The organism is Burkholderia sp. 28_3 (assembly GCF_003253915.1).
Classification (GTDB): domain Bacteria; phylum Pseudomonadota; class Gammaproteobacteria; order Burkholderiales; family Burkholderiaceae; genus Burkholderia; species Burkholderia cenocepacia.
This window is the reverse complement of record NZ_QKZF01000003.1, coordinates 1-50,263: the sequence shown is the minus strand read 5'-3', so window position 1 is coordinate 50,263 and position 50,263 is coordinate 1. Positions and strand designations below refer to the sequence as shown.

Annotated in this window: 73 protein-coding genes and 1 tRNA gene (1 of these 74 cut by a window edge); 23 read left to right on the top strand and 51 right to left on the bottom strand. The window is 63.4% G+C overall.

Annotation, left to right across the window (positions count from 1 at the left end):
• On the bottom strand, positions 1-359 hold the 5' portion of the coding sequence (locus DFS13_RS40790; RefSeq protein ID WP_241308501.1) for a hypothetical protein. It extends 1,489 nt beyond the left edge of the window; only the first 359 of its 1,848 coding nucleotides appear in the window; the start codon lies at positions 357-359; the stop codon falls past the left edge of the window.
• A gap of 60 nt (positions 360-419) precedes the next feature.
• Positions 420-1,082, bottom strand: a complete 663-nt coding sequence (locus DFS13_RS08280; RefSeq protein ID WP_111441608.1) for a DUF2612 domain-containing protein — start codon at positions 1,080-1,082, stop codon at positions 420-422.
• 177 nt (positions 1,083-1,259) lie between these two features.
• On the opposite strand from DFS13_RS08280, the gene DFS13_RS08275 reads away from it, so the two are divergent.
• The 3 genes from DFS13_RS08275 to DFS13_RS08265 are packed head-to-tail and all read left to right on the top strand — an operon-like array spanning position 1,260 to position 4,179.
• Positions 1,260-1,778, top strand: a complete 519-nt coding sequence (locus DFS13_RS08275; RefSeq protein WP_309251507.1) for a DNA translocase FtsK — start codon at positions 1,260-1,262, stop codon at positions 1,776-1,778.
• Positions 1,775-3,541 carry an AAA family ATPase gene (locus tag DFS13_RS08270; RefSeq protein WP_111441607.1) on the top strand — a complete coding sequence of 589 codons (1,767 nt, stop codon included), beginning with the start codon at positions 1,775-1,777 and terminating at the stop codon, positions 3,539-3,541. Before DFS13_RS08275 ends, DFS13_RS08270 begins: the two co-directional genes overlap by 4 nt.
• Positions 3,538-4,179: a 1-pyrroline-5-carboxylate dehydrogenase gene (locus DFS13_RS08265; protein ID WP_111441606.1), complete on the top strand. Its 642-nt coding sequence runs from the start codon at positions 3,538-3,540 to the stop codon at positions 4,177-4,179. The genes DFS13_RS08270 and DFS13_RS08265 overlap by 4 nt, the downstream gene beginning before the upstream one ends.
• 54 nt (positions 4,180-4,233) lie before the next feature.
• Here the strand turns inward: DFS13_RS08265 and DFS13_RS39805 are convergent, their stop codons facing one another.
• Both DFS13_RS39805 and DFS13_RS08260 read right to left on the bottom strand, forming a co-directional pair.
• On the bottom strand, positions 4,234-4,476 hold the full coding sequence (locus tag DFS13_RS39805; RefSeq protein ID WP_134163143.1) for a hypothetical protein: 243 nt from the start codon (positions 4,474-4,476) through the stop codon (positions 4,234-4,236).
• A gap of 121 nt (positions 4,477-4,597) precedes the next feature.
• The gene (locus DFS13_RS08260) at positions 4,598-4,843 is read right to left on the bottom strand and encodes a hypothetical protein (RefSeq protein ID WP_111441605.1); all 246 of its coding nucleotides are present in this window, start codon (positions 4,841-4,843) and stop codon (positions 4,598-4,600) included.
• Between the two features lie 33 nt (positions 4,844-4,876).
• Between DFS13_RS08260 and DFS13_RS40245 the strand changes: the two genes are divergently transcribed.
• From DFS13_RS40245 to DFS13_RS08245, 4 genes are read left to right on the top strand one after another with little or no spacing between them, the layout of a single operon-like run.
• A complete protein-coding gene (locus DFS13_RS40245; protein WP_181461609.1) occupies positions 4,877-6,499 on the top strand; it encodes a hypothetical protein in 1,623 nt (540 codons plus the stop codon).
• A complete protein-coding gene (locus DFS13_RS08250; protein WP_111441604.1) occupies positions 6,496-6,735 on the top strand; it encodes a hypothetical protein in 240 nt (79 codons plus the stop codon). Before DFS13_RS40245 ends, DFS13_RS08250 begins: the two co-directional genes overlap by 4 nt.
• Positions 6,732-6,980 carry a hypothetical protein gene (locus DFS13_RS39800; protein WP_134163144.1) on the top strand — a complete coding sequence of 83 codons (249 nt, stop codon included), beginning with the start codon at positions 6,732-6,734 and terminating at the stop codon, positions 6,978-6,980. Before DFS13_RS08250 ends, DFS13_RS39800 begins: the two co-directional genes overlap by 4 nt.
• The gene (locus tag DFS13_RS08245; RefSeq protein WP_111441603.1) at positions 6,973-7,449 is read left to right on the top strand and encodes a DUF551 domain-containing protein; all 477 of its coding nucleotides are present in this window, start codon (positions 6,973-6,975) and stop codon (positions 7,447-7,449) included. Before DFS13_RS39800 ends, DFS13_RS08245 begins: the two co-directional genes overlap by 8 nt.
• Here DFS13_RS08245 and DFS13_RS08240 read toward each other — a convergent pair.
• A complete protein-coding gene (locus DFS13_RS08240) occupies positions 7,441-7,719 on the bottom strand; it encodes a hypothetical protein (RefSeq protein ID WP_134163145.1) in 279 nt (92 codons plus the stop codon). The two genes, DFS13_RS08245 and DFS13_RS08240, sit on opposite strands and share 9 nt — an antisense overlap.
• Positions 7,720-7,733: 14 nt before the next feature.
• Positions 7,734-7,943, bottom strand: a complete 210-nt coding sequence (locus tag DFS13_RS08235; protein WP_023474754.1) for a hypothetical protein — start codon at positions 7,941-7,943, stop codon at positions 7,734-7,736.
• A 36-nt stretch (positions 7,944-7,979) separates the two neighbouring features.
• Here DFS13_RS08235 and DFS13_RS08230 point away from each other — a divergent pair, with 36 nt between their 5' ends.
• From DFS13_RS08230 to DFS13_RS40785, 9 genes are read left to right on the top strand one after another with little or no spacing between them, the layout of a single operon-like run.
• Positions 7,980-8,540, top strand: coding sequence for a helix-turn-helix transcriptional regulator (locus DFS13_RS08230; RefSeq protein ID WP_111441601.1), 561 nt, complete (start codon positions 7,980-7,982; stop codon positions 8,538-8,540).
• Positions 8,537-8,773 (top strand): hypothetical protein, encoded by a 237-nt coding sequence (locus DFS13_RS08225; RefSeq protein ID WP_111441600.1) that lies wholly within the window; start codon positions 8,537-8,539, stop codon positions 8,771-8,773. Before DFS13_RS08230 ends, DFS13_RS08225 begins: the two co-directional genes overlap by 4 nt.
• Positions 8,770-9,147: a hypothetical protein gene (locus DFS13_RS08220; protein ID WP_111441599.1), complete on the top strand. Its 378-nt coding sequence runs from the start codon at positions 8,770-8,772 to the stop codon at positions 9,145-9,147. Before DFS13_RS08225 ends, DFS13_RS08220 begins: the two co-directional genes overlap by 4 nt.
• Entirely contained in the window at positions 9,144-10,076 is a 933-nt protein-coding gene (locus DFS13_RS08215; protein ID WP_111441598.1) for a phage Gp37/Gp68 family protein, read from the top strand. The genes DFS13_RS08220 and DFS13_RS08215 overlap by 4 nt, the downstream gene beginning before the upstream one ends.
• Positions 10,077-10,104: 28 nt before the next feature.
• Complete coding sequence (locus DFS13_RS08210; RefSeq protein WP_181461608.1) at positions 10,105-10,518, top strand: HNH endonuclease; 414 nt, start codon at positions 10,105-10,107, stop codon at positions 10,516-10,518.
• Positions 10,515-10,712 (top strand): hypothetical protein, encoded by a 198-nt coding sequence (locus tag DFS13_RS08205; RefSeq protein ID WP_034201656.1) that lies wholly within the window; start codon positions 10,515-10,517, stop codon positions 10,710-10,712. The genes DFS13_RS08210 and DFS13_RS08205 overlap by 4 nt, the downstream gene beginning before the upstream one ends.
• Positions 10,709-11,365 (top strand): hypothetical protein, encoded by a 657-nt coding sequence (locus DFS13_RS08200; protein ID WP_111441596.1) that lies wholly within the window; start codon positions 10,709-10,711, stop codon positions 11,363-11,365. Before DFS13_RS08205 ends, DFS13_RS08200 begins: the two co-directional genes overlap by 4 nt.
• Positions 11,362-11,601: a DUF4224 domain-containing protein gene (locus tag DFS13_RS08195; protein WP_166677907.1), complete on the top strand. Its 240-nt coding sequence runs from the start codon at positions 11,362-11,364 to the stop codon at positions 11,599-11,601. Before DFS13_RS08200 ends, DFS13_RS08195 begins: the two co-directional genes overlap by 4 nt.
• Positions 11,602-11,603: 2 nt before the next feature.
• Positions 11,604-12,725 carry a hypothetical protein gene (locus DFS13_RS40785; RefSeq protein WP_111441594.1) on the top strand — a complete coding sequence of 374 codons (1,122 nt, stop codon included), beginning with the start codon at positions 11,604-11,606 and terminating at the stop codon, positions 12,723-12,725.
• A gap of 15 nt (positions 12,726-12,740) precedes the next feature.
• On the opposite strand, the gene DFS13_RS08185 is transcribed toward DFS13_RS40785, so the two are convergent.
• Positions 12,741-13,574 carry a toll/interleukin-1 receptor domain-containing protein gene (locus tag DFS13_RS08185; protein WP_166677908.1) on the bottom strand — a complete coding sequence of 278 codons (834 nt, stop codon included), beginning with the start codon at positions 13,572-13,574 and terminating at the stop codon, positions 12,741-12,743.
• Between DFS13_RS08185 and DFS13_RS40240 the strand changes: the two genes are divergently transcribed.
• On the top strand, positions 13,564-13,740 hold the full coding sequence (locus DFS13_RS40240) for a hypothetical protein (RefSeq protein WP_166677909.1): 177 nt from the start codon (positions 13,564-13,566) through the stop codon (positions 13,738-13,740). The two genes, DFS13_RS08185 and DFS13_RS40240, sit on opposite strands and share 11 nt — an antisense overlap.
• A 6-nt stretch (positions 13,741-13,746) precedes the next feature.
• Here the strand turns inward: DFS13_RS40240 and DFS13_RS08180 are convergent.
• Both DFS13_RS08180 and dusA read right to left on the bottom strand, forming a co-directional pair.
• Positions 13,747-13,822: transfer RNA gene (locus DFS13_RS08180), tRNA-His, on the bottom strand.
• Positions 13,823-13,876: 54 nt separating this feature from the next.
• A complete protein-coding gene (dusA, locus tag DFS13_RS08175) occupies positions 13,877-14,917 on the bottom strand; it encodes a tRNA dihydrouridine(20/20a) synthase DusA (protein ID WP_111441592.1) in 1,041 nt (346 codons plus the stop codon).
• A gap of 120 nt (positions 14,918-15,037) precedes the next feature.
• On the opposite strand from dusA, the gene DFS13_RS08170 reads away from it, so the two are divergent.
• Positions 15,038-16,111, top strand: coding sequence for a tyrosine-type recombinase/integrase (locus DFS13_RS08170; RefSeq protein ID WP_111441591.1), 1,074 nt, complete (start codon positions 15,038-15,040; stop codon positions 16,109-16,111).
• On the opposite strand, the gene DFS13_RS08165 is transcribed toward DFS13_RS08170, so the two are convergent.
• The 13 genes from DFS13_RS08165 to DFS13_RS08110 all read right to left on the bottom strand — a co-directional run bounded on the left by DFS13_RS08165 (position 16,095) and on the right by DFS13_RS08110 (position 25,741).
• Entirely contained in the window at positions 16,095-16,691 is a 597-nt protein-coding gene (locus tag DFS13_RS08165; RefSeq protein WP_111441590.1) for an alpha/beta fold hydrolase, read from the bottom strand. The two genes, DFS13_RS08170 and DFS13_RS08165, sit on opposite strands and share 17 nt — an antisense overlap.
• Entirely contained in the window at positions 16,688-17,152 is a 465-nt protein-coding gene (locus DFS13_RS08160) for a hypothetical protein (protein ID WP_111441589.1), read from the bottom strand. The genes DFS13_RS08165 and DFS13_RS08160 overlap by 4 nt, the downstream gene beginning before the upstream one ends.
• Before the next feature lie 45 nt (positions 17,153-17,197).
• Positions 17,198-17,404, bottom strand: coding sequence for a hypothetical protein (locus DFS13_RS08155; RefSeq protein WP_069705179.1), 207 nt, complete (start codon positions 17,402-17,404; stop codon positions 17,198-17,200).
• 2 nt (positions 17,405-17,406) lie between these two features.
• Entirely contained in the window at positions 17,407-18,039 is a 633-nt protein-coding gene (locus DFS13_RS08150) for a hypothetical protein (protein ID WP_111441588.1), read from the bottom strand.
• Between the two features lie 77 nt (positions 18,040-18,116).
• On the bottom strand, positions 18,117-18,683 hold the full coding sequence (locus DFS13_RS08145) for a glycoside hydrolase family 19 protein (RefSeq protein WP_249206014.1): 567 nt from the start codon (positions 18,681-18,683) through the stop codon (positions 18,117-18,119).
• A 2-nt stretch (positions 18,684-18,685) separates the two neighbouring features.
• Complete coding sequence (locus tag DFS13_RS40780; protein ID WP_242460806.1) at positions 18,686-19,072, bottom strand: hypothetical protein; 387 nt, start codon at positions 19,070-19,072, stop codon at positions 18,686-18,688.
• 50 nt (positions 19,073-19,122) lie between these two features.
• Positions 19,123-21,114, bottom strand: a complete 1,992-nt coding sequence (locus tag DFS13_RS40235) for a glycosyl hydrolase family 28-related protein (RefSeq protein WP_181461607.1) — start codon at positions 21,112-21,114, stop codon at positions 19,123-19,125.
• 7 nt (positions 21,115-21,121) lie between these two features.
• Positions 21,122-21,685: a DUF4376 domain-containing protein gene (locus DFS13_RS08135; RefSeq protein WP_111441586.1), complete on the bottom strand. Its 564-nt coding sequence runs from the start codon at positions 21,683-21,685 to the stop codon at positions 21,122-21,124.
• Positions 21,686-21,697: 12 nt separating this feature from the next.
• The gene (locus tag DFS13_RS40775; RefSeq protein WP_249206010.1) at positions 21,698-22,630 is read right to left on the bottom strand and encodes a hypothetical protein; all 933 of its coding nucleotides are present in this window, start codon (positions 22,628-22,630) and stop codon (positions 21,698-21,700) included.
• A gap of 56 nt (positions 22,631-22,686) precedes the next feature.
• Positions 22,687-23,403, bottom strand: coding sequence for a DUF2612 domain-containing protein (locus DFS13_RS08125; protein WP_111441585.1), 717 nt, complete (start codon positions 23,401-23,403; stop codon positions 22,687-22,689).
• 1 nt (position 23,404) lies between these two features.
• Positions 23,405-24,592: a baseplate J/gp47 family protein gene (locus DFS13_RS08120; protein WP_111441584.1), complete on the bottom strand. Its 1,188-nt coding sequence runs from the start codon at positions 24,590-24,592 to the stop codon at positions 23,405-23,407.
• Positions 24,589-24,942 carry a hypothetical protein gene (locus DFS13_RS08115; protein WP_111441583.1) on the bottom strand — a complete coding sequence of 118 codons (354 nt, stop codon included), beginning with the start codon at positions 24,940-24,942 and terminating at the stop codon, positions 24,589-24,591. Before DFS13_RS08115 ends, DFS13_RS08120 begins: the two co-directional genes overlap by 4 nt.
• A gap of 7 nt (positions 24,943-24,949) precedes the next feature.
• Complete coding sequence (locus tag DFS13_RS08110; protein WP_111441582.1) at positions 24,950-25,741, bottom strand: Gp138 family membrane-puncturing spike protein; 792 nt, start codon at positions 25,739-25,741, stop codon at positions 24,950-24,952.
• Between the two features lie 11 nt (positions 25,742-25,752).
• Between DFS13_RS08110 and DFS13_RS39790 the strand changes: the two genes are divergently transcribed.
• Positions 25,753-26,118: a hypothetical protein gene (locus DFS13_RS39790; protein WP_111966233.1), complete on the top strand. Its 366-nt coding sequence runs from the start codon at positions 25,753-25,755 to the stop codon at positions 26,116-26,118.
• On the opposite strand, the gene DFS13_RS08100 is transcribed toward DFS13_RS39790, so the two are convergent.
• The 29 genes from DFS13_RS08100 to DFS13_RS07960 all read right to left on the bottom strand — a co-directional run bounded on the left by DFS13_RS08100 (position 26,115) and on the right by DFS13_RS07960 (position 47,257).
• Positions 26,115-27,080, bottom strand: coding sequence for a phage protein (locus DFS13_RS08100; protein WP_111441580.1), 966 nt, complete (start codon positions 27,078-27,080; stop codon positions 26,115-26,117). The genes DFS13_RS39790 and DFS13_RS08100 overlap by 4 nt on opposite strands.
• Positions 27,080-27,394, bottom strand: a complete 315-nt coding sequence (locus DFS13_RS08095) for a phage baseplate plug protein (RefSeq protein ID WP_111441579.1) — start codon at positions 27,392-27,394, stop codon at positions 27,080-27,082. The genes DFS13_RS08100 and DFS13_RS08095 overlap by 1 nt, the downstream gene beginning before the upstream one ends.
• Before the next feature lie 4 nt (positions 27,395-27,398).
• Positions 27,399-27,998 carry a phage baseplate protein gene (locus DFS13_RS08090; RefSeq protein ID WP_111441578.1) on the bottom strand — a complete coding sequence of 200 codons (600 nt, stop codon included), beginning with the start codon at positions 27,996-27,998 and terminating at the stop codon, positions 27,399-27,401.
• Positions 27,995-29,809 carry a glycoside hydrolase family 73 protein gene (locus DFS13_RS08085; RefSeq protein WP_111441577.1) on the bottom strand — a complete coding sequence of 605 codons (1,815 nt, stop codon included), beginning with the start codon at positions 29,807-29,809 and terminating at the stop codon, positions 27,995-27,997. Before DFS13_RS08085 ends, DFS13_RS08090 begins: the two co-directional genes overlap by 4 nt.
• On the bottom strand, positions 29,802-29,987 hold the full coding sequence (locus DFS13_RS08080; RefSeq protein ID WP_111441576.1) for a DUF6889 family protein: 186 nt from the start codon (positions 29,985-29,987) through the stop codon (positions 29,802-29,804). Before DFS13_RS08080 ends, DFS13_RS08085 begins: the two co-directional genes overlap by 8 nt.
• The gene (locus DFS13_RS08075; RefSeq protein ID WP_111441575.1) at positions 29,984-30,436 is read right to left on the bottom strand and encodes a phage tail assembly chaperone; all 453 of its coding nucleotides are present in this window, start codon (positions 30,434-30,436) and stop codon (positions 29,984-29,986) included. The genes DFS13_RS08080 and DFS13_RS08075 overlap by 4 nt, the downstream gene beginning before the upstream one ends.
• A 2-nt stretch (positions 30,437-30,438) precedes the next feature.
• Complete coding sequence (locus tag DFS13_RS08070) at positions 30,439-30,879, bottom strand: phage protein (protein ID WP_006488900.1); 441 nt, start codon at positions 30,877-30,879, stop codon at positions 30,439-30,441.
• A gap of 17 nt (positions 30,880-30,896) precedes the next feature.
• Positions 30,897-32,708, bottom strand: coding sequence for a DUF3383 domain-containing protein (locus DFS13_RS08065; protein WP_111441574.1), 1,812 nt, complete (start codon positions 32,706-32,708; stop codon positions 30,897-30,899).
• Between the two features lie 9 nt (positions 32,709-32,717).
• Positions 32,718-33,308 (bottom strand): LIC_12616 family protein, encoded by a 591-nt coding sequence (locus tag DFS13_RS08060; RefSeq protein WP_111441573.1) that lies wholly within the window; start codon positions 33,306-33,308, stop codon positions 32,718-32,720.
• 4 nt (positions 33,309-33,312) lie between these two features.
• Entirely contained in the window at positions 33,313-33,684 is a 372-nt protein-coding gene (locus DFS13_RS08055) for a hypothetical protein (protein WP_111441572.1), read from the bottom strand.
• Positions 33,685-33,687: 3 nt separating this feature from the next.
• On the bottom strand, positions 33,688-34,170 hold the full coding sequence (locus DFS13_RS08050; protein WP_111441571.1) for a hypothetical protein: 483 nt from the start codon (positions 34,168-34,170) through the stop codon (positions 33,688-33,690).
• A 28-nt stretch (positions 34,171-34,198) separates the two neighbouring features.
• A complete protein-coding gene (locus DFS13_RS08045) occupies positions 34,199-34,582 on the bottom strand; it encodes a DUF4054 domain-containing protein (RefSeq protein WP_111441570.1) in 384 nt (127 codons plus the stop codon).
• A gap of 55 nt (positions 34,583-34,637) precedes the next feature.
• Complete coding sequence (locus DFS13_RS08040) at positions 34,638-35,078, bottom strand: hypothetical protein (RefSeq protein ID WP_111441569.1); 441 nt, start codon at positions 35,076-35,078, stop codon at positions 34,638-34,640.
• 9 nt (positions 35,079-35,087) lie between these two features.
• Entirely contained in the window at positions 35,088-36,125 is a 1,038-nt protein-coding gene (locus tag DFS13_RS08035; protein WP_111441568.1) for a DUF2184 domain-containing protein, read from the bottom strand.
• A 10-nt stretch (positions 36,126-36,135) separates the two neighbouring features.
• On the bottom strand, positions 36,136-36,624 hold the full coding sequence (locus DFS13_RS08030; protein ID WP_111441567.1) for a hypothetical protein: 489 nt from the start codon (positions 36,622-36,624) through the stop codon (positions 36,136-36,138).
• Positions 36,625-36,636: 12 nt separating this feature from the next.
• Positions 36,637-37,950 carry a DUF2213 domain-containing protein gene (locus tag DFS13_RS08025; RefSeq protein ID WP_111441566.1) on the bottom strand — a complete coding sequence of 438 codons (1,314 nt, stop codon included), beginning with the start codon at positions 37,948-37,950 and terminating at the stop codon, positions 36,637-36,639.
• A 1-nt stretch (position 37,951) separates the two neighbouring features.
• A complete protein-coding gene (locus tag DFS13_RS08020; protein WP_249206011.1) occupies positions 37,952-38,626 on the bottom strand; it encodes a phage minor head protein in 675 nt (224 codons plus the stop codon).
• Positions 38,535-40,118 (bottom strand): DUF1073 domain-containing protein, encoded by a 1,584-nt coding sequence (locus tag DFS13_RS08015; RefSeq protein ID WP_111441565.1) that lies wholly within the window; start codon positions 40,116-40,118, stop codon positions 38,535-38,537. The genes DFS13_RS08020 and DFS13_RS08015 overlap by 92 nt, the downstream gene beginning before the upstream one ends.
• Positions 40,115-41,509 (bottom strand): PBSX family phage terminase large subunit, encoded by a 1,395-nt coding sequence (locus DFS13_RS08010; protein ID WP_111441564.1) that lies wholly within the window; start codon positions 41,507-41,509, stop codon positions 40,115-40,117. Before DFS13_RS08010 ends, DFS13_RS08015 begins: the two co-directional genes overlap by 4 nt.
• Positions 41,478-42,110 carry a hypothetical protein gene (locus DFS13_RS08005; RefSeq protein WP_059475986.1) on the bottom strand — a complete coding sequence of 211 codons (633 nt, stop codon included), beginning with the start codon at positions 42,108-42,110 and terminating at the stop codon, positions 41,478-41,480. The genes DFS13_RS08010 and DFS13_RS08005 overlap by 32 nt, the downstream gene beginning before the upstream one ends.
• A gap of 69 nt (positions 42,111-42,179) precedes the next feature.
• Positions 42,180-42,332: a hypothetical protein gene (locus tag DFS13_RS08000; RefSeq protein WP_258399994.1), complete on the bottom strand. Its 153-nt coding sequence runs from the start codon at positions 42,330-42,332 to the stop codon at positions 42,180-42,182.
• Between the two features lie 207 nt (positions 42,333-42,539).
• The gene (locus DFS13_RS07995) at positions 42,540-43,133 is read right to left on the bottom strand and encodes a DNA-binding protein (protein ID WP_111441562.1); all 594 of its coding nucleotides are present in this window, start codon (positions 43,131-43,133) and stop codon (positions 42,540-42,542) included.
• Positions 43,130-43,696: a recombination protein NinG gene (locus DFS13_RS07990; RefSeq protein ID WP_181461606.1), complete on the bottom strand. Its 567-nt coding sequence runs from the start codon at positions 43,694-43,696 to the stop codon at positions 43,130-43,132. Before DFS13_RS07990 ends, DFS13_RS07995 begins: the two co-directional genes overlap by 4 nt.
• Complete coding sequence (locus DFS13_RS07985; protein WP_111441560.1) at positions 43,696-44,109, bottom strand: recombination protein NinB; 414 nt, start codon at positions 44,107-44,109, stop codon at positions 43,696-43,698. The genes DFS13_RS07990 and DFS13_RS07985 overlap by 1 nt, the downstream gene beginning before the upstream one ends.
• Positions 44,106-44,726: a hypothetical protein gene (locus DFS13_RS07980; RefSeq protein ID WP_111441559.1), complete on the bottom strand. Its 621-nt coding sequence runs from the start codon at positions 44,724-44,726 to the stop codon at positions 44,106-44,108. Before DFS13_RS07980 ends, DFS13_RS07985 begins: the two co-directional genes overlap by 4 nt.
• Positions 44,695-45,513: a hypothetical protein gene (locus tag DFS13_RS07975; protein WP_111441558.1), complete on the bottom strand. Its 819-nt coding sequence runs from the start codon at positions 45,511-45,513 to the stop codon at positions 44,695-44,697. Before DFS13_RS07975 ends, DFS13_RS07980 begins: the two co-directional genes overlap by 32 nt.
• Before the next feature lie 43 nt (positions 45,514-45,556).
• Positions 45,557-46,600: a site-specific DNA-methyltransferase gene (locus DFS13_RS07970; protein ID WP_111441557.1), complete on the bottom strand. Its 1,044-nt coding sequence runs from the start codon at positions 46,598-46,600 to the stop codon at positions 45,557-45,559.
• Positions 46,601-46,670: 70 nt separating this feature from the next.
• A complete protein-coding gene (locus DFS13_RS07965) occupies positions 46,671-46,997 on the bottom strand; it encodes a CII family transcriptional regulator (protein WP_111441556.1) in 327 nt (108 codons plus the stop codon).
• The gene (locus DFS13_RS07960; RefSeq protein ID WP_111441555.1) at positions 46,994-47,257 is read right to left on the bottom strand and encodes a YdaS family helix-turn-helix protein; all 264 of its coding nucleotides are present in this window, start codon (positions 47,255-47,257) and stop codon (positions 46,994-46,996) included. Before DFS13_RS07960 ends, DFS13_RS07965 begins: the two co-directional genes overlap by 4 nt.
• A 51-nt stretch (positions 47,258-47,308) precedes the next feature.
• Between DFS13_RS07960 and DFS13_RS40770 the strand changes: the two genes are divergently transcribed.
• The 4 genes from DFS13_RS40770 (at position 47,309) to DFS13_RS07940 (ending at position 50,168) form a co-directional block, all read left to right on the top strand.
• Positions 47,309-48,109, top strand: a complete 801-nt coding sequence (locus tag DFS13_RS40770) for a S24 family peptidase (RefSeq protein ID WP_249206012.1) — start codon at positions 47,309-47,311, stop codon at positions 48,107-48,109.
• A 6-nt stretch (positions 48,110-48,115) separates the two neighbouring features.
• On the top strand, positions 48,116-48,448 hold the full coding sequence (locus tag DFS13_RS07950) for a hypothetical protein (protein WP_111441554.1): 333 nt from the start codon (positions 48,116-48,118) through the stop codon (positions 48,446-48,448).
• Between the two features lie 456 nt (positions 48,449-48,904).
• Positions 48,905-49,357, top strand: a complete 453-nt coding sequence (locus DFS13_RS07945) for a hypothetical protein (protein WP_111441553.1) — start codon at positions 48,905-48,907, stop codon at positions 49,355-49,357.
• Positions 49,358-49,508: 151 nt separating this feature from the next.
• Positions 49,509-50,168 (top strand): hypothetical protein, encoded by a 660-nt coding sequence (locus tag DFS13_RS07940; RefSeq protein ID WP_111441552.1) that lies wholly within the window; start codon positions 49,509-49,511, stop codon positions 50,166-50,168.
• The last annotated feature ends 95 nt before the right edge of the window (positions 50,169-50,263 follow it).

Sequence of the window (50,263 nt, the reverse complement as noted above, 5' to 3'; positions counted from 1 at the left end):
ACCTGGCGCGCCTGGAAGTTCCCGTTCGCCTGCTGAACGAATGCGGTCGTGGCAAGCTTCGTGCTGCTGTCGAACTGCGGAGCCGTGATCCCCGCCGCATTGATTGCCGCCTGCAGGTTCGCCAACAGCGTCGCCGTCGAGCCGTCGTCGACGGAGTTTTGACCGGAGAAGTTCGCCGTAAACTGCGCAAGCACGGCGGCCATGATCGAGCTCTGGCGCCACACCTTGTTGAGCTGCGCCGACAGCGCGGTGCCAGATTGAAATCCGGACAGGCGGGCCGCGAGCGCTGCGTACGTCGCCTGGTCGATAACGTTCGGGGAACTGCCTCCACCGAACACGAGAAAGTCGTTCGTTGCCATCAATGCTCCGAGCATAAAAAAAGCCACCCGAAGGTGGCTCGCAGACAATGCGATTGGCGGTTAAACGGGCCTGCTCCAGGCTCCGACGTCGAACCCGGCCACGAGCTGATTGCTCATGTCGAATCCGAACAGGGGTGATCCGTCGACGGTCGTGACGATCGTGTAGTTGACCCGGACGCCCTCGGGCTTCAGCGGGATGTAGCCGCCGGCGAGCAGCGCGAGGAACACCGCCGACGGCACCTTGCCGGCGATCCCGATCGTCATCGACATGTCCTGGTGATCCTCGATGAACACATGCGTGTCCGCATCGAAAATGCTGTTCAGGATCGCAGCGCTCTGCTCGAGCGTCCCGTCCCAGTGGTTCGCGCCGATCTTCGCGCGCATGACCAGCCGGTACGTGTCGTCGTCGAGCACTGTGAGCCCAGTATCCGGATCGAACGGCCCCTTCCAGGTACCTTGGTCAAAGCCAAGGCCCGCGATGTCGAACGAGAAATAAATGCCCGTCAGCGGCGTGCGGATCTTCCGCGACACGCCGACCCACACGCCGATCGTGTCGAGCTGGTCACCCACTGCGACATCCAAGTCGAATTTTGCGGGCATGCTCTCGATCAGGTTCATCTGGTCGACGAGCGGCTGCACCAGTGTCGACACCACCGCCATGAACCGCGGTTTGTCGCTGTGCTCAGACGTGATCAGCGCGGTGTATTCGGTCAGGTCAGCCATCAGGTCACCACCAGCGTCACGTTCGCCGGCGTACACGACGCCGCCTCATTGAACAGCAGCGCGACATCCGGCGTGCCGGCGCCACGCGGCCCAGTGAGCGTCAGCCCAGACAGCTTGAACGTCACCCCACCGCCGACGCTGTTCGCCGCGGTCAACCCGAGCGAGCACACCGGCGGCATGGACGAGATCCGCGGCGAATCGGATCAGCGCGGTTTCGACCTCGGCCGGGAGTACACCGACAACGACGGCGACGGCATGGATGGCGACATGCCCGATAGCGACGTCGTCGATGCCGATTTCCGCGAGGTGCCGAAGCTTGGCGACGGCCCGACCCAGGCACAGCTCGACGAGCAGCATCAGGCCGGCCGGCAAGCGGCCGCCGAAGGCAAGCCCGAGAGCGAATGCGCCGTGATGGCCGGCGAGCTGTGCATCGCATGGGTGAAGGGCTGGAAGGAGTGGCACGAGGAGCAAGCCTCCTCGGGCGACGAGGATCCGCTGTACGCCGAAGTCGAAGCGTTCGTGATCGAGCAGCAGAAAGTGACGATCTCGAGCGTGCAGCGCCAGTTCAAGATCGGCTACAACCGCGCCGCGCGGCTGATCGAGCTGCTCGAAGCGAAGGGCATCGTCAGTGCGATGGATTCGGACGGCGGCCGCACGGTGCTGCGGCCGCGCGGACCGCAGGGAGAGCAAGCGTGAAAATCACCGACATCTATGTGGCGAACGTGCTCGGGGTCCGCTCGGCGGATATCCGGCTTGCGAAGCCCGTCGCCCTCTTCACGGGCCCGAACGGCGCCGGCAAGAGCAGCCTGCAGGAAGCCGTGCGCATGGCGCTCACCGGCGATACCGTGCGCGTCGCGCTGAAGAAGGAATACGGCTCGCTCGTCACCGAAGGTGCAGACGGCGGCCAGATCGTGGTCGCGTGCGGCGAGCAGGCGAACAGCGTCATGCTGCCGTCCGGCAAGCTGAAGCGCGAGCTCGCCGAGGATCCGCGCCTTCCGCTGGTTCTCGACGCGCAGCGGTTCGCGCACCTCGGCGCGGCCGAGCGGCGCGCGTTCCTGTACGACCTGATGGGCGTGAAGATCGGCGTCGACGAAATGCGCGCCCGGCTGCTGGGCAAGCTCGGTTTCGGCGCCGATGCGGTGCCGGCGCCTGCCGCCGCGCGGCTCGCAGCCATCACGCCGATGTTGCGCGCCGGCTTCGAAGCGGCGCAGAAGGAAGCCGCCGACCGCGCGCGCGGCGCGAAGCAGTCGTGGCGCACCGCGACCGGCGAGACGTACGGCAGCCAAAAGGCAGCCACCTGGCGGCCGGCACCGGTCGAGTTCGACGAAGCTGCATTGCGGAAGCTCACGGGCGACCGCGCGGCGCTCGACGACCGGATCGGCGAACTACAGCAGCAGATCGGCGCGGCCGACGCGGCGGACACCGCGGCACGTGCGCGTGCGTCGAAGATCGCCGACCTGCGCACGCGCGCCGCCGGTTACGCGAAGGCGGTCGAGCTCGCGCAAATCGCCGACGAACAGGTCGCCGAATTCCAGCCCAAGGTCGAAGCGCTTCGTGTGCTAGCCGGCGCGGCGCCGGCCGGCACCGAATGTTCGTGCCCGGAATGCGGCGCGCTCCTGCGCTACCTCAACGGCGTGCTATCGGCGGCGGCCGCAGCCCGCGCGCGCGACGCTGACGCGGCCGCGAAGCTGCCCGAATACGAGCAGGGTTTGAAGACGCTGCAGAGCGCAGCCGCGAATCGCAAACGGGACGTCGAAGCGGCGGACGCGGCTGCGACGCAGCTGCGGGCGCTCGAAGACGACGCGGACGACAGCGGCGCGGCCGCTGCACGCGAGAGCGGCGACGCCGCGCGCTCGGAACTGGCCGACCTGCAGCGCCGCCGAAAGCAGCTCGACATCGACATCGCAACGCTTCGTGAAATCGAGCGGCGCGCCGCCGGCGCCGCCGATCTGGTGAAGCAGGCTGCGGCGCTGCACGAAGATGTCGCGGCCTACGAGGCGATCGCCGACGCGCTCGCGCCGAACGGCATCCCGGCCGACCTGCTCAGCGAAGCGCTCACGCCGATGAACGAGCGCCTGACGGACCTTGCCGAGATGTCCGAATGGGCCGACGTGACGATCACGCCGGAGATGGAAGTTCTCGCCGATGGCCGCGCGTATGCGCTGCTCTCCGAATCGGAACGCTGGCGCGTCGACGCGCACATCGCCGCGGCGATCAGCCACTTCTCGGGCCTGAAGCTGCTCGTACTCGATCGCGCCGACGTCCTGGTCGGCCCGGAACGCGACCGGCTGCTCTACTGGCTCGACGACCTGGCCTACACCGAGCAGATCGACACGGCGCTCGTGTTCATGAGCCTGAAAACGCCGCCCGGCGGCCTGCCCGAAGCCATCGAAGCATTCTGGGTCGAGGACGGTCAGGTCGCGCCGGCCGCGCAGCACGCAATACCGGAGGCAGCGTGAGAGAGGACATCGAGAAGTATCTCGCCGAGACGTCGGAAGCCACGGCGAAGGCCGTGGCGACCGGAACCGGGCTCCCGCATCTCGACGTGACGAAGGAGCTGAACCGGATGCTCGGCGAGGCGATCGTCGAGCGCGAAAAGCGGGCCGGCGGCGGCAACGAGTATGTGTACTGGCTCGCGCGCGCAGCGCAGCCGGCCACGCCAGCCGGCGACGCGCCGCCGGCCGCTATAGCGCCGCAGCTGGTTTCGGTCGGCCTGGTCGACGACTCGGTCGACCCGAACGTCCGCGTCATCGACGCCGCGCGGATCATCGCGGACCTGCGCGCCGACGTTGAGCGCCTCACCGCCGAGCGCGACGCCGCGCAACTGAAGGCCGACACCTGGCGCGCGAACGCCGCGGCGCTCGAAGCGCGCATCGACGAGCTGACGCTCGGGCCGGTCGGCGCGCGTGCGCCGTTGTTCGTGACGGTCGGCCGGTATTGCAAGCCACGGCGTCACGCATCGCTCGAGAAAGCCCAGCGGCGCGGCAGCGCGCTCGTGCGCAGCGAGAAGGAATCCGAGGTGCTTGTGCTCGAACCGGTCGGCCGGATCGTACGCGGAACGCAGTGGATGCCGTTTAAACGCGCAGCGAATCAGTAGATCTCTGGCGTGTGAAGCTCCGGCATGTTCCCGTCGATTAATGCGACCACGATCTCACTGGCGAATCAAGGTACTGAACTGGTCCTCAATAAAGCGCTTAGCCGCAATATGTACCTCTTCCAGATGGTCAAAGCTTGTACCCACGTCGCCATAGATTCGAGTCCAAGTTTCGCCCCCTTCTGCGCGAACGTCTCCGGTCAGTGACGGACCGTTATTTGCTCCGTTCGAGGCACCAAGGTTCACAACTCGGAAATCAAACCACTTTCCATTGACGATCATTTGCATCGATTCGGACATACAGACCTCACAGAGTTTCGTCGATCGTAGCAGACCTCACCCCCAAGCCGCGCGAATTCCGGTGCCTCGGATGCGCGGCTTCTTTTGTGGGCGGCTTGTGTAGCGCCCAGCTTTCTGCAACTTACTTCGAAAGGTTGAGACCTCGGGCGACCGCGTCGCCATATGACGCACCTGCTTTCGCATTCGCGGCGCACTCACCGAGCATCTGCTCCTGGCGCACTCTATCTGCAGGATCCGAACTACCCACCGTGTCGTGCAGATACACAGCCGCATCCATGCAAGTCTTTTCCGTTTTTGTGTACATCCGGAACATCGGATAGGCAATTGCAAAGATCATCGCCAGAACGGCGAAGTACAAGATTCTCACCACAGTTCTCCATTTTTGGCCCAAGGAACATTCATGACGATCGGGAACGAAAATAGCCCGCTCACGCGGAACGCGAGCGGGCAAGAAAACGGAACAGAAATCGAGGCACGAGGACTGTCCTCAGCAGTTAACGGCACGCAGACCGAGAACCTTACCTCGCGAAAGAGCCCCGCTCCCGAACAGGCAAGCGAGGCGACAGCAGCGCGGCCGAGTATGGAGGACTCGACCGCAGAAGGCATTGTCGACGCGCGCACCGCTGGAGGCAATGAGACTAGTTCGAAAGTGAGCCGCGCTGATGCGCTGACGGACCGAATTGTCGAAGCAGCATTGAAGCACTTACGACCGTTTTCGTCTGATTCGGCGAAGGCTGCATTGAAAGACAGCATTAAGGGCATCCTCGCCACATCCCCTGCCTCGCAGCCCGCAGCAGCGCCAACTATAGAGCAACGCCTAAGCAGCGAGACTCAATCCGGCCATTATTGGATGAGTAGCGACGATCGTTGGTACGTGATTCAAGTGAGGGACGGCCACTACAGACACTGTGGGGCATCCGCTGACATCCCTCTTCGGGATGCACAGGCCTTTTCTATCAGACCTATTCAAGAACCCAACGCAGCACCCGCGCCGGCGGACGAGCGGGCGGCGTTCGAGGCGTGGCTTCGGAGCCAGGGCAGCAGCGAAGACAATCTCGAACGATGGGTGCGAAACACCGACCAGTATTCCAGTCAGGTTGTTCAGGCGGCATGGGAAGGCTGGACAGCCCGCGCCTCCTCTGCCAACGAGACGGGGGCGGAAGGTGTCCGCGCATGGGAAACCGACGACGGCCGCGTGATCAGCGATGCGCAGAAGCAGCAAGCGCTGCGGGACGGCGGTGCTTCGGCATCGTCGGTTCGGCCGTTCTACATTGCGCTCGGCAAGATCTCCGCCGCGCAGGCGGCGGAACCGGTTGGCGAAATCGTCACGTTCGGTCCGGAGCTGAAGGAGGTTTCATGGCGTGCCGGGAAGATGCCCGAGATAGGCACGAAGCTCTACGCGGTCCCGCAGCCTCCCGCGCAGGTATCCGGAATCATCGAGGCCATCGCGGCACAATGGGACGGCTGCACGTACGCGTCACCGGGCGAGGACATCGACATCGGTACTGCGATTCGCACGGCGTGGAAGCGACTCACTGGCTCTTCCACGCAGGCAGACGCTCGAATCGACGTGGAAGCCATGCTGCGCGCCTGTGTGCCCGGCGGGAACATCTGCGATCCGCAACGGATTGCCGATTCGATCAGGGAGTGGTTCAACGAACGCGGCGCTCGGGAAGGCGCTCGGGAGGGGCTGACGGACAGCGAGCGCAACGCGATCGAGCGCGCAATCAGCGAGGTCGAGCTGTGCTGCCAGTTCTCGCTCGCGAGCGAGCTGCGCGCCCTTCTCGCCGCCCATCCGGACCAGCCGACGGCGCGCGCCGACGATTGGATCCGGGTCGACGTTCAACGCCCGATCGATGCCGGAATTGCTCCCGACGATGATGTGCTCGCCTGGAACAACGACCCGGGATTCCCTACGATCGTCGAGGCAAGTTTCGTCACACTGAGCTTTCCCGAATACACACACTGGAAGGCGAAGCCGAAGGGGCCCGCTGATACCGCCCAGACAGGAGACGCATCGTGAGCAAGTTCCAGAAGCTCGACGCGCTGATCGTCGCGTCGATCGACGCGACTCCGAAGAAGTTCGCAGCCGTCAATACCGGTGCAGTGCGCGAGGAAAGCGAGCGGCTCGCGCGCGAAGAATGTCGGCCGACCACCTTCGGTGAAGTCGTCGGCTGGCGTATTGTTGACCGGCGTCTTCAGGCCGTGCGCAAGACCGGGAAGATCCGTTCGACGTCGAAAGGATGGGTGCGAGCATGAAGATCACTGATGACATGCTGACGGAGTGGTTTCCGCCTGATACGAATCCTATTCACCGAGGCGTTTACCGCACGAAAATCATCTGGGGGGATGGCCTCATAAAGCGGGCGTTTTCATATTGGAACGGAAAGCAATGGAGCAACGGTAGAACCACCGCCCAAGAAGCGGCGACATTTGCAAAAAGATTTGTCCCCGGAGTCCAGTTCAAGCACTGGAAAGGCCTCAAGGAGAAGCACCATGGATGAGCACAGCTTGACAGCGGCTCGCGACGCTGCGACTGCATATGCCCGTGAGCATGCTCGCGAATTGGCCACTGAACTGCTGGAATGGAGCGATACCACTTTGCTTCGCGATGGCAGAGTGCGCGAACTTGCGCGGATGCTTCAGGTGCTCGACGCCGCACATGCTCTGAAGCTCGCGCGCTCTTTTGCCGAACGCGCAGCGCTTGAACTGGCCGCTGGCCGCACCGTGGCCGACAAGGAGGCATGGGTATGTGTTGACGAGAAGCTACCGACCTGCAACCGGAAGGCCGGATCGCTGGGCGTCGAAGTGCTGATCTGGCCAGCAATGGAAACCGGTGAACGCACGGCGTTCTTCGGTCGACGGATCAGCCAGAAGCCTATGTTCTATCGCTACGGCGCCCCCGTTCACGGCGTTACCCACTGGATGCCGCTACCCGCTGAACCGCCCCGCGAAGAGCCCAGCTCACGATGAGCGATGAAGCTGCGCGTAGATCTCGCGCATGCCTCGGTGGGTGCAGGGCCGCCCGGGCGCGACGTTCTCAATCGCTATGTTGATGTCGCGTGGAGATAGGTCTGGATGGCGCAGTCGATCGTACAAGGCATCAATGTGATCGGCATGGAGGAATTTCTGGCTTTTTTTGTTAAACCATATCCGCTCCTTACCGTCCTTCATCTCGTTGACGCACAAGCGCTTCGCCCGCGCGATTTCGAATACGAGGGTGCGAAATTCCGCCTTGGTCATATTGGACGTCCCGATCACGCGTATCGCGTCAACCACTCTTCGGAAAACTGCTTCGCATAGGCGACCGCTTCCGCCTCTGTGTCGAACTCCCCGAGTTTCCGAAACGCCGCCTCGCGGCTGAATCCCACTTTCGTCACTTCGACCTGCGCGGCGAACTTGCCGTCATCGGTCGGGCGTGGCGTGCAATTCATCTCGTACCCACGCATCAGGAAAACCGTTTTCATCTGGTGCTCGCTGGAAAAATCCGGAGGAATCGTAGCATGTCGACGTCGACACACAATCTGTGGACGACCGCCGAGGCGCGCCTGCTCGGCCGCCTCTATCCGTCCCACATCCCGGCCAAGGCTCTGTACGCAGCGTTTCCGCGTCATTCGCGTAAGTCAGTCCAGACCTTTGCCACCAGGGTGCTCAAGATCAAGCGGGCGCGGCGCGACTACAGGGCGCATGCGACGCCGGCGTGGGACAGGATGCGCGCCATTCTCGAGCGGGAGCACCTGACCGTTCGCGAGCTGGTGGAGCGCTGTGGCGTTTCACAGCAGCGCATCAGCGAGCTGCTGACGATTCACCGTACCGAGGTGCGCATCGTCGACTGGATTCCACCCGTCGGCCGAGCTCAGTGGCGGGCGGTCTGGGCGGTCGGCACCGGGCCCGATGTTCCGTGCCCGGCCGCTATCAAAACTGCAGCTGCTCGCGCGGCACGCAGCGCCATGAAGCGCAATCCGTTCCTCGCCGCGGCGGGTCTCGTGACGATTCCCGCCGGCGAGCGCGGCCGTGTTTTCCAGCAGCCCATGGACATCGACGATGAGGAGCTGGCGGCATGAGCACGCGAACCATCATCGAGATCAACCACGACTTCCTGCATCGACTGCTGGCCGATCCCCTCGCCCTCGCCGACACACTGCACTCGGTCTGCTGCGACCACCAAGCCGAGCTCAACGACGACAACGGCCGCGGCCGGCCGCTCGACCTCGGTGGCGGCATTCGCATCGTCTACCGCCGGCACCATTCCGAGGAAGCGCGGCTCATGACCAAATACGTGGACATCCAGATATGACCGCACTTTTCTACCTTCAGGACAGCCGTTCGTTCGTCGGCAATGACGTGCTGTGGTGGGCCGATCCCGACGGCTATACGACCGATCTGCGCAAAGCTCGGCTTTTCACCAGGGACGACGCGCAGCAGCACCACAACATCCGCGAGACGGACATCCCGTGGCCGAAGGAGTACATCGACGCCAAGACGCGCCCGGCCGTCGACGTGCAGTACATCAAGCGCGACGAAGCGCTCGCTGGAACCGGAATCACACTGACCAAGCCTCGGAAGGCGCACGCCGACCGCGTGAACTGCGTCGGATGCGGCCGTTTCCTGCGAGACGCTGACCGTTATTCCCTCGACTGCCCACACTGCGGAGCGGACAACAGACCATGAGCGAGAACACAAAGATCGAGTGGTGCGACCACACGTTCAACCCGTGGGAAGGCTGCCAGAAGGTCGGCCCGGGCTGTGACCACTGCTACGCCGAGTCGCGCAACGCGCGATTCGCGGGCGGCACGCCCGTGAACTGGGGCCCCGGCGCGCCGCGCCGCCGTACGTCACCGGCGAACTGGCGTAAGCCACTCGCATGGGAAGCGGCGCATGCCGAATTCTTCGCCGCGCACGGCCGGCGCCAGCGCGTGTTCTGCGCGTCGCTCGCCGACGTGTTCGACAACGCTGTCGATCCCGCATGGCGGGTCGACCTGTTCGATCTGATCCGATCCACGCCGAACCTCGACTGGCTGATGCTCACGAAGCGGATAGGCAACGTGCGCCCGATGTTGTCGGAGGCGTTATCGATCGCTCAGCACTACGGCATCCGCGGAACTTTGGCCAACTGGCTTGCGTGCTGGGTTGATGGCGAACCGCCGGCCAACGTCTGGCTCGGCGCGACGATTGTGAACCAGGCCGAGGCCGACCGCGACATCGAGAAGCTTCTCATGACGCCGGCGTACCGCCGGTTCCTATCCATGGAGCCGCTTCTGGGGCGGGTCGATCTTCGAGCGTGGTTCGATCCAACTGGTGTGTGCTCCATGCGGGAAATGCAGTCCTGCGAGGATTGCCCTGCCGACGCGCCGTGGATTCACGGACCGACCACCGAATACGCGGAGGACGGGACGGGATTTAGCTCGCCCGAGATCGACTGGGTGATCGTCGGCGGCGAAAGCGGCAACGGTGCGCGGCCGATGCACCCCGAATGGCCGCGCGATCTTCGCGACCAGTGCGCGGCCTACGGCGTGCCGTTCTTCATGAAGCAGATGACCAAAAAGGCTGACATCCCGGCCGACCTCTTGACCAGGGAGTTTCCCCATGCCAACTCGTGAGCAGCGTGCGCGCCGCCTCGGCGTGCCCGTGGATCAGTTGCCCGACGGACGCGGGAAGAACCCGAACTCGTGGCACAACACAAAACGCGGTGATGCACACCATCGCTGGAACGACGGGCGCATGCTGAGCGACGATGGTTACGTGAAGGTCCGCGTCGGCACCGAACACCCGCTTGCCGATGCCAATGGCTACGCATACGAACATCTGGTCGTGTGGTGCGCTGCAGGCAATCCGCGCCCCGGACCTGGTGAATTGCTGCACCACAAGAACGAGAACAAGGCCGACAACCGGTACGCGAATCTCGAATTGAAGCCGCGCGCAGACCATAGTCGCGAACACACCGCCGAGCGTCAGCGCGACTCTCTCGGCCGGCTGCTGCCGCACGCCGCCGGCCGCCACCTCGACGGCCGCACGCACGACGAATTCCCGGAGGCACGATGAAATCCGAATTCAAAATCCAGCGGCCCGACGACGTGCCGATGACGCTCACCATGACGATGACGCTCGGCGAGTGGAAGAAGTTGCAGGAGCAACTCGCGACCACCTACCCGTCGTGGAAGTTGTCGACAAACATCCGCGAGATGGTGCGCCTCGCGACGACGACGTTCGCAGAAACGAAGGAGCTCGACCTGTGATGGAACGCCCTATCCTTTTCAGCTGCCCGATGGTGCGCGCCATCCTCGAAGGCCGTAAAACGCAGACGCGCCGCGTAATGAAGCACCAGCCGCCCGACGACGTCGCGCCGATCACCGTCGCGCGGTATCACCCGACAATCGTCGATCGACACGGCGACGAAGCGCCAGGCGATGAAATCTTCGGTGCATTCAGCGACGACGGCGACTGGGGGTGCAAGTCGCCATTCGGGGAACCCGGCGACCGGCTGTGGGTGCGCGAGACGCACCTGAACTGGTGGAAGCTCGATGAGGCCAATCCCGACGGCCCGCGCGTGTTCTCGCATGTCGCCGCGTACGCGGCCGACGGATACGAACTGCAGCCAGGCGAGACGTGGATTCCGTCGATCCACATGCTGCGCGCCGCCTCACGCATCACGCTCGAGATCACCGGCGTGCGCGCCGAGCGCCTCCAGAGCATCAGCGAGTCGGACGCGCGCGACGAAGGCGTGACGATCGCTGATCACCACATGCGCGGCTACAGTGCCGGCGCCTTCCGGCCGCCGAGCATCCGCGCATTCCACGACCTGTGGGACAGCCTGAATGCCGCTCGCGGGCACGGCTGGGACATGAACCCATGGGTATGGGTCGTGGCATTTCGAAGGATCGAATCATGAGCCTCTATCTCACCACTCCGGAGCTAGCCGAGCTGGTCGGCTGCAAGCCGCGTAGCCATGCCTGCATGAAGCGCTGGCTCGAGCGCAATCACTGGCCGTTCGCGGTCAACATCGCCGGCGTGCCGCTCGTCGCGCGCGAGTACTACGACGCCCGCATGAACGGCACTGCACTGCCAACACCCGCGCGCCGGCACCGCGCCGCCGCGTCGGAAGAACCGAACTTCGCCGCACTTTGATCATGATCGGACGACGCAAACGGCCGGATGGGTTGCCCTTCCGGCTCTACGCCCACTACGGGAAACACAAGGTCAGCTTCGGCTACAAGCTGCCGAACGGCCGCTGGGCGTTCCGCCTGTCGGCGCCGGCGCACAACAAGGAAGCACTTGCCGAGATCCGCAAGCAGGCGATTGAGCGCGCCGAGGCGCTCAACGGAAACGCGATCGAACCCGGCACGGTCGAGGCGCTCGTCGCCCGGTACTTCGAATGGCAGGACGGCCTGCCGCACACCGATGAGCGCCACAAGGCTCAGTCCACCCTTGACGAGAACCGCGTCGAGTCGAAGCGCCTGGTCAAGGTCTTCGGGAAGATGGTGCCGGCGGCGATCAAGCCGAAGCACGTCTACGGATACCTCGACAAACGTGCGCAGCTCGGCGCGCCGGCGAAGGCCAACAAGGAAATCGCCCTGCTGTCTGCGGTGCTCGAATATGGTCGGCGCCGCGGCGAGCTCGAAACCAACCCGTGCCGCGGTATCGAATACAACCCGACGCGGCCGCGCCAGCGGTACGTGCGTCAGGACGAGATCGATCTCGCAGTAGAAGTCGCGCGGTCGCGTCGAAGCATCGGCGACCAGCATCCGAGTTCCGCGTACCTGATCCTCGCGCTATGCGTGAAGGCCGCCTATCTGACGGTCAGCCGTCCGACGGAGATGCGGGAGCTGCACCGCCAGAGCATCCGCACTGAAGGCGTCGAGGTGCCGATCGGGAAGCGCAAGGCCGGCGAACAGCAGCGAGTCAAGCTCGTGCTGTGGTCACCCGAGCTGAAGGCGGTGATCGACGAGGCGCTCGCGCTGCAGCGCACGTCGAGCGTGCACGTGTTCGGCAACACCGCCGGCCAAGTGTACACACGCAGCGGATGGAACACGAACTGGTCGCGGCTGATGGGCTACTGCGAAAAGGAAGCGCAGGCGCGCGGCGTGCCGTTCGAACGGTTTGCGTTGCGCGACATGCGGCCGGCGGCGGTCACCGATCGGCAGGAGGAAGGCGACGACCGGATTATCGATGCGACTGGCCATGCGGATGAGCGCATGGTACGCAAAACCTACGATCGTCGGCGCCAGCGAAAAGTCAGAGCAACGCGCTAACGCGACGAGGTATCTTCACGATAGGATCGTATTCGTATGCGTCACCACAAGATTCGGATCGAACACGAGTTCGATATCACAGATGTTGTGCGTTCCCCCAGTCCCAAATGCGGTGCCAGAAGAGACAATTTTGAGTGTCATCTTCCCCTTAAGGGCATTGCCCAATTCGGTTCGAATGCTGTCGACACTAGACTGCAAAGTACGGTCGGCTTTCACTGTGAGGCTTCGCGTTCCGCGCAGCGCCTCTTGTCGGCAAGTGTCAACAAATTGCGTAACGGCGGGTCTATCATCGCCGCCCAATGCCCAAATTGCTCGCTTCAGGGCATCCCCTACAGTATTCCGTTGCTCGAAATCGATTACACGCGCAGCAAGTTGACTGAAATCGGTTCTAAGGGCCGACCCTGCCACTCCAAGCTCACGCTGAAGCGACTTGAATGCAAACTCAAGGTCTGCCGGAGCGTTTCCGTTGATCGCATTCAGTGCGTTGAGTGGTGCCGGCAGATTTGATCGCGACGCTTCTGAATGGCAAATGGGAAGCGCCATAATTCGATTGCCGCCGTTGGATTTCTGTACTGCACCTCGGCACCAAACTGCACCTAACTCGAAATTGACCCACGGGCGACTGATTGACTTCGGGCTAATCAAATAAAGTGCGGAAATGCAATTCACCAGACCGGCTTCCACTGCTTCTACGAAATGCGATCCTGCCGCGATCCCGGTGCCCTGTGCGATCCCTTGATGGTCAGATGAGACAAACACCTCAACAAATCCACCGAACTCGACCTCGATTGCGTCCTTGAAGAGCTTGGCAAGTTCGCCTTCCTCGTGGATATGCGAAATGAAAATCAACGGCTTCTTGAAAGACGACATCCCTACCCCCGCAGGTATCGAACAGCACACAAGGACGCAAAAAAGCCCGCGCTTCGGCGGGCTCTTGCTTTCCATCTTCCAAATTTTGGAATCTCATCTTCCAAAACTTGTAACACATCAGCTTGTTTCTGCTGCAAGTGCTTGAATTTGTTGGGGTGGCTGATGGGACTCGAACCCACGACGACAGGAATCACAATCCTGGACTCTACCAACTGAGCTACAGCCACCACTGATACTGCTTGCTTCGTTTCGCTGTTTTGTTTCAGCAGCGAAGAACAAGATTATACGAACACTTTTGAATCTTGCAAAGCCTTTTTTTCAAAAATTTCTTCGGCTTCGTTCAGATGCGCGCGCGCCTCGTCGAACACGGCCAGATCGCCGCGCGCCAGCTTCTTGTTGTCGGACAGCACGCGACGCCAGCCACGCGCGCCCGGCATGCCGCGATACAGCCCGAGCGCGTGCCGCACGATCGCACCGAGGTAGGTGCCACGCTTCAGCTCGGCCGCGCAATACGCGATCAGTTGCGCTTCAGCCTCTTCGCGCGTCGGTACCGCTGCGGTGGATCCGTAGAAGCGCGCATCGACTTCCGCCAGCACGTACGGGTTGTGATACGCCTCGCGGCCGAGCATCACGCCGTCGACGTGCTCGAGATGCTGAGCGACTTCATCGAGCGTCGTGATACCGCCGTTGATCACGATCTCCAGCGACGGAAAATCGCGCTTCAACCGATACGCATAGTCGTACTTGAGCGGCGGGATCTCGCGATTCTCCTTCGGTGACAGTCCCTTCAGGATCGCGTTGCGCGCATGCACGACGAACGTTTCGCAACCGGCCTCGGCCACCGTGCCGACGAAGTCGCGCACGAACGCGTAGTCCTCGACCGCATCGACCCCGATCCGGTGCTTGACCGTCACCGGCACCGCCACCGCATCGCGCATCGCCTTCACGCAGTCGGCCACGAGTTGCGGCTCGTTCATCAGGCATGCACCGAACGCACCGCGCTGCACGCGCTCGGACGGGCACCCGCAGTTCAGGTTGATTTCGTCGTAGCCCCACTGCTCGCCGAGCTTTGCGGCGCGCGCGAGATCGTCCCGCTCGCTGCCGCCCAGTTGCAGCGCGATCGGCGATTCGCTCGGCGTGAACGCAAGATGCCGCTGGGCATCGCCGAACAGCAGCGCGCCCGTCGTGATCATCTCCGTATACAGCCACGTATTGCGCGTCAGCGTGCGGTGGAACGACCGGCAATGGCGGTCCGTCCAGTCGAGCATCGGGGCCACCGAAACGCGCCTACCCTTTGATTTAGTTGAAAGATTCTGTTGCATCAAGCGTTTACGCCGGTTTTCGGCATGTGTGATTCGACGCGCTTCTCAGTAGTTTTTGCGGCTTTTCGCGGCTCGGTGCTACGATGTTGCTCCGATTTTTGCCGTGTAGCACTGGGGACCATGGGAACGATCACGCCGAGAAAACGTAAGGATGGAAGTATAGGGTACACCGCCCAGATTCGCCGAAAAGAGAACGGGAAGGTCGTCTACACCGAAGCGGAGACATTCGACCGGGAGGCGGCTGCGCGAGCCTGGATGGAAAAGCGCGAGAAGGCGCTGAAGGCGCCCGGCGCATTGGAGTCGGCCAAGCAGGAAGACCCACCGCTGGCGGACGCGATTGACCGGTATGTGAGAGAGGACAAGAAAGGGATCGGCCGAACCAAGGCGCAGGTGCTGAACTCGATCAAGGCCGCGCCGATCGGCGGCCGGAAATGCTCGGCGCTGAAAAGCCCCGACTATGTCGATTTCGCGCGCAGCTTGAATGTGCAGCCTCAGACGGTCAGCAATTACATCTCGCATCTGGCGGCCGTCGTGCGCATCGCGCGGCCGGCATGGGGCTATCCGCTCGACGAGAAGGAGCTGGATGACGCAATGGTCGTCCTACGACGGCTCGGCATGACCGACCGCTCGCGCAGCCGCGACCGCCGGCCGACGCCGGATGAGCTCAATCGGATCCTCGATTACTACACCGAGATGCAGGAGCGCGGCCGCGCTACGATCCCGATGCGCGAGATCATCGTCTATGCGATGTTCTCGACGCGCCGGCAGGAGGAAATCACGCGGATTCGGATCGAGGACTTCGAGGGCGATAGGCAGCTAGTGCGCGATATGAAGCATCCGGGCCAGAAAAAGGGAAACGACACGTGGTGCGATGTGCCGCCTGAGGCCGCGCGGATCGTAGAAGCCGTGCGCCCTACATCCGGCCCGATCTTCCCTTACAACGCCGGCTCGATCAGCGATAGCTTCGCGGCCGCCTGCACCTTTCTCGAGATCGAAGACTTGAGATTTCACGACTTGCGCCACGAAGGCACATCGCGGCTTTTCGAGATGGGCTGGAACATTCCGCACGTGGCAGCCGTGACCGGACACCGTAGTTGGATCTCGCTCAAGCGCTACACACATTTGCGTCACAGCGGCGACCGGTGGGCCGGCTGGAAGTGGCTGGACATTCTGGCGCCTAAGCGGGAGTCGTGACCGTCAGCGCCGCAATCACCCGCGCGATCGCATGGTCAGCAATGTTCGGGAACGGCAGCGACGCCCGGCCGACCTGCCGGATCGGGCCGGCATGCTCCCAGTCGATCGGCAGGTCCGGCACAATGTCGTTCCCGTTCTTGAACAGGTTCAGCGGCACCGCGGCGAGCACCGCGGCGACGCTCCCGTTTGTGCTCACCCTTGGCGGCTCGAAGCCGTAGACGGCCGCCGGCGGGTTGCCGCCGACCACCATCGCCGCAGCCGCCATGATCGCGATCGCGGCGCCGAGCGAATGCCCGACGAGCGTCACCGGCCGGCCGTCGATCGCGGCGAGCACGTCGACGGCGATCGCGCCCCACGCCTTCCAGAAACCGTGATGCACCTGCCCGATGCCGATGACATCGATCGGATGGGCGTCGAGATCGGCCGCGACACAGTCGAGGTTGTCGGTGCCCGGGAACGCGACGACCAGGCCGGCAGCCGTCAGCCGCACGATCGCGCGCGAGGCGCTGTCCGCCTTGCCGATGTCCGGCTTCGCGGAATACGCCTCCTGCGCGAGCAGCGCGTAGTCGCGCGGGGTCATTGCAGCGGCGCGCCCGCGAGCGGCGTCGACGCGGCGGCCGGCGGCGTTGCCGTCGGCGTGCCATAGACCGTCAGCCAGTTCGACAGGGCGATCGACGCGGCGCCGAGCGCGAGGCGAATCGATGCCTGTGCGGCGGGATCGATGGGCAGCATGCCAACCAGACCGATCGCCTGCGGGATCAGCGTGTTCACGAGCGATTGAGCGCTCGTCGGATCGAGTGCCTTCGCGGCCGCGCAGATCTCGCCGTTGTCCGCGGCGAGCTGCTTCAGATTCGCGTCGTTCGGCAACGACGCGCTCAGGTCGAGCAGCGTCGGCTGCACGACTGCGCAGGCTTGCGCGACCTGCACCTTGGCGTTCGCCGCCAAATCAGCGAGCTTCTGCTGTTGGGCCGTCGTGCACCCGGCCGCGACGATGAGGACGGACGCAACGATGCCTGCCGCAAGCGGCATGAGCTTCTTCATGGGGGTTCCTTCGGGAGTGGTGCCGCGGCGCGCGGCGGGAGGGGGTTACTGCTGGGCGCCCTTCGCGGCCGCGCGCGCGACGAGCGCGTTGTAGGCAGCGTGCAGGCCGGCAACGATTAGCGTCGCGACGAGCGACGATGCGCTGGTCGGTACGGCGCCATGGAAGCCGCCGAGCGCCCAGTCGACGGTCGGGATGAGGTCGGTGACGCCGAGCGTGATGCCGCCGCTGACGAGGCTGGATTTCATGGGCATGGCTACTCCTTGTGGTCTTGGACGAGCTCGTCCGGGGTGAAGACGAACCCGGCCTTGCGCGGGAACGCCTGGAACACGAAGGTCGGGAACGACCGGTGATGGATGCCGTGCGTCGGCGAGCGGTGGAACTTCGCCGACAGCGGAAGCATGTTCGTCATCGCATCGACGAAGGTTTCAGGCTTCGCCGGATCGAACGCATGCCAGTCGAAGCCACGCAGCTCGACGAGCTTGCAGACGAGCCAGAGGAACGATTCCTCGACCGGATACAGCTCCTTCGTCGGCTGATCGGTCGCCGGGTCGAGCACCGGCAGCTCCTTCACCTCGCCCAGCGCCACGCCGCGCACAACCGCCCAGTCGATCGCATCCGAATCCGCCCACTCGCAGAACAGGTGGTGATACTCGGGCGCCGGCTGGCCGCTAATCGCGCAGCGCAGGCCGGCCGCGTGGCCTTCCTTTTTCGTGCGCCGGAACGTTGCCGACTCGGTGCGCGGCGGGTGATCCGGGTAGTACTCGATCTCGACGTCGGTCACGCGTACGGCGTGCTCGCCGGCGATCTTCGGCAGGCTGGCGAGGCCCTCGGCCGTGCACTTCTCGCAGCGCTTCTCGAGCGCAACGTCATGGCTGCATCGGGTCATGTCTGGTCCGGAAATGAAAAAGCCCGGCGCGCGGCCGGGCTGGATTGAGAAATTTCGAAAAATCGAAAACTGGCGCGTCAGGCCACGCCGAGTGCCTTCTTGCAGGAACCCCAGAGCGCCAGCCGGTCGGGCATACCGTTCGGCGTGGCCGCCGAGCGCGGATTGCCGAGGTTGATCGCGCGGCTGATAGCCAGGAAGTCGCCGGCATCGGCGAACGCGCTCAGTGCGCGATCCGCCCAGAACTGCGCCGAAGCTTCAGCGGCCACGCTGGGCTGCGTGATCTGGTCGGGGTTGGCCTCGAGGTTGATGCCGATCTTCTGGCCCATCACGCGGAAGTTGTAGCGCCCGGTAATCTGCAGCAGGCCGCCGCCGCGGTACCGGAAGCCGTCGCCCGCCTGCGTGTTGCCCAGCTCAGCGGCCTTCGCGGCCGGTGGTTCATACGCGCGCTGCGCGGCCGTCGGCCCCCAGATCTCGCGGAGCCACTGGAAGCCGCCCGTCTCATGGCCGCACTGCGCCAGAAAAGCAGCCTGCCGCGCCGGCGAATCGATCGCGTACAGCGCCATCGCTGCCGACAGTGGGTCGGCCCACGGCGTCGCGCGCGCGAGCGGAATCTGCAGCGCGGCGACAAGAGTTTGTGGTGTCATGGTCACCCCAGAAGCAGCTTCACGACCGCGCTCGCCCAATCGGGGATGGGTTCGTGTCGTATATAGCGAAAGACGATCACGCCGACCGTGCCGAACGCGATCGTCGGGCCGGCGACGTGCCGGACAAGGAAACGCCACGCATCAGCAAGACGGCACAACGCGCGCACTGCGCGCGCCCCTCCCTCCCATGTGTCGACCATCGACTGTGTGTTCGTCTGGATCAGCGATACCGAGGCCACGATGGCGTCGATCTTCTCGTCCTGCCGCTGCAGGTGCGCCTTTACCGCTGCGTCGCTCGCGTCAATTCGCTGCTCAAGTTTCGAGAAGCGGCGGTCACCCGCGCGCAGCCGTTCCTCGACGCGCGCCGGCGCCGATGCGTTGTCGGTCATTCATCCCCCGGAAATGAAAAAGCCGCCCGTAGGCGGCTGTGCTTGGTCGATCAGCTTCCCGCGCAGAGAAACTGCACGGAGTCGGTTCCGGTACCCGTGAACGTGATCGACGTGCCGGAGCCCTGGCTGACCTTCACCGCATTCGCGGTGGTCGTATCGTTCGCGGTGCAGGTATAGGTCGACGAGGACGAGAATGCCGCCGATCCGCTGAGCGTGACCGTCGCCGAGCCAGACGACAGCGCGACGGTGCCTTGAACCATATGTGGCGCATTTACCCCTGCTCCGCTGACACTGAAAAGGGGCATTGTTCCAGTACCAATCGACGAAAGATTGCCTGCCGGAGACAAGCTACCGATCAAGGTCTTTGTCGTACCGTTCCATGTGTACCAGCTAAACCCGCCGGTAGTCCCTGCGCCCTTCGCATTGATAAAGTCCGTTTCCCCCTGTGCACCAGACGCATTCCATCCAAGGATGCTTGCGCCATTGACAGTTCCATCGCCCGGAATTGCTCCCGATGCAATGTTGCCCAGCAAGTAACCGTTCGTACCTGCCGTCACTTGGATATTTGAGCCCAGGCTTCCCGATGTCGAATAATTCACGACGTCAGTGTTAGCGGCTATCGCTGCTGCGTTCGGATTGAGGACCGCAGTGTTCCCGCTATAAGCATTCCCAGACACCTTAATGTCCGAGAAATTGCTCGTCGTGTTCGCACCGACTGCGGGACCTCGATTACCGTGAAAGACAGACCTGGAAATATTGATTCCGGTCGTAACATCGCCCACATTCGCGCCAGTGGTATCAAGCATCACTCCTGCACCGGCAACTGTTGCCCCGTTATTCTCGAACGTGTCGGAAACGTTCATGAACATCGGCGGCGCACCTGCGCTGACCGCATTGTTATTTACGATGTACATGCCGTATCCAGGAGTCGTACCGGACCCGGGATTATCGTGCCAGCGATTCCCAGAAAAACTGTAATTGCTGCCGGTAGTGACGTACGCACCGGTATTGAAATTTGATGCGTCGAAGCCGGTCAAAGTAACGCCATTGGTCGCTGTAAATGGCACTCCAGTATTGTTGTTGCTCGCATTCGGAGGATCAACAATCACGCTGAAACACTTGATACCCGGCGAAGACGACGAAATGGTTGTCCCGTTCCCTGATCCAACCGCATGGAATCCATTGATACGGACGTTCTGCAGATATGCTACATCCATGCATTGACCGCCGGCGTCTAACGTCTGATTCTCGATGACGCCGTTCACCCACCAGTCGCCCGCGATAGCCGCTCCGGCCCCGCTATAGTCTCCGGTGTAGTGAATGCTTCGGATAGCAAAGTTTACTCCGCTGGAAATCGTGATCCCGACGTTTTCCTGACTCGCATTCAGGCCGGCGCGATTTCCCTGAATCGTCAGCCCGGAGACCACAAAATTGCTGTCCTTATCGAAATGAAACGCCGATACCGGTGTTGGACCGGCAATGCTGTTGGAGATCGTGATAGTTGCCCCATAGCCGTCGATCTCGAAGTTGCTCTGCGATTGCACCAGCACTGCCGGCGGATCGAATGCGCAGCATGGCGCGGTCTGGGTGGATGCGAAAAGATACGTGCCAGGCGGCACTAGGACACGCCGATTGCTACTGATGGCAGATCGGAAGGCTGGCGCGCTGTCTGCTACTCCGGTCGGGTCCGCCCCGAAATCGAGTACGCTGACCGTTTCTGCGAACTTGCTTTGATAGCTCCGTGCAATGCTCCCCGTCGCCGACGATTTGTACTGCAACTGATTCGCAGCGCCCAGCGCTGAATTTGCGCCGGTACCTCCGGACGTCACTGGAATGGGCGCTCCGGTCACCGACAGGCTCGGCACGCTCAGCGGTCCAGCAAGCGAGCCTCCTGAGATTGGCAAGACGCTTGCGAACGCGCTATTCAGTTGTACGGCCGACAGCACCTGCCCCGGAATGAAGTTCACCTGCGCATAAGCAGGCATCGTCAGGAGGAGGGCAACGCTCAACATGCCGATGAAGATTTTGCGGATAATTTTCATTGGTCTTTTACCAGACGACAGCTTGAACTGCAGCGACCGTGGTCGCAGCTCCGATTTTCGCCTTGAGCGCTTGCCGGTGCTGGAAGGCTGTCCAACCCTGAGCGAGCATGGCTTGATATAGCCCCTGAAGATCGGCGAGCGTGAATGGAACCTGAGTGTTGTCGGACGATACCCAGTAGAAGCCCGTTGGCACCGAACCAGAGATTGCGTAACCCTGCGTTGTCTGCATGAGCACCTTCTGACTGCCGGCATCAGCCTGGAAGGTCTTGGTCACGCCGCCAGCAGTCTTGAACGACACAGGCTGGATGATCGCGTTCTGATAGGCGGAATCGAGGAGTGCGTACTGGTCCGCCTGCACTTGAGCCAGGACAGGGCCGGTCGGCGCCGATACCACGCCGTTTATACACGGCCAACCAACAGCCACGCCTGAGACGCTCGTCACATCGACAAATTCAGCAACGAGTTGCTCCGGGAAGCGAGTCGAGATCGGAACTTCATTTCCCGAGCTATCGAATACCGGTTCGATGATCTCCGCGACCTTGCCGTTCTGGATCCATGCGTAGATCGACATATTTTCGCCCTCTTATGCTAATTCATAGACGATGATGGCGCCCGCCAATCCGCCGGCACCCGTGACAGCAACGTTGCTCACACTTGCATCGGTGCAGCAGCCACCAGCCCCGGCTCCAAATCCTTGGCCTTGAACTGCATTCGCAGCAGCACCCAGAGATGCACCGCCATTACCGAGTGGATTCGATCCGCCGGCTCCGCCCAAAATACCGGTGTTTGTACTGATGCCTGGCGTCCCCTGACCACCCGAGATCGCAAGCAACGTTCCGGAGGACAGCGCCGAGGCTGAGCCCGCCGATGCTTCCGCGGTGATTGCAGTCGGATAGGTGGCATGGCTCAACGCGGACAACGCCGCAACAGCTAGGCCGCCACCGCACGACATGAAGACTCCGAATGAGGTCGTGCCACCATTCGACCCGATGCCGCCTCCGTTCCCAACAGTTATCGGGATGCCCCCAGTGAAACCACTGGTCAGCAGAAACTTGGCATATGCACCAGATCCGCCGCCTGCCGATAGCGAGTAATTCCCGGGTCCCGGAGCGGCCAGGCTGTTCGAACCCGCTCCCCCGCCGACCATCTCGACGATGATCTTGTTCGTGCCCACCGTCGAGACATAAGTGCCACTGGAAGTGAACACGCGGACATTCAGCAATCGCCCCGATGCTGCCGTTTGGGAAACGGCAGAGATCGCAGCGGTAAGGTTCGCAAGAAGCGTTTCCGTAGTACCGTCGTCAACGGCAGGTTGCCCCGTCTGAGCGACGATGAACCGTGCGAGCACCGCCGACATGATGCTGCTCTGCCGCCACACCTTGTTCAGTGCAGCGGACTGAGCGGTCCCGGCTTGAAAGCCCGTTCCGAGGGCCGTCATCGAGGCATAGGCGGCCTGAGACAAGACATTTGCGCCCGCCCCAACCGCGAAGGCAAGGAAGTCGTTTTCGACTGACATTCGAACTCCGGGATATGTGACGCCGCCGCGCGAATATCGACGGCAAAGGAAGATGGTTAAGCGAGGACTGAACTGTCGAGCGTGAACGTATAGTCAAGCTCGTTAGGGAGGGCTAGAGCCGATACACCCCACGAACCTGAATCGAAGCCCGCGATGAGCTCGTTGCTGACGTCGAAGCCGAACAATGGAGCGCCTTGTACCGAAGTCACGACGTAGTTGACGTGCACGGCCTCAGGCTTGATCGACAACAGCCCGTTGTTCAACAGCGCGATGTATAGCGCCGTCGGCTGAGCACCTGCGATGCCGATCGTGATCGACATGTCGCAGTTGTCCTGGATGAAAACGAGTGATCCGGGTGGCGCCAGCGCATCCAAGATCGCCTGCGCGCCCGCCGGCGTGCCGTCCCAATGATTGGCCGCGATCTTCGTGCGCAGAACGGCGAGATACGTTTCATCGTCGAGCGATGTAAGACCGGTATCGGGATCGTACGGGCCTTTCCACACCCCCTGATCGAATCCTAGGCCATCGACGTCGAGTGAGAAGTAGACGCCCGTCAGCGGCGTCGCAACCTCGCGACTTCGACCTATCCACTGGCCGAGAACATCGAGCTGCACGCCGACGGCGTCGTCCAGATCGAATGCTGCCGTGATGCCCTGCAGCACGTTGATCTGGTCGACAACCGGTTGCGTCAGCGCCGCCACGACCGCCATGTAGCGTGGCTGCGGTTGATGCTCCGACGTGATCAGTTTCGAGTAGTCGTCGAGCGTAGCCATATCAACCCGTGGTGATCGTCACCTGAGACGGCGTGCACACCGCCTGCTCATTGAATAGCAATGACACATCCGGCGCGCCAGCGCCGCGCGGCCCAGTCAGCACCAGATTCTTGATCTTGAAGGTGCTGGATCCCGGAACTGATTTCGCCGCGGTGATACACGAATCCCATTCAACGCACTGAGCAGCACCACCGCCGATCGAAACGCTGTTGATGTAGTCGGCGATAGCTTGCTGCATGGCCTGCCCGATCGCATTCGTATATCCCGGCAGCACGCTGATGGTCACCACGGCATTGATCCCAGCATCGGTCGGACGATAAAAATTGATCGTGACCGGAATGCCCTTGCTGCTGACCACAACGATGCTGGTGGTTCCGTTGGTCCCACTGCCGGGTGTCTTCTTGACCGCGATCGCATTGGCGATCGCCGACACGTCGCCGCCCTCCACTACCAGCGCGATCGAGTGCGGAGGCAACCCATTCGCATCGGTGAGCGACGTATCGTTTTCGTACGCCGCATATTTCGCGACGCCTGGAAGGTTCGCTACCGCGCCTACGATCCCGTCTAGAACGGTCTGCGACGGAAGAGCGGTCGACACGGACTGGCGCTGCCTGAGCGCGGCATCAGTTTCGACCGGCGCGCCGACGGCGGCGTCGGCCGGGTTCGTCACCGTCTGCCAGCCGCGCGTCGGCGTGCCGATCTGGTCGATCGTGCCGGCCAGCGCTGCGATCGCACCGATCGTCGTGCACGTCGCCGTCACCGTGATCTCGCCGGCCGCCGGAATCGTGACCGTGGCCGGGAGCGCCCACTGATAGTTGTTGCCGTCCTTCGCAATCCCGTTCGAGATTGTCGTCCCCGCCTGCCCGACGATCAGCAGGTCTGCCGTCGAGTACGACGCGACCTGCCGTGCGATGCCGTTGATCTTCACGTTGCTGGACAGACCGGCGCCGACCGCCTTCGACGGGCTGAACGAGTTATAGACACCGATGCAGACCGAGTTCACGTCCGCGATCGCCTGCGCGAACACGGCGAGCAGCTGCCCGTCCTGGCTGTCCGGATCGATATAGACGTCCGTCCCATAGATCGCCTGGTACTTCGCCTGGAAGTACGCGTAGATGTCCGCATAGGTCGGCGCGGTGATACCGCTCGCGCTGATGGTCGGCGCGACAGTGGTGAGCGTCGTCGTCACAGGGTGGTCTCAATGGTAGTGGTGCCGTAGAGCGTCGTGATCGTTGCGGTGACGGTCAGCTTGCGGGTAGTGCTATCGAGCGAGCTCGCGTACGCGGTGATCTCGGTGACGCCGGTCGTGCCGAGGATGCACGCGCGGATCGCCGCGTCGGCGGTGCCCTGCGTGTTCTTGCCGATCACGTCGGTTTCCCACGGCATGCCGACGGTCGTGTCGAGGAACCACTCTCCGCGCAGCAGGCGCAGGCGCGTGATCACCGCCTGCGCGACGGCGTCCGGCGAGTTCACGAGAAAGTCGTTCGCCGACCCGCCGAAGACGTAGTCGCCGTCGGCGTCGAGTTTTCGGTATCGCATGGGTGTCTCAGTTGACGTTGCCGCTGTTGCCCGGGCCCGGCTGAACGCCGTTGTGGGTGTGCGTGTCGTCTATCCGCTTCCCGTTGGCAGTCAGCGTGCCAAGGAAGTTGATCGTGCCAGTGATCACTGCGGCCGCGCCGCTAACCGCGCTGCCGATCATCCCGCCGAGGAACGAGAACAGCCCCTGCACGATCACCGCGCCGCTGAAGCCGGACTGCGGCGCGTTCACGGTCAGCGAGGTCGAGGCAGTAAGCACCTGCGTCGGCGCGATCACCTCGAAGCCGCCGGGCGCGACGATCTTCACCTTCTGGGTGCTCGGGTTCAGGTCGAAGAAGGTCGAGCCGTCATCGCTGCGCAGCTGAGCAGACGTGGTGCTGACTCCCGGGAGCGCACGCGGGCGCGAGCGCACGCCAACCAGCGCGAACCCGTCAGCGAGCGAATGCGTCCGCGACTCGGCCTGCTCCTGCACACCACCCGACTGCCACCAGGCGTCGATACAGCGCGACGCGAACACCACCAGGCATTCGTCGCCGGCGGCGATCGGGAACGTCGCCGTCACGCCGCCGCCACCCTGCCATACAACGGGGCAGTCGGTCAGCAGCGGGAATAGCGACGTGCTGATGGTGCCGTCCTCGTTTCGGATCGAGTCTTTCGTGCCCGGCTGCACGGATACCATCATCGCGACGGGGTCGAACGATTCCACCGTTCCAGGAAGCGCCGTCCAGACTTCGGTTAATCTTGCACCGATGGCATGCTTCAACGCCTCCAAATCGTCGTCGGTTCGTTCGCGTCTATCCATGGGGAATCACAATGAAGAAAATCGTTTTGCTGGCGATGCTGGTATCCGTAACTGCATCAGCCCGCGAGGCATATATCCAGCTTCCGTGGGATACGGAGGTTGGCGCAGTTGTGGAAGTGAAATACGGAGAGATTCTCTATACAAAGGAAAAATGCACACTTCCCTTGGTTCACGCAAAAACAATGCGCCGCTACGAATATCTCGGGGGTGCTGAGCACGACATCGGGTGTTGGGCTAACACATTGAGCGGAAGGGCTTTGATCGTGACATCGGACGGCGAGACCAGCGACAGCACCGTACCCACCCTCTTCCTCGTTGATATTCGCCCGGACAATTCCGCGAAGGTTCTAGCAAAGCCAACACTGAAAAGGTACTAACCAAATCTTTTTATTGCATCTTCTGGAGCAACACGCAGATTGTTGGTAATCGATTTGGCGATCGATGTAGCGTCAGCAGCCAAACATAGGGCATCGCTATACCAATCGTTCCCGCGCGTGTCACCGCGATGATTTACCGACATCAGATAGTAGAAGCCATCCGAATCGATCTTGTTTTCTAACTGCGCTCGTGTTTGAGCTGGCTGGTCGTTGATGTTCAGGCTGTACTGATACTGCTGAATACTGGCATTGTTGAGGTGCACCAGACCGCCGATCTTCAGGCTCGGGTTCAGTAGCGTCTGGAAGCTGATGCCGTTGATCATCTGCACCGGCCAGCCCACCATGCCGGTCTTCGAGTTGATCTCGGGGATGTCGTACGGCGCGTACGACGTTTCCGGGATCATGATCACCTTGCCGTCCTGGATGCTCCAAACTGTTTGCGTCGCGCGCGCGACACCGCGCAACACGTCCCGCGCCAAGCTGAAAATCGGTTTCCCGCGCGGCAATGGGTTGCTCGGCAGCGGCGCGATGTATCCTGCCGTGACGCCATACGGCGCCATCGCTTGCAGCGCAACATTGACCTGATCCTGATAGGTCGAACCGGCCGCGAGCGTCTGGATCACCTTCGCGAAGCAGTAGGCAGAATCACCGTCAGCCGCGAGCACGTTCAGGAACGTGTCGGTCGGGTTGTCGCGGCCACGCCATACCTGCTTGATCTGTCCGTCGAAGATGATCGAGAAGTTGCCAGGGTAGCCGGCCTGGATCACCACGCGCGTGAACTCCTTCTCGACGCGCTTCGACGTGTTGTCGGAAAGGTTGTAGATCTGGACGAGCGCGGAATTCGGCGTTTCCCGATCGCCGCGCTTGATGTCGAATTTGACTCGCAGGTCCGAGAAGTCGAGCGCATCGCCCGCGTCCTGACCGATGATGAGCGAAAACTTCCGTCCGAACTGTTCAGCCATCAGTCTGTCACCCAGAAAACGTGCGATCCGATGCCGAGATCGTCGAATGTCGGGACATCGTCAGGGCTCGCCGCGCCCTGCACCCATAGACGGCCACCAAAACCGAGGTATGCATACTGTCCGAGTAGATCGGTTCCGGTCACCAGCGGAATGCCGCTAACCAGCGCATTACCGCTCGCGTCAGCGACGTCGAGGATCCAGCCGGTTCCCCCGGCTTCGCGGTACTGGACCGTCATCTGATAGTCGATACCGCTCAGCGTCATCGTGAACGTCTGCGGATCCGGAGTCAGCGGAATTTCGAGATAGGTCGTCATCAGTTCACCATGAACCGGCGGGAACCGATCCTCCCGGCGCCGGCGTTGCCGGTGCGGCGGATTTCACTCCGGCATTCTGCGTCTCGGCCGTGGCCGCGGGGTTCGCCTGGTTCTCGCGCGGCGGCAGCTTCGTCGCCTGCGTGCTCACGATGGTCACCTGCTTCAATGTCGCAGTGACCATCAGCGCAGCACTCGACTTCCGATCGGTGACGGTCGACAGGCCTTGAATCAGCATGTTCGAGTACTTCCGGCGCGTCGTGACGACGTCAAACCGTTCGCGACTCGCCTGCAGCTTCAACAGCTGGCTGTAGATCGCGTCGACGTACGTGCCGGTCGCCATCGTGTTCGCGCCCGTCGGATCGAACGAGACGACCGCCGCGCCGAGCAGCGCCGAGTAGTCGGAATTGCTCCAGCCGCATTTGATGATGAGCTCGCGCGGCCGCATGTACGCATGGTCGTTGATCGGGGCGCCGTCCTCGACCGGCTGCTCGGTGATCATGAGGTTGTCGCTGTACACCTCCTCGACAATGGCCGAGATCGTGATGCTGCCGATCTTCTTGCTGCCGACCAGCGTGACATCGAGGATGTCAGAGATGCTCGTCATCCTCCCAGCCCCCCTGCATATCGGATCGTCTCGTTCGCTACGTTCTGCTGCTCGCGCGCCACCGACCGAGCTGTAGCATCAGGGTCGGCGCTGCCCCGCACCTCGATCCTTACATCCTGCTTTACTTCGATGTGCGTCTGGCGATCGCGATCGACGGGCGAAAGCGGCGTCCACTGCGAACCCTGCAGCATGTCACCCATGATCTTCTTCAGCTTGCTTCCATACTTCGGATCGGTCGCATACACACCGGTCAGCGCGTCTGCGAAAGCGAACGGATCATCGAGATGCGTGCGTGCCTTCGAATACGGCTTTCCCTTCGCGAGCAAGTTTGCGTGCGCGGTGAACGCGTCGGCCATCGAGTCGTAGTCCGCGAAACGTTGGACCATCCGAACACGCTTCCCGTTGATCACCTCATGGGTAACCACATCGGTGCCGGCCTCACCCTTCCGCGCCTTGATGCCGAAGGGATTGTTCTTCCCCGACATCTTTTTGCCCCAGCCACTTTCCTGCACCCATTGCGCGAACGTGACGAGCGCAGGAATTCCCGACCGAGCCTCCGACTCCTTCGATGCCGCGATCGCATCTGCAATACGCTGCGCGACGTTGTTCGGCGGCGCACTCGCAGCGGCCGGCTGCCCCGCGGCTACCGGTGGTGATGCGCGTTGCGCCGGCGCAGGGGATGCCGGCACAGCCGACGGAGCTGCAGCGGCCGCTGGCTTTGCGTCTGGCGTCGGCGCATCAATCGTCGGCCCGAGCGCCTGCCGCCGCTTCAGCTCTTCGCCCTCGCCCTGGTTCAGGCCCTCGCTATGGAACAGCAATCCGAGTGCGCCGGCCCGTCCGAGAAGACGGCCACCCCACGGCAACAAGCGGGAAAGCAAACCAGCGCGCCCCGCGGCAGCGGCGCCGGCGGCGGCAGCACCCGCGCCCGTCGCCCCGGCCCCTGCGGCCGCAGTTGCAGCCGTCTCAGCGGCGGCGGCTGCTGCTGTCGTGGCGGCCTTCTCGACACCCACGCCAAGCGCTCTGCCAACTGCCGCTTGCACGGCCTTTTGCGCGCCCATGTACGTAAGCAGGCCACCGCCGAGCGCGGCGCCAGTCTCGATACCGAAGGTGCCGACGGTGCCGAACGTCCCTTCCAAGCCGCTCTGCATGTGGCGCAGCGCGCTCATCAGGCTGTGGCCGCCGTTGTTCGCCGTATCGACGCCGCTTTTTACGTAGTCGCCCTTCGCCCGGTCGTACGACTGCTGGTATGCCTCATCGCGCATGCCCAGCATGTAGTTTTCGTCGATGCCGAGCTGCTGCGCATACTGGGCACCGAACCACGCCGGCTTCTTCGCCATCGCCTTGCCGATGTCGTTGACGATGTCGACGGTGTCGCGAAGCTGCCCATTCGCGTCGCGCGTCTGCACGCCCAGCGAGCCGATGTAGCTCTCGCCGGACGGATTGTTGCGCATGAACCTCGCGACATTCTCGATGCTGCTCTGCGCCTGGTCGGCGGACACGCCCACGTCCTGCGCCGCGTTGGCCACTGCCTTCAGGCTGCTTGCGGCGGAATTGGTCCGACGAGCGGCGAAGTGCAAGTTCTCCAGCTTCTGAGCAAAGTCGACCGTGCGCGCTGCCACGAAGGCCGTAGCGCCGACGAAGGCAGCAGCCATCGTGACTGCCGACTTGCCGGCCTTGACCTGCGCCTTGTCGAGCTCTTCGGTCTTCTTCGTCGCCCCCTCGACGCCGTCCCGGAATTTCTTCTCCTGATCGACGTCGATCTTGAAGCCCAACGCGACGAGGAATTCGCGGATGACGGACGATTCAGCCATGCTTCTGTTCCTGTCTGCGGCGCGCGGCCGCTTCGTTGTCCGCTCGGACGGCGAGGGAATCGTTCATCAACGCGACGTCAGCCAGGTCAAGCGTGCCATCCTTCAGCGACTCGAACCGGCACATCTGCGCGTGAACCGGCGCGAGCAGCCAGTCCTCGCCGCCCGGAAGGGTCTTCACCCAGCTGGTGTCGCCTCGCTCGGGCTGCTCGCCAGACCGGTAAGCAGCCCTTGAATAAAAGGTCCGAGGTTCTCCATGATCACGTAGCCGGTGAGCGTCAGCATCGTGCCCATGTCGATGTCATCGAACATGCACACGTCCTGCGTCGGCGACCAGACTCTGGCCCAGACAGCGCCGTGATGTCGCTCGACGACGCGCATGCACGCGCCGACGACATATTCCGCGTCGTCGTCTTTCATCCGCGACAGCGCATCCATCACCGGCTCGATCGACGTCGCGAGCAGCTTCAGATTCTTCGTGAGCGGCACGTCGGACGTCTGCATGTCGAGATATGACCGGATCAGCGGCGGCAACACGGTCGCGATGCGACGGCTCACATGGAACTGTTGCATGGCGCTCATCTTGCCGAGCTGGTACCGCTGACCTCCGACTTCCTTTTCAGTCGCCATGGTCAGTAAGTCCCGAGCAGACTGTCGATCTTGATCGAATCGAAGATCCACTCGACGATGTCGCCGTCCTTCGCATAGCGCAGGTCCGGCGCCTTCTTGAACGCGCAGCTACGCGCGGTGATGACGTCGCCGGCCGCCGTCTGCGAGACCTCGATCAGGTTCTTGCCCCAGAGGGCGCTCGACAGCGACTGCGCGTCGTACATCGCCATCAGCTTGGCGTTGACAGGCGCGGTCTTCAAGTAGCGCAGCGTCACCTGCCCGGACTTGTCGGCGTGCAGGGAGTGCATGCCCTCGCCGTCCGAGCCGATGGTCATCGTGTTCTTGTCGCCGGCGCGCGCGATCACGATGCCTTCCTCGGCAGTGGCCTCGCCATAGCCGAGCGAGAACACGCCCGTCGGCCCGATGATCGTCGCCGTAACGTCCACAAAGCTGTAGGTGCTCATGGTGGTTTTTCTTCCTTTTACCGGTTGACGGTGAGTGCGATGTCGACGTCGCCGATTGCGCCCGCCTCCTTCGCCGCGACCTGGAACGACACGGACTTGCGCGCCTCGCGATCAGCCTGCGACTGCGACGAGATCGGCGGGGTGTACACGTAGTAGCCTTTCGACAGCGTCTGCCCCTGCACGATGGCGCCGAAGCCGGCCGAGTTCCACACCCCCGGCGCGAGGTAGCCGTTCGTCACGGCCTGGTCGCACACCGACGAGATCGCGCCAGCGATTAGCGCGTTGCCGGCGTCCGTCTGCGGGATCTTCGTGGGGCTCTGGTACTGCAGGTTGTAGACCGCCGTCTGCACCGCGTTCTTGAACCAGATCGCGTTGTAGATCGAATCCACGAAGATGCCGCTCGGCGTGACGCCGTACTGCACGATCGAGGTGTTGTTTTGGTACGCCGCGAAGACGTTGCAGTTCTTCGCCTGCAGCGCGTTGGCCTGCGACGTCGACAGCGTTTCGGCGACGATGCCCGGCTCCTGCTTGTAGTCCATCGTGATCGTCGTGCTGTTGCCGTTGAAATCGACGGTCAGCAGACGGCCGAGGAACGAGCTGATCGCATACGGGCTCGCGCTCGAGTACTGGATCACCGAATACTGGTAGTTGAGCGCCTTCAGGCGGCTCGCCAGATCGGTCGTCACGGTCGAGTCGAGCGCCTGCGGGTTCTGGGTCGTGATCCCGTAGATGTGCGCCTGGTCAGCCTCGATCATCGCCGCAACCGCAACATGCTGGTCGTCCGTCACCGCGGTGTCCGCGAACTCGATCCCGAGGAACTTGTTCGCGAAGCGGTCGAGGAAGATCGCGACCGCGTCCGTCGGCTGCTCGGCCGAGATCCCGTTCACCGGTGCCGATGCGAGCGCGCTCGTCAGGCCGAGCATCGCCGAAACGTCGGTGCCAGAACCGGGCGCGGTCGCGTAGCTGACCGTCGAGGCGGCGACGCCGCCGGCGAGCGTGGCGCCCGACAGCGTGATGGCGCTGCTCGACTTCGCGAGCGTGATCGCGTTGCCGGCGGTCCCCACGGCGATCGCCGTCACCGTCGTGACGGCGCCGGCCGTCGCGTAGCTGCATTGCGACAGGTTGGCGTCAGCCGAAGCGGCGAGGAACGCCTGCAGGTTGGCCGCCGTGGCCGCCGCGCTGGCGCCGATCAGCACCTGGCTGCCGGTCGGCGCGGACGCGACGAACGTCACGGCGGTGCCGTTGATGGTGACCGTATCGTTCGCGGCCGGGTTCGCCGTGAGCGTGATCGTGCCGCTCGCGGCCGCGCCGATCCCGCTCGACTTGCTCGTCACCTGGAACTGACTGCCAGTCCACACGACCGTCGCGTACGACGCGAGCGCCGCCTGCACGATCGAGGCCACGCCGTTCAGGTTCGAGGCCGACGAGAAGTTGAGCGCGGACACGTTGCGCGCGGTGCCGTCGATCGTGATGTTGAACGCGCCGTTCGTGATCGCCTGCCACTGCGCGAGTGCCTGCTGCGCCGCCGACAGCACGCCGCCGCGCAGCGAGCCCGACGTCGCCGTCTTCGCCCAGCGACCGATGCATACGCTCTGCGGCTTCGGCGTCTGGCCGAAGTACAGCGCAGCAGCGAGGTATTCCGGCGATGCGGTGCCGTAATCGGCGGCCACGTCGGTAATCCCGGCATACGGGCGCATCCGTTCGTTCGTGTCGATCACCGTCGATGCGCCCAGAATGAGCGCGGTGTTCAGGTTCGCGCCCTGCGCCGCGAGCGCCGCGAGGCTGAGCGTCACGTTGATGCGACGCGATACCGGCAGTCCGTTGGACATGCTGATCCCCTACAGGTTGACGTTTATGGTGGATGTGACCGGCGGCGACGCGTCTGTCGTCGTCGACGCCTGCACGGACTTCAGGTTCAGGACCGCGTAGGTGCGCGTGACCTTGCGGCGCAGCTTCACGGTTATGTCGTACCGCCGCACCCATTGCTGGTTGACCAGGTCCGGCGCCGCCCGAATCTCGGAGACGCTGACGAAGGCCATGTCGAGCAGCTGGAGCTGCTCCCGGTTCTGCGGCAGCGCCAGGCCGTCGGCGAGGCGCTGCGCGTAGCCCTTGGCCGCCGGCCCGTAGAACGTGCAGAGCACATCGAGATCCTGATGGCGGATGTACGTGTCGCTGCCCTCGTTCGCGCCGTTATGCACGATCGCCGGACTCGCGTCAGGCGTCTGCGTCTGGATTCCGAAGGCGCACCAGTTGACGCCCGGCTCGGGCTGCTTCGCGACGACCGGCTGCCAGCGCGGCCGCACGAGGTCCGGCGCCAGCGCCGTGACGCCCGCGACCAGGTCGTGCACAAGGTCGTCGAGAGCATCGTCCTCGTCCGGCGGCGTATCGACGGCTGGCGCCAGGTATCCGCCGGTCGAGCTGTCGGTCATGGGGTCATCCGGAGAGAGGTTTCAGGTCACACGTCGCGCAGACGAAGCCGCGGCCGAAGTGCGAGTAGTCGTTCACGTTGACGACGGTGTACGTGCGCCCGGCCCATACGACTTCGTCGGCGTCATGGCCGGCGCTGCCGTCCATCAGCCGGAACATCGTGTGCAGCGTGATCGAGCCGATGATCCGGCTACCGTCGGCGTTCCGGTGCAGGATGTCGCCCTTGTCGCTCGTCACGACCGCGGCGAACGGGGTTGGCGTCGGTGTGTTCTGCCCGCGCCCGTGCGCGTCGACGGTCTGCGTCATGCGATTGCAGAGCAGGCCGGTGTCCATGAAATCGGGATCGAGCAGGACGTCGGTAACGTCGAGGAAAGCCATGCGCTACCCCTTCTTGCGGATCACGTACGTGATCGAATTGCGGTACTGGCCGGTGTCGACCAGCGTGTTCTCGCGCGTAACGCCGCGGCGGCGCCGCGCTTCGAGCGTCGATTCAGCGAGTTCGGGAGCGATATTGCTGTTGACCTTCGCGCGCACTGAGTTCTGCGCCGCGATGCCGGCCATGTTGAGCCGGCGCTGGACCTGTTCGAGGTCGCCGTCGAGCGCTGCTTCGACGCCCTTCTGGAGCTGCGGCTCGAACTTCGGTCGCGCGTCCTGCACGCCTGGCACGAGGTGCGGGCGGGCGGGGATGTTGTTCGCTGGGGATCCAGTCTCCTGGATATAGCCGATCTCCGCATTGCTGAGCGGCTCGCCATCGTCCTTGCGGCCGGCCGTGCTATCGGGCACGCCGACGAGCACTTCCTGCTTCACGAGACCGGCGATCGACTTCAGCACCTCGTCGAGGCGGTCGACCTTCATGCTGCCCATGGAATTCTCCCAATGGGCAGCGGCGGCGCTACAGCTGCATGCCGCCCGCGCCCATCATCATCGCGAGGCTGAGATAACGGATTCCGTACATGGTGCTGTTCCAGAATCCACCGTCCTTGATGGCGACGGCCGCCGTGTCGTAGCTGGCGCTGACCTTGTCAACGGATTTCGCCGACTGCGGCCCGGTCACCTGCCCGGGCACCGCGCCGACGGCGGCCGCGTTCTGGTCGCGCATCGACAGCGCGACATGGTGAGCGGTACAGAGCCCGATGCCGATGTCGGTCAGCTCCTGCCAGCGCTCCGGATTCACGAGCGACACGGATACGGTCAACCAGATCTCGATGACCGCATCGGGGTACAGCGTCGAATTCTCGAATTCGGGAAACGTCTGGCGGAACTGAGCGATGTCCACGGGTCACCTTCGGTTGGAGATGGCGGGCGCGCCGGTGACGCCCCGCCTGCGGCCATTATGCCTGCTTGCCGCCCTGCTTCTGGCCGCCGGTCGCTTTCTGCGATGCCGCCTCGGCGGCGGCAGCCTGAGCAGCCTCGAACGCTGCGACGTTCGACGCATGCTCCAGCTCGCGCGCGGCGATCGAGCCCTCCCGCGCGTCGAGTTCGGCGGCACGCGCGTCGATGCCCTTCGACATCGCATCGAGCTCGGCGCGCTGCTCGGCCAGGCGGCCGCCCTCTGCTTCGAGTTCGGCCCGCGCCGCGGCGAGCGCGGCCGTCATCTCGCCGCCGCTCGGCGCGGCCAGCACGTCGCCCGGGTCGCCGAGATGGTGCTTCACATACCAGTTGTCAGCGACGGCATCGTCGACCGTGTGCATGCCGACCGGGAAGTCGGTGTGCTTGCCGTCGGCGCCGAGCAGCTTGAACGCCTTCGCTACGTAGATTTTCGTCTTCGCCATGATGTCCCCTTACACGCCGTCGCGGTAGCCGATCGTTTCCGGATACACGACTTCGACGACACCGAGCCGGCCGAAATACGTCGTGAGCTGGCGGATGTCGCGGTACTCGAGCGGCGTGCGCTGCAGCGGCACGAGCGGGAAGCGCACGCGATTCTTGTCCTTCGTGTACGCAACCATGCGGTTCGTGTTGCTCGCGCCGCGGTTCGTGAGCCACTTCGACGGGTAGATCTCGAGCGGACGGCCGTTGATCGCGTTCGACAGCGAGTTGTTCTTCAGGAACTGCAGGATGCTGATGTTGCCCGCGCTGCTCACGATTTCCGAGTTCAAGCGCGAGAAGTTGAGCGGGTCGATCAGCAGGCGCTCCGGGCACACGGCATAGGCCGACGCTGCCCAGACGCTGTTGAGCAGCTCGTTCACGTCCGCCAGCATCTGCGCCGGCGTCGCGCTGCCCCAGTTGCCGGTGATCGCGTTGCTGGTGTTGGTCACCGTCGCGGCGTTCACGAGCCCCGTCACCCCGAGGATCGGATCGCCGATGTACACCTGCTCGTCGACGTCCATGTTGTGCTTCAGCTGCATGCCCTCGAACTTCTGCTGGTCGACCGGGCGGCCGAGCTTCTGCGCGGATTCGAGTTCCGGGATCGTCCAGCCGATCTGCATGCCCCAGAGGGTCAGCGGGTTCGGAGTCTTGCCGATATCCAGCGACAGGCCGGCGATCGCGCTCGCGTCCTTGCCGATCCACGACTTGCCGTTCGGCGATGCGCCGCCGGCGGCCGCGAACGTCGAGTTCGTGAACGACGACACCTCGTCGGCGATCGACACGTCCTCCCGGAGGTCGATGTCGCGCGACCAGGTGACCGACGCGAGCGGCATGTGCAGCGTCTGGTCGAGCCGTTCCAGCTCGCCAACGAGGAACGAGCCGGTGCTGTCGATCGTCGCCGCATCGAACGTCATCAGCGCGTCGCGCGTGCGTGCGCGGATGATCGCCGGCGCGCCGACGATGGCGATGCCCGCCGCGCGGGCGAGCAGCGTTTTGTTGTGAGTCGTCATGTCGGCTCCCTTAGATGTTGTAGGCGATTTCGACGTTGCCGGCGGCATCGGCCGCCGCCATGAACGTCGCGCCGGCGATGGCGATCGTGTTGGTGCTGTCGGCCGCCGCTTCGATACCGCCGATCGGCTTGCCGGCCGCTGCTGCGGCGACGCGCACATAGACCTGGCCGTTCAGCGCGGCGACGCCGGCGTTCAGCTGGACGGTCATGTAGCCGCGACGCATCACGTCGGCCGGTCCGGTGGTCGGAGGCGTCGACGTGCCGACGGGGTCCTGCGAGCTCTGCGTCGGGAACGGACGCACGAGCAGGCCGTAGACGGCCGTGGCGACGTCACCTGCGCCGATCGGCACGAACTTGCCGTTCGCGATCTTGCCGAACAGGCCGTATGCCGAGAACGGCTTCGTCGAATCGAAGAATCCGGTTTCGACGGTGGCCTGCGACTGCCGGCTGATGTCGCCGGGAATGCCCGAAGGCATGCGAAACAGAATTGCGTTGCCCATGTGGCACTCTCCTTATTGGCCGGCCCGCTTGGACCAGAATTCCGCGTTGCGCTTGTTGATGTCGGCGATCGTGGTTGCCTTGCCGAAATCACGCGTGTTGACCTTGCCGCTCGAGGCGCCGGCGTTGTTCTTCGCCCGCATCAGCTCGGCCGCGCCGGTGAAGATCGTGTCGACGACGCGCGCCGGCATGGTGTCGAAGTCCGGCGCGCGGCCGCCGAGGAACGGCGCGATCGCGGCGCGCCCGGCATCCGTCTCGTACGCCTGGTCGAGCGCCTTGCGCTGGCAGCGGCAGAGCGCGGCCGCGCGGTCCTTCGTCTTCAGGCCGTCGAGCGTCGGGAGCTTCACGCCCGGCGCGAGGATCTCGGCGCGCGCCGGGATCAGGCGCGCGGAGTCGCCGGTGTACAGGTCGACGCCCGACTGATCGAGGCGGCCAGCGGTTTCTGCCTCGATGACCGTATCGGTCGTCTCGTCGATTTCGTCCTCTTCCTCGTCGTCGTCCTCGGTTTCGCGCTCGCGGTCGGCATCGCGCGCTTCGATGCGCGCCATGCGGCGATCGAGCGAGCGCAGCGTCTTCAGGATCGCTGCCGTGTCGCCAGTGCGCCCTTCGCGTTCGCTGGCTTCGCGCCGCTCGTGCTCTTCTTCGGACTCTTCGTCCATGGCTTCCTGGCCTTCCTTGAGCGCTTCCTCGACGCCGGCTTCGTCCTTGGCCTTCATGGACTTCATCAGGCGATCGAGCCACGCCGGCCGGCGCTGGGGCTTCGTGGTCGGCTTGCTGTCTTTCGTCTTCATCTCGGGTTCCTTATCGCCGATCGCGCAGCGCGGGCCGCAGCGGCCGCGAGGGACGATGGCTACGTGGTTGACAACGATGTTCCGCTGTACCCCGCGGCCGGGTGATACCTGTTCGTAGTCGGCCTCGTAACCGAGGCTGACCTCTTCGATTTCTTCGTCCTGCACCGCGTCGATCGCGTCCTGCGAGGTGATCAGCAGATCGGCGACGATCAGGTCGTTCTCGATGCCGTCGCCGCGGCGGATGTTCAGCATCACGCCCTTGCCAAGCGCGGAGAACGTCGCGGGCGTGACGAAATCGTCAGGATGATCGAGCGTCACCGGCTTGCCGGCGCAGCTCGCGAGCGTCGCGTCGCGGAACACTTCCTCCGGCGTGCGGCTGATACGGATCAGCCCATCCGGGCCGGCCTCGATCGGCACTTCGCCGGCGGCGTACAGCATCTCGCCCGTGCGCGCGACCGGAACGTCCTCGCACAGCAGGAAGCCCTCGGGCGTGAGCGAACGCTTCGGCCCGAGCTTCTGTACGGTGTAGAAGCGCATGTCAGTCCTCGGAAATAATCGGTTCGGCCCAGCACCGGCAGTTCCAAATCTGCCCAGGGTGGAACCGCATGACGCGGCCGTTTTCGTCGACCTCCGGCGGGTCGCTCCAGGCGCAGACCTTGCCCTCCATCGCGCGGTGACCGGCGCGCACGTCGCTGTCGCCGCTGGTGCGCCAGATGTAGTGCGTGCTGCCAATGGATAGCGCGCGGGCCTCCGTCAGCGACGTCGCCGCGCGAGAAACCTCTGTGCGCGCGATCAAGTCTGCGCGGCTCTTCGCCACCTCGCCGGAACGCTGAATCTCCTTCGAGATCGCAGCCGCGCGCGTGCTGTCCTCGAGCGCCTCGATCGTGAGCCGGTGAACGCGCTCGGCAGCATCGAGCGGGATCGACTTGATCAGCGTCACCTGCTCGGCCATCAGCGCGCGCATCGTCTCGCCAGTCGGCGCTCGCCGCAGCTCGTCGCGCAGCGCGCGCGACATTTCCTGCGCGTTCTGCATCCACGCCTGCTCGTCGCGCCGATTCAGGTCTTCCAACATCCGCGCGGCGGTCGCCTCGGCCCACGGAGTGAGCGCCTCGGCATACCGCCTAAGCAGCTGCTCGATCGTCGGCGCCGCGGCGGGATCGCCAGGCGGAAAGCCATCGACCAACGCGCCCACCTGCTGCGCGATCTTGCGCAACTGCGTTCCGTACCGACGCTCCGGGCCGCTGAGACGCACCGGGTTTTGGCGGCGCTTGCGATCCGTCGTTCGGGTCATCAACATCGGGTGGAAGCTCCGTTTCGGGCGCGGGCGGCGGCTGGTCCTCAGCCTCCTTGATCTCTTCGTCGGTGATCGACGAGAACACGCCGGTGTGGTGGCTCGACGCGCGCAGTTCCTTCATGCCGCCGGCCGGCGTCAGCAGACTTGCATCGACCGCCTTCGTTACCGCATCGGTGATCGTGTTGGCCGTCGTCGCCTTCTGCTCGTCGGTCATCTGCCAGAGCGAACGGAAGTCGTACGAGAATCCCTCGGGCGGCTTCGTACCGAGCACCGAACGGAACATCACCTCGAACAGCACATTCAGCGCGCGGCGCAGCCGGCGCTCCTGCTGCTGCTTGATGTTGTCGTAGTAGGTGCGCAGGTCCGACTCGCCGGTCGAGTTCAGGCCGGCCGGCGATTGACCGAGCAGCCGCACGAGCGGGATCTGCAGCGCGCCGGCGAGCTGCTGCGCGAACTGCAGCAGCACGGCATCGAGGCCGGTGAAACCGTACTGGTCGACCTGCATCTCGTCGTCGGCATCGACAAGCGACAGCCCTTCGTTGGACTGGAATCGCCGGATCATGTCGACGTTCTTCAGCAGCGCCTCCAGCGCCGGCCCTCCCGCGGCTAGGATCTTGCGCAGATCCTTGACCTTGAACGTGCGCAGGTGCGCCTTGAACACGAGCTGCGCGGCGCCCATCGTCGTGCTGTCGAACGCGACGAGTCGGTCGATCAGACGCTCAATGACGGACTGGCCCCACAGGTTCTCGGCGATCTTCTGCCAGTACGGCAGCGTGACGCCGTCGAAGCGCAGCACGCGGCTGTAGTGGATTCGCTGGCGCGGCAGCGCCATCGAGTCGGCGACGACGTCGTAGAACTTCGGCATACCGAGGTCCGGCCCCGGCTCGGTGACGAGATCGTTCAGTGTCGGCTGCACGAGCCAGCGGTCGAGCACGCAGAGACCCTTGAACTGACCCTCCGCGATCGTGTCGAGCCGCAGCGGCTTCGACGCGTCCTGGCCGTCGATCATCATCACCGCGATCGCCCCGCCGTACAGCCGAGCCCACTTGATCGTGTCGCACAGGCTGTCCCAGATCGCGAGGTTCTCGAACTCCTGGTTCAGCTTGTCCTTGTCCTCTGGCGCGATGTCGGAGCCGATCTCGACGCCCATGCGGGTCATGTCTTCGGCGACGACGTCGACGGCCTGGCCGACGATCCATGACGACCGGTACATCGCCTCCATCTGCACGCGGTTGCGCGAGATGAAGTCGAACCCGTACTGGTAGGCAGATGCCTGATTCGGCGTGCCGAGACCGACACGCGCTTCGAAGTTCTGGAAGCTGTCCGGCGTCATCCACCGTTTCGCGTTGGCGGAATCCGAGGCCATGGCGCGGTATTGCCGCTGCTCGGCCTTGCGTTGCTTTCGATTCATCCTGCCAACCTTGTCCAGATGTCCAGTGATCCAGCGTCTGGCGGGAAGCACATTACAAAGGCGTCAGCCAAGTTCGGAGACGCAACGTCGCGCTTGGCGAGATCCTTCTTGCTTTCCACCTTGACGCGGCCGTTTTGGTCGTAATCGCGCTTGGGCGTCGATAGTTCGTCGATCAGCCTGTCAAGGTAAGGCGTGTCGCTACTAATGCTGATCAGCTGGTCATCGGAGAATTTCTCGCCGCGACGCACGGCATTGAATGTGTTCCGGAAACGATCGGCCACCAGCCACCATGCCTGTGCCTTGATGTTGGAGAACATGTCTCCGTTCGTTATGTTTGGCTGATATTCGCGGTCGGGCTCCCAGACAGCGCCGCCGGCGTTGAACTTTTCGTACTGGACCATGAAGCTCTGGCCTTCAGCACGACGCACCTCGTTGATCTCACTGAATTTCGCACCGCACCCGGCACCGACACCGATGGAGTCGTATGTGATCGCTGCGCCTCGCTCTTTCGCGACGTTGTAGGTGCGCTTGCAAGATTCTAGGAGCTCGTCCTCTCCGGCCTTCCATTCGTCCGCCCAATCAACCACCGAACCGTGCACCGAGACGTTTGCGCACTTATCGGCGCCGCTATCAGCAACGTCAAAACCGATTCGTTTCGCGCCGCTCGCGGCGAAGCCCAGAGTTTTGTGGGCATCGATCGCGGCCATGATCCAGGTCCGCTTGATGATCGAATCATCATCGTCGTCGCGCGGAACCCCGAGATAAACGTGCTCGTAGTCCCCGTAATCCTCTTTCTTCGCCGCCTCGATGATCTCGAGCATCGTGTCGGAGAGAAACGGGTTCTCCGTGTAGTTGATCTGTCTGACGACAGTCTTCGGCGGTGGATTCGTCACGAACCGCCGATAAACGAAATCCGTCGATAGCTTCGGGTTGAAGATGATCCAGAACTGCGAGCCAGACTTTCGAAGCGTCGGGTTAAGGATCTCCCATTGAGCTTCAGTGAGGTTGTGCGCCTCCTCGATCCAGCACACGTCGATGCCTTCCATCGACTTGATTTCGTCGATAGAGCGCCATAACCCGTAGAAGAGGAACTCGCTACCCGTCGCGACGTTGATGATCTTGTCGCGCTGGATATCGAAGCGATGCTGCAGTCCGAACCGCTCGATCTGCACCTTCAGGAGCGAGTAGACCGACTCAGCGATCTTGTTCTGGAACTGCCGGACGCAGAGAAAGCGGATCTTGTACGTGTTCGTCAGAAACACGGCGAAGCCTGCAGCATCCCACGACTTCGAACTTGCCCGGCCGCCATGCAGCACGCGATTGCGCGCGGGTGCCGTCCAGAACTTGCGCAGCGCCGGATTAAGCGTCGCCCTCTTCGTCTGATCCTGCATAGAAGTGATCCAGCCCTGCGGGCGCTTCAGTTCCGCCGCCGTCGTGCGCGCCAGCGATGCCGTACGCTTCGCGCTCCAGACCGATCAGGGTCTTGAGGGTTTCGGACAGCTGCTTCATGCTGCTGACCCGGCCTGCGCTGGAGATGACCTTCTGGTAAAGGTCGTTTCGCTTGTCATTGCCGCGCTCATCCGGCGAGCGAAGCATTTCGCCCAATTGCTCGAACAGCTCACGGTTCTCGGTGACGCATTCCAGTTCCGCGAGAAGCGCCATCGCCAAGCGGCGGGAGCGCGCGATATCGGAGCGATGCGCCAGCCGGATGTTCGCGATGACCTCGGCGTTTCCCTCGACGATCACCCGGTCGGTTACCGCCCGCTCGGTGGTAACCTCACTGGTAACCGTGCGCGTGGTAACCAGCGCCTCAGCCTTTGCCTGTATGCGTTTGGCGAGATCGCGATCCCATCCGTCGCGCTTGGCGCGCTTCGAAATGGCGGCATGCGAAATCCCCTGGGATGCGGCAATCTCCCGCACCGACAGCAAGCCGGCCCGGTAGTCAGCCTCGATGCGCTCCCAGTCCGGCGCCGCTTTTTTTGGCTGCGCCATGTCGTTTCACCTGAAAAATTCTCGCCGGTCTATTCCCGGCTGCCATCCGCATTGCGCGGCGAGCGGGGATCACGGCACCGGAACGGGCCGCGGCGGGATGTCGAACAACGCTTCGGCAGCTCGGCGCGCATCGCTCATTTCCGGCCGCTCGGTGCGCCGGCGCTTCGTGCGCGCTTTAGCCTCCTGCTTTGCCTCCAGCACCAGCATCGGATCGCGGTACATGCGGGATTCGAGGATTCTGAAAGGCATGCTTGCACTCCACTGCCGCAGAAAGGAAAAAGCCCGGACTAGCCGGGCGAATCGCACTGGATAGTGCGGTGGAGACATCGAGGAAACGAAAAAGCCCGCTGGCTTTTGGCTCAGCGGGCTTTGGACGCATGTATCACGTGTATCGAATATCGATGATTATTGTGCATGAAATGCACATCGTCAAGTGGTTTCGCTCTCCTTCAACAATCCAATCTCGTTCAGCTTCCTATCAATCTCGCGCCATGCAACCTCCGCGACGCCCACGGATTCCCCCTTCCGATCGCCCTCGATCCAGAGCCGCACGGCCGCGTTCTGCTTGCTCACGGTGTTCCGATGCGCCTCGCATTCGTCGGCGATCTCCGACAAATCACACTTCACGCCGAACAACCGCTCGATGATCGCGCGGCGTACGCGGTAGTGCGAAAAGCCCGAGCAGTAGGCGGCGGATGCGCGCGTTAGCCAGCCGATAGCCGCCTGCCATTCGAGATTCGGCATACTTCCGCTGCAGCATGACGAGCCGCAGGAGCACGGCAGAACATGTGGCGCGGCGCGCGCGACGATCACCGACAGATGCAGCTCGGGCAGCGTTTCCAGCTCGCGCCGGATCATGCCCGCCTGACCCGCGCCGACGAGCCCGATCAGCCCCATCCCATCGCCGCCAATCTCACCGCGCATGCGCTTCGCCATGATCGTCTCGCCGTACTGTTGCGACGAGTAGCAGAGCGCAAAGCGCACTGCGTCGAATGCTGACTTGAATTCGATGTTGTCGCTCATGCCGCCTCCCGCTTCATTCTCCGAACCTCGGCACGGTAATAGGCTTTCATTTCTTGAATCTCCTGAACGGTGAGCTTCTTCGGAACATGCGGGCCTTCCAGCCACTCGACGCGCGCGGCGCCGATTTTCTTGATCAGGTTGCTGCGGTACGGAATGAGGTTCCCCGAAAGGTGCGTGTTGCATGGCGCGCACTGCAGATGCACGTTGTCCGGCTCGAACCGAAGCGCCGGCTCAGATCCGACAGAGCGATAGTGTCCGGCGTGCCACTGGCCTTGATGGAAGCGGCCGCATGAAATGCAGGGCAGCCCGGCATCGCGAGCGCGAATCCACCGGTTGAACACCGCCTGCAACTCCCGCAGGTGCGTGCCGCGCGTCTTCGCCTTCTCCAGCGCCTCACGCAGCGACTTACGCTCCGCGCGCTGCGCTCGGGCTGCCTTCCGCGCCTTCTCCTTCTCGGTCAGCGCGATTGCGCAGGCCGGCGAGCAGACTTTCTGCATGGAGCGCGCCGGCGTGAAAACGATGCCGCACTCGCGGCACTTCTTCGGCTTGAGCGTCGCGCGCATCAGCAAAATTCCACCCCCAGCTCGGCCGATGCGTACACCTGAATCTGGTTCAGGTACTCCGAGAACTCGCCGACGGTCATCTGCGTGGTCGACTTGCGGCGCAGGATGATCTCGCCGTCGGGCAGCACGAGCTCGTCGCATACGCCGAACTTGCGCGCGAAATATTCGTGCCAGGCATCCTTGTCGAACTGCCTCCCTTCGATCCATGCCTGCTCGGCGATCGCCTTCAGGATGGCGCCCCAGTACAGCCGGTTCTGAGGCGCGTTCCGCTGCTTCTCCTCGGCCGTCACGATCACGCGCAGCGGCTCGCCGCGTTCGGCGAAGGCCTGAGCATTGGCCCGAACGAATGCGACGACGTGCGCCCAGATGCCGCCATCGCGAAGGGTGAACTCGCGGTAAAGGGCGGCGGTCATGCTGCAGCCTCATTCGTCAAAGCACCCAGCGCCGCATCCCGAATCGTCTGATATTCGCGCCGCAGCTCGGGCGACTGGCACGCGCCGATGACCTTGAACCCGGCCGACGACACGATCGCATCACGCGCGCAGCGCACGACCTCGGACGGCAGCGCCGCCCCGCTGGCCGACTTGCCGCGCATCAGCAGCTTGAACGCCCATTCGGCCGTGGGCTCGCGGCGCATGACGCGCTCTTGCACGCGCCGGATCGCACCGAGATTCGCCTCGACGGTCGCGCGATCGGCCGGGCGCTCATCAGCGAGCCGCGGCGTTGTGGACGCCGCCTGCTCGCTGCGCGCCTGCCGGCAGAGCGATACGAACTCGGGCAGCGTCGGCGGCTTCGGCAGTGCGGTCAGGTTGTCGCTCCCTGCCTTGAGCTGGTCGCGCGATAGCTTGCCGAGCTCGATCGCCCATGCCCGCTGCACCTCGACCACGTTCACGCCGTTCCACATCGACGCGAAGCGCGAGCCGTAGAACGCGGCCATCTTCGAAAACAGCGCCTCGACCCAGTGCTGCGGGAGCGCGTCAAGCGGCCAGTCCGGACGCTTAAACGTCGATGGTTCGGTCATCTGGTTCATGGCTTCGATTCCTTCCGGTGAGTGCTGCGATCGTGCTGGCGTTCTGGTCGCTCCAGGTCGGCTGAGGGGACGCGCGGGCCGGCGGCTTCGCGGCATCTCGAGTCCAGCGTTCAGCGATCGACAGCACGAAACCGGGCTTGATGCGGCCAGTCGGATCGGATGCCTTTGCCTCTGCGCAAGCCGCCTCGATCGTTTCCACGGTGACGCCCGCCTCTGCTGCAGCGACGATTCGCGGATCGCCCGGCTGGGCCTCGATCGAATTCCTTCGCATCGCAGCGGATAGTTCGGACGGACGCGCTTTTTCAATCGCGCTCGCGCGAGGTTCACCTACGTCCGTCTTAGTACCCTCGGTTTTAAGTTCTTCTCTTCTCTTCTCTTCTCTAGCTAACGCACCTGTAACGCCGGACTCGTCGTTCTGTAACGCTCCCTGCGTTACATCAGCGTTACTTCTATGCATCGCAACGCGCTTTCCGGTCTGGGCGCGCTTCTTGGCCGACGTCCCGTTGTGCTCGTTGAACCGAATGAGACGGATGCCGCCTTCGATTTCCTCGATCCAGCCAATGTCGCGCAGCGCGGTGCCGAGATTCGGAACGCCGGTTTTGCGGGCGATGGCGGCCAAGGTGAGCCCGTGCATCTCACCATCGGCAGAATGGTCATCAGCCGTGGCCCAGAGCCAGTACAGGCCGCCGATCACTGCCGCTTCGCTGCATCCGGTGAGGTCGCACAGGTTCGAAACCCGCGGGTCGTCCCACAGGTTCGTGCGCATCTTGATCCAGTCGCCGGCCATGCTTACCTCGCGCCCGTTACGCTGAAGGGTATGGAAATGTGGGTCATGCCACGTCCAATACGAAGCCGGGCTGCCGCAAGCGATCGCGCTGCAACTGCTCGTAGTCGGGGTTCAGCTCGCAGCCGAGGAAGCGGCGGCCGAGCCGCTGCGCCACTTGGCCCGTCGTGCCGCTGCCGAAGAACGGATCGAACACGACGTCGCCCGGCCGGCTGCCGGCGAGTACGCACGGTTCGACCAGCGCCTCGGGGAAGGTCGCAAAGTGCGCCGCGGCATATGCCTGCGTAGGAATCGTCCAGACCGATCGCCGGTTCGCTCCATCCTTCGGCTGATAGTCGGCCGGTGCCGACGCGCCTTTCTGCCGACCGTCTCGGTGAAACGCGCCGTGCGCGCCGGCGCCGGTATCCCATCCGTCTGGCACCTTGTAGCGATCGCGCCGCTTGTAATCCATCGTCTCGAACGACTGCGCCTTCGTCTCGCCGCTGTATGGCGTGCGAATGGCATCGGCATCGAAGTAGTAGCGCTCGCTCTTGCTGAGTAAGAACAGGTACTCGTGCGCTTTCGTGCAGCGATCGCGCACGCTCTCCGGCATGGGGTTCGGCTTGTGCCAGATAATGTCTTGGCGCAGATACCAGCCGGCGTCCTGCAGCGCGAACGCGAGGCGCCACGGCTGGCCGACGAGATCCTTCGGCTTCAGCCCCTCGACACGCACGTCCGAGCGCGGTACCGGCGCATCGTCGCGGCGGCGGCTGGCCGTCATCGCGCGCGCCTCGGTGGCCGCCTGCGACGGGCCCCACGGGGCGCCGCGCGACCCCGCGTAGCTGTCGCCCATGTTCAGCCACAGCGTGCCGTCGTCGGTGAGCAGCTTGCGCGCGAGCTCGAACACGACGACCAGCGTTTCGATGAACTCGCGCAGCGTCGGCTCCTGGCCGATCTCGCGATGCTTGTCCGGGTGGCCGCCGGGAAGGTACGAGCGGAGGCCCCAGTACGGCGGCGACGTCACGATCGTCTGCACGCGCACGCCGTCGGCTATCATCGCGCGCATCAGTTCGCGGCAGTCGCCGCGGTGAGAGTGGTCGATCCAGTTCATACCCCACCCCCATACACGCCAAACGCGAACGCGATCAGCGTGCGCACCCACATGTCGATGAAGAAGTCGATCACGGCCGATCCTCCTGAATGCGCTGCTGGCGACGCGTTTCGAGATACTTGAGCGCCATGCTTTCCAGCGCGGTGAGCTCGTGCGGGTCGACCACCATCGAGCCCATGGGAACGACCTGCAACCCAAATGCAGCGAGCAGCTTCGACCAGTCATCGAGCTCGTCTTTCAAAGCGCGGCTCACGGTGCTCGCAGAGACGCCCATGCAATCTGCTGCATGGGCCTGCGTGACGCATGCAACCGCACGCAAGATTTCCGAACGATTGCGTGCACCGAGCATGCGTGTGTTTTCGATTTCTTCAGAGGAAACTGTTTCGACGGTACTCATGCAGGCACCTGAGCAAGTTGGAGCGACAGCGGCATGCCGTCACGCTCGTTCGGGTAGATTTCCGGACAGAGCTGGTGCGGCGTCTTGCGCCAGCCGGTTTGCTCGGCCAGCCACAAAACCCGGCCCGGCGGAATGCTGCGCCGCCACTTGCTGATCGCCCACGGGCGAACGTTGAGAAGGCGCGCGACAGCGCTATCGCCGCCGAGCAGATCAAGCGCCTCGGCAACGTTCGGATTGGGGGTTTGATTGAGCGTGTCCATGCGCCGCAGAGTACTACTTAAAGTAGATTTCCGCAAGGACGAAAAGTAGAAATGACGCCGACCCCTACGATTGATAGACTTCTACCCATGGTAGAAAGCAAACAACTCCCGATCCGGTACCCCGAATTCGCGGCCCGGCTGTCGCAGGCAATGGCAGCCGTCCCGATCGAGGTTCAGGGGATCGTCGACTTCTTCAAGGCGCGTGGCGAGAAGATCACCTACGAGATGGTGCGCCGCTACACGCTTGGGCAGGCTATGCCGCGCCAGGAAAAGCTGAGTCTGATCGCCGAGGCGGTCGGGCGCAGCGCATCCGAGCTGGTATATGGCGCCAGCGAAAAACCATCAGGGAAGTACGCGCTTCCCGAAGATCAGGGCAATGTCCTTGTATGGGAGCACCCGGACGACCTGCCGCCAGACGATAATCGCGTCTGGCTGGACACATACGATTACAGATTCAGTGCGGGGACTGGTTTGATTCAGTGGGAAGTGCGGCAGAAGAAGGCTTTACCGTTCGACATCGGCTTTTTCCGGGCGCTCGGATCGAAGCCCAAGGATTGCAAGCTCGTGCGCGTGCACGGCGACAGCATGGAGCCGTACCTTTTCGATCGCGACATGATCATGGTCGACACGGCCAAGAACATCATCCGCGACGGCAAGGTGTACGCGATCTACTTCGCCGACGAGCCGCTCGTGAAGCAGATCTTCAAGGAAGCCGGCGGCGCCATCACGCTTCACTCGATCAACTCTGGGAAATACCCGGACAAGACGATCAGCCCCGAGCACCTCGATTCGGTGTCGATCATGGGCGAAGTGATCTATCGTTCCGGCTCCGGCTGGGCCGGCGGCAACTGAGCCGCCATGAAGCGCTTCGCCTGCCTCGCTGCAGCTTTCTGGATTCTCGGTGCGCGCGCCGAGCCGGTTCCGGATGACGTCGCGGCGAAATGCACCGACTCCGCGTCCGCCTTCAGTTTCGCGGCGACGTTCCGTGACACCGGGATCTCGCCTCAGGACACTCTCACGCGCATGAAAGCGCCGGCTTTCCGCCGCGGCTTCCCTGATGGCGCACTGAAGGAGATCATCAACCTGGTCTACTTCGATCCGGTTCTATCCAGATGGCCCGCCGACCGGGTCTATTCCGCTGTCGCGCGAGACTGCATGGCGCCCCAGAAGCAGTTCGCGCCGCTCCAATAGCATCCCGCCGACCACCTCGACAAACCCGCTTCGGCGGGTTTTTTTACGTCCATCGACAGCCGCCTCTACTTTCGCGCGCAAAATTTCTACTTTTAGTTGTTGACATCCCGCCTACTTAAAGTAGAATTCCCATCAACGCAGCACACAACGCGCTGCGCCGCCGCCCCGGCGGCCAATCCGGGAAGCATCAGAAGCAATGCGCATGGCCGCGCATACCAAATCGCCCGTGAAGCCTGCCCGCGTGAGAAGGGAATGCCTAGCCCAGGCTGCAACTGGGTGGACCGGATGAACCGGCGAAGGAGCCGGGGACGCGACAGAGCCGATTGGGGCGCCGTGCTTCGGCGCGGCGCCCCGCAACACCGCCTTGATGAGCGGACATGCAACCCCAGCGTATCCGCCCATCAGTGCAGTCATTAACGCCGGCCATGTCTCCCGGCAAACCTGTTAGGAGTGCATATGCTCAACCCTCGATTAACCGAGCGAGCGGCCGAGTTCTGGACCGATCGCCAGCTGCAACAGTTCAACGATGCGGCCGACGCCGAAGCCGAGCGCGCCGAGCTTGTCGCGCAAATCGCGAAGGAACGCCTGAAGGCGAAGATCGCGGCGCTGTCGGACGACGACCTGATCGGCGGCATGCACAGCGTCACGCAAAAGAAGCACGGCGCAGCACTGCGCGCCGCGTTCCGCGAATCGCCGGAAGCCCTAGGTGATCTGGTGATGTCGATCATCGTGCACGCGATGAGCGAGGACGCGGAGATCGAGGCCGAGCGCTCGCTCGACAGCGACCGGCCGCGATTCGCCAATGTCGGTTGTTCCGCGTGCGGCCAGAAGTTCGGGCCGGGCAGAGCCGGATTCAGCCATTGCGCTGACCATGCCGGCCGCCGCGTCCGCCTCTTTGACGAGTCCTGACATGCCCACCATCCAATTCGTCGTCGTCGGCACTCTCGCGGTGCTCGTACTGACGCTCGTGATTCTCGCGGCCGGGGCGATCAAGCGCCGCGGCAAACGCTGACCATTCGCTCCCGCCCTGCGGGCAATCACACCACACCGAGGATAGACCATGCCGAACTGGGTAACCAACAAAGTATCCGCGCCGAGCCACGTAATTGCAGCGATCGTGAGCTCGGACGATGGGCGCGTCGACTTCGCACGCATTGTGAAATTCGAAGGTGAGTTTCCGTGGGACGGGATCTATGCCGATGCTGAAACGATGGCGGAAGTCGTCGTTGGAACTCCTCTTAGCTCGAATCCGTTGCTTGATTCGCTGGAAGCTGCGAACCGTGCGCGCGCCGACATCAAGAAGCTGAACGACGAATCGTTCGAGCAGTTCATCCAGATGCTGCGCAACTTCCGAAAGGTCGGATTCCTTCACTCGATGGACTTCGCCCGCGCGAAGTGGGGGACGAAGTGGAATGCCTGCGACTCGTCCGCCGACATCGAGGCCGGGACCGCTGAATTCGACACCGCGTGGAGCTGTCCCGTGCCGATCTTCGAAGCCCTGTCGCGCAAGTTCCCGGAAGACGTGATCACCGTCACGTACGCGGACGAAGACATCGGCAGCAATTGCGGCACGTTCCGCATGCGCAACGGCGAAGAAATCAGCAGCGAGATCGCGCCCTCGTGGCGCGACATGACGGATGCAGAGCGCGCGAAATGGAAGGCTTTCGCATGCGAAGTCACTGGCCGCGATCCGAAGGACTACGAGGACGAGGAAGCCTGACATGAACGAGATCAAGCACACGCCGGGGCCGTGGGAAACGAACGGCCTGCGCATCTGGGCGAAGGTGATGTTCAGTGATTCGCAAGCGCTCGAAC

Excerpts from the sequence above, each read along its gene's own strand:
- DFS13_RS40775 (WP_249206010.1), bottom strand. The coding sequence starts at position 22,630 with ATGTCAGTCGAAAACGACTTCCTTGCCTTCGCGGTTGGGGCGGGCGCA.
- DFS13_RS08005 (WP_059475986.1), bottom strand. The coding sequence starts at position 42,110 with ATGGCGCAGCCAAAAAAAGCGGCGCCGGACTGGGAGCGCATCGAGGCT.
- DFS13_RS07980 (WP_111441559.1), bottom strand. The coding sequence starts at position 44,726 with ATGAACCAGATGACCGAACCATCGACGTTTAAGCGTCCGGACTGGCCG.
- DFS13_RS08155 (WP_069705179.1), bottom strand. The coding sequence starts at position 17,404 with ATGCCCATGAAATCCAGCCTCGTCAGCGGCGGCATCACGCTCGGCGTC.
- DFS13_RS40780 (WP_242460806.1), bottom strand. The coding sequence starts at position 19,072 with ATGACCGACAACGCATCGGCGCCGGCGCGCGTCGAGGAACGGCTGCGC.
- DFS13_RS08195 (WP_166677907.1), top strand. The coding sequence starts at position 11,362 with ATGAGCCTCTATCTCACCACTCCGGAGCTAGCCGAGCTGGTCGGCTGC.
- DFS13_RS07940 (WP_111441552.1), top strand. The coding sequence starts at position 49,509 with ATGCCGAACTGGGTAACCAACAAAGTATCCGCGCCGAGCCACGTAATT.
- DFS13_RS08280 (WP_111441608.1), bottom strand. The coding sequence starts at position 1,082 with ATGGCTGACCTGACCGAATACACCGCGCTGATCACGTCTGAGCACAGC.
- DFS13_RS07950 (WP_111441554.1), top strand. The coding sequence starts at position 48,116 with ATGAAGCGCTTCGCCTGCCTCGCTGCAGCTTTCTGGATTCTCGGTGCG.
- DFS13_RS40235 (WP_181461607.1), bottom strand. The coding sequence starts at position 21,114 with ATGAAAATTATCCGCAAAATCTTCATCGGCATGTTGAGCGTTGCCCTC.
- DFS13_RS08275 (WP_309251507.1), top strand. The coding sequence starts at position 1,260 with ATGGACGAGATCCGCGGCGAATCGGATCAGCGCGGTTTCGACCTCGGC.
- DFS13_RS08145 (WP_249206014.1), bottom strand. The coding sequence starts at position 18,683 with ATGACACCACAAACTCTTGTCGCCGCGCTGCAGATTCCGCTCGCGCGC.
- DFS13_RS07975 (WP_111441558.1), bottom strand. The coding sequence starts at position 45,513 with ATGGCCGGCGACTGGATCAAGATGCGCACGAACCTGTGGGACGACCCG.
- DFS13_RS07990 (WP_181461606.1), bottom strand. The coding sequence starts at position 43,696 with ATGCGCGCGACGCTCAAGCCGAAGAAGTGCCGCGAGTGCGGCATCGTT.
- DFS13_RS40240 (WP_166677909.1), top strand. The coding sequence starts at position 13,564 with ATGAAAATCAACGGCTTCTTGAAAGACGACATCCCTACCCCCGCAGGT.
- DFS13_RS08050 (WP_111441571.1), bottom strand. The coding sequence starts at position 34,170 with ATGGGCAGCATGAAGGTCGACCGCCTCGACGAGGTGCTGAAGTCGATC.
- DFS13_RS08115 (WP_111441583.1), bottom strand. The coding sequence starts at position 24,942 with ATGCGATACCGAAAACTCGACGCCGACGGCGACTACGTCTTCGGCGGG.
- DFS13_RS08040 (WP_111441569.1), bottom strand. The coding sequence starts at position 35,078 with ATGGCGAAGACGAAAATCTACGTAGCGAAGGCGTTCAAGCTGCTCGGC.
- DFS13_RS08235 (WP_023474754.1), bottom strand. The coding sequence starts at position 7,943 with ATGAAAACGGTTTTCCTGATGCGTGGGTACGAGATGAATTGCACGCCA.
- DFS13_RS08015 (WP_111441565.1), bottom strand. The coding sequence starts at position 40,118 with ATGAATCGAAAGCAACGCAAGGCCGAGCAGCGGCAATACCGCGCCATG.
- DFS13_RS07995 (WP_111441562.1), bottom strand. The coding sequence starts at position 43,133 with ATGAGCGACAACATCGAATTCAAGTCAGCATTCGACGCAGTGCGCTTT.
- DFS13_RS07960 (WP_111441555.1), bottom strand. The coding sequence starts at position 47,257 with ATGGACACGCTCAATCAAACCCCCAATCCGAACGTTGCCGAGGCGCTT.
- dusA (WP_111441592.1), bottom strand. The coding sequence starts at position 14,917 with ATGCAACAGAATCTTTCAACTAAATCAAAGGGTAGGCGCGTTTCGGTG.
- DFS13_RS08090 (WP_111441578.1), bottom strand. The coding sequence starts at position 27,998 with ATGACGAGCATCTCTGACATCCTCGATGTCACGCTGGTCGGCAGCAAG.
- DFS13_RS07970 (WP_111441557.1), bottom strand. The coding sequence starts at position 46,600 with ATGAACTGGATCGACCACTCTCACCGCGGCGACTGCCGCGAACTGATG.
- DFS13_RS08150 (WP_111441588.1), bottom strand. The coding sequence starts at position 18,039 with ATGACCCGATGCAGCCATGACGTTGCGCTCGAGAAGCGCTGCGAGAAG.
- DFS13_RS08060 (WP_111441573.1), bottom strand. The coding sequence starts at position 33,308 with ATGACCGACAGCTCGACCGGCGGATACCTGGCGCCAGCCGTCGATACG.
- DFS13_RS08215 (WP_111441598.1), top strand. The coding sequence starts at position 9,144 with ATGAGCGAGAACACAAAGATCGAGTGGTGCGACCACACGTTCAACCCG.
- DFS13_RS08085 (WP_111441577.1), bottom strand. The coding sequence starts at position 29,809 with ATGGCTGAATCGTCCGTCATCCGCGAATTCCTCGTCGCGTTGGGCTTC.
- DFS13_RS08240 (WP_134163145.1), bottom strand. The coding sequence starts at position 7,719 with ATGACCAAGGCGGAATTTCGCACCCTCGTATTCGAAATCGCGCGGGCG.
- DFS13_RS08135 (WP_111441586.1), bottom strand. The coding sequence starts at position 21,685 with ATGTCGATCTACGCATGGATCCAGAACGGCAAGGTCGCGGAGATCATC.
- DFS13_RS08075 (WP_111441575.1), bottom strand. The coding sequence starts at position 30,436 with ATGGCGACTGAAAAGGAAGTCGGAGGTCAGCGGTACCAGCTCGGCAAG.
- DFS13_RS40770 (WP_249206012.1), top strand. The coding sequence starts at position 47,309 with ATGACGCCGACCCCTACGATTGATAGACTTCTACCCATGGTAGAAAGC.
- DFS13_RS08110 (WP_111441582.1), bottom strand. The coding sequence starts at position 25,741 with ATGGATAGACGCGAACGAACCGACGACGATTTGGAGGCGTTGAAGCAT.
- DFS13_RS08225 (WP_111441600.1), top strand. The coding sequence starts at position 8,537 with ATGAGCACGCGAACCATCATCGAGATCAACCACGACTTCCTGCATCGA.
- DFS13_RS08160 (WP_111441589.1), bottom strand. The coding sequence starts at position 17,152 with ATGAAGAAGCTCATGCCGCTTGCGGCAGGCATCGTTGCGTCCGTCCTC.
- DFS13_RS08170 (WP_111441591.1), top strand. The coding sequence starts at position 15,038 with ATGGGAACGATCACGCCGAGAAAACGTAAGGATGGAAGTATAGGGTAC.
- DFS13_RS08055 (WP_111441572.1), bottom strand. The coding sequence starts at position 33,684 with ATGGCTTTCCTCGACGTTACCGACGTCCTGCTCGATCCCGATTTCATG.
- DFS13_RS39790 (WP_111966233.1), top strand. The coding sequence starts at position 25,753 with ATGAAGAAAATCGTTTTGCTGGCGATGCTGGTATCCGTAACTGCATCA.
- DFS13_RS08070 (WP_006488900.1), bottom strand. The coding sequence starts at position 30,879 with ATGAGCACCTACAGCTTTGTGGACGTTACGGCGACGATCATCGGGCCG.
- DFS13_RS07985 (WP_111441560.1), bottom strand. The coding sequence starts at position 44,109 with ATGACCGCCGCCCTTTACCGCGAGTTCACCCTTCGCGATGGCGGCATC.
- DFS13_RS08095 (WP_111441579.1), bottom strand. The coding sequence starts at position 27,394 with ATGACGACCTATCTCGAAATTCCGCTGACTCCGGATCCGCAGACGTTC.
- DFS13_RS07945 (WP_111441553.1), top strand. The coding sequence starts at position 48,905 with ATGCTCAACCCTCGATTAACCGAGCGAGCGGCCGAGTTCTGGACCGAT.
- DFS13_RS08025 (WP_111441566.1), bottom strand. The coding sequence starts at position 37,950 with ATGCGCTTCTACACCGTACAGAAGCTCGGGCCGAAGCGTTCGCTCACG.
- DFS13_RS08245 (WP_111441603.1), top strand. The coding sequence starts at position 6,973 with ATGGATGAGCACAGCTTGACAGCGGCTCGCGACGCTGCGACTGCATAT.
- DFS13_RS08165 (WP_111441590.1), bottom strand. The coding sequence starts at position 16,691 with ATGACCCCGCGCGACTACGCGCTGCTCGCGCAGGAGGCGTATTCCGCG.
- DFS13_RS08125 (WP_111441585.1), bottom strand. The coding sequence starts at position 23,403 with ATGGCTACGCTCGACGACTACTCGAAACTGATCACGTCGGAGCATCAA.
- DFS13_RS39800 (WP_134163144.1), top strand. The coding sequence starts at position 6,732 with ATGAAGATCACTGATGACATGCTGACGGAGTGGTTTCCGCCTGATACG.
- DFS13_RS08230 (WP_111441601.1), top strand. The coding sequence starts at position 7,980 with ATGTCGACGTCGACACACAATCTGTGGACGACCGCCGAGGCGCGCCTG.
- DFS13_RS08035 (WP_111441568.1), bottom strand. The coding sequence starts at position 36,125 with ATGACGACTCACAACAAAACGCTGCTCGCCCGCGCGGCGGGCATCGCC.
- DFS13_RS08220 (WP_111441599.1), top strand. The coding sequence starts at position 8,770 with ATGACCGCACTTTTCTACCTTCAGGACAGCCGTTCGTTCGTCGGCAAT.
- DFS13_RS40245 (WP_181461609.1), top strand. The coding sequence starts at position 4,877 with ATGACGATCGGGAACGAAAATAGCCCGCTCACGCGGAACGCGAGCGGG.
- DFS13_RS08100 (WP_111441580.1), bottom strand. The coding sequence starts at position 27,080 with ATGGCTGAACAGTTCGGACGGAAGTTTTCGCTCATCATCGGTCAGGAC.
- DFS13_RS08030 (WP_111441567.1), bottom strand. The coding sequence starts at position 36,624 with ATGGGCAACGCAATTCTGTTTCGCATGCCTTCGGGCATTCCCGGCGAC.
- DFS13_RS08010 (WP_111441564.1), bottom strand. The coding sequence starts at position 41,509 with ATGCAGGATCAGACGAAGAGGGCGACGCTTAATCCGGCGCTGCGCAAG.
- DFS13_RS40785 (WP_111441594.1), top strand. The coding sequence starts at position 11,604 with ATGATCGGACGACGCAAACGGCCGGATGGGTTGCCCTTCCGGCTCTAC.
- DFS13_RS08065 (WP_111441574.1), bottom strand. The coding sequence starts at position 32,708 with ATGTCCAACGGACTGCCGGTATCGCGTCGCATCAACGTGACGCTCAGC.
- DFS13_RS07965 (WP_111441556.1), bottom strand. The coding sequence starts at position 46,997 with ATGAGTACCGTCGAAACAGTTTCCTCTGAAGAAATCGAAAACACACGC.
- DFS13_RS39805 (WP_134163143.1), bottom strand. The coding sequence starts at position 4,476 with ATGTCCGAATCGATGCAAATGATCGTCAATGGAAAGTGGTTTGATTTC.
- DFS13_RS08000 (WP_258399994.1), bottom strand. The coding sequence starts at position 42,332 with ATGTACCGCGATCCGATGCTGGTGCTGGAGGCAAAGCAGGAGGCTAAA.
- DFS13_RS08205 (WP_034201656.1), top strand. The coding sequence starts at position 10,515 with ATGAAATCCGAATTCAAAATCCAGCGGCCCGACGACGTGCCGATGACG.